A 55,760-nucleotide genomic window follows, 5' to 3' on the forward strand; every position below is an offset into this window, starting at 1 on the left:
GTGTAGGAGCCAGCTTGCTGGCGAATGGCCCTTGAACCCTGCGCCGGTCATGCCGCCGCCTTCGCTGGCAAGCCAGCTCCTGCGAGAGTGATCGTGGTCATGCTCAGAACGCCAGGCTGACGCGGCTGTAGTAGTAGCCGCCGCCCAGGCCATAGGGCGAGAACATTCCGTATTCATAGGTTCCCGCCCAGGCCTTGAGGCCGATCTTGTCCGGGTACACGTCGAACAGGTTGTTGGCGCCCACGGCCACGGTGAGGTTCTGGGTCACGTCGTAGGCCACGTCCAGGTCGGTGATCCACTTGGCGCTGTAGGTGCGATCGTTGCTCGGGATGTTCGAGCCTTCGGTGTACTCGCCAAAGCGGGTCAACTGCAGGTTGGTGGTCCAGTCGCCGACCTTGTAGTTGCCGGAGAGGATCCACTTGTCCTTGGGCGTGGATTTAGTCAGGTCGATCTGCTGCTGGCGGTCGAACAGCACATACCCCGCCCCCAGGCGCGACAGGGCCGCCGGGGTGTCCGCCAGGTCGCGGATGGTGGTCTTGTTGTGGTTGTAGGCGACGCTCCATTTCGCCGTGCCGTACTCGCCGAAGGACTGGCGGTAGTCCGCCACCAGGTCCACGCCCTTGGTCCGGGTGTCGGCAGCGTTGGTGTAGTACTGCCCGGCGAGGTTCGGCGAGAGGCCGTTCTCCACCAGGATCTGCGACACCGCCGGGCCCTTGAGGATGCCGGTCTGGAGAATGCGCTTGTCGATGTCGATCAGGTAGAAGTCGGCCGTCAGGCGCAGCCGATCGGTGGGCTCGGCGGTGAACCCCAGGCTGTAGTTGCGCGAGGTTTCCGGCTCCAGGTCCTTGGCGCCCAGGGCCACCGCTTCCGGCGAGTTGGGGCGCATCTGCTTGGTACGCACCGAGGTGGTGGTGCCACCGGCGCCGAATTCGGTGACCGTGCTGGTGGTGGAAAAGACGCTCTGGGCCAGGGACGGTGCACGGAAACCGTTGCTCACCGCAGCCCGCACCGCGTACCCGGGGAGGAACTCGTAACGGGTGGTGAGCTTGCCGCTGGTGGTGTCGCCTACCCCTAGGTTGTACTTCTCGTAGCGCGCCGCCGCACCGACGTACCAGTTGGGGGTGATGTTCAGGCCCAGGTCGATATAGGCCGCCTCACTGTGGCGCTTGAGGCTGTAGGCATCTTCCGGGGTCGTGCCGTTGACCGAGAACAACCCCGGGTCCGGCACCACACCGGCGAAAGGCCCGGTGTTAGGGACATAGCTGCCCTGGTTGTAGGAGTTGGGCTCGCCCTCCTCCAGCGCATATTTCTCCCAGCGGTATTCCACGCCGAAGGAGGTTTCCAGCGGGCTGCTCCAGCCGATGTCCAGGGCCCGGGAGAAGTCCAGGTTGTTGGTCCACTGGTCGAACACCAGGTTGCCCAGGTGGAAGTCGTGCTGGCTGTAGGGGCCATTGGAAATGTTCAGGTTGTTGGCCGTGTCGAGCACGCCGCGATCCTTGCCGTAGGTGCTCGACAGGTCCCAGTCCCAGCCACCGAGCAGGCCCTTGGCACCACCGGCGACCTGGAAATCGGTCTCGTGGATTTCCCGCCGCGCCTGGCCGCCGTTGGGGTAAGGCGCATTGGGAATGCCCGCCAGGCTGGTGATGTCGGTGGGCTTGCGGTGCCCCAGGTCCTTGTTGCTATTGCGGTAGCTCAGGGTCGAGAACGAGTACAGCTTGAGGTCGTCCTCCAGAGGCAGCTCGGCGTTGTAGGCCAGGCTGGTGGTGCGGTCGCGGCCCAGGCCGTACTCGGTGCCCCAGCCCTGGCGATTGCTTTCCCGGGGGTCCGGCGAGCCGTCGGCCTGCTTGAAGTACAGCTGGCCGCTGGCGGCACTGGAGCGCTCGTAGGGTTCCTGCAGCTTGGCGTCCCAGGACAGGTTGATGAAGCCGCCGTTCTCTCCCAGTTTGTTGCCCCAGTTGAAGGCTTCGTGGCCGGTGGTGCCGTCGCCGTCGTAGTACTGGCCCAGGGTGGTGTCGGAGGTCAGGCCTTCGGCATTGCGCTTGAGGATGATGTTGATCACCCCGGCGATGGCGTCGGAGCCGTACTGCGCCGCCGCGCCGTCGCGCAGCACTTCGATGCGCTCGATGGCGGCGGTGGGAATCAGGTCCAGGTCCACCGGCACCGAGGCGTTGCCGACCCGTGCGCCGTTGTTGATCAGCGCCGAGTTGTGCCGGCGCTTGCCATTGATCAGCACCAGCACCTGGTCGCCGCCCAGGCCGCGCATGCTCACCCCGCGCACCAGGAACGCCGTGCCGCCGCCGTTGATGGTCGGTACGTTGAACGACGGCAGCAGGCGCCCGAGCATTTCTTTCAAGCCGTTCTGGCCGATGCTGCGCAACTGCTCGCTGTCGATCACATCGATCGGCGCCGGGCTGTCGGTCACCGTGCGTTGCTGGCTGCCGCGCACCCCGGTGACCACCACCGTGCCCAGGGTTTCGTCGGCCGCCAGCAGTTCGGCGGGCAGCGCCAGGCCCAGCAGGCCAAGGCTCAGGGGGGCCGCGCCGAAGAGGATTTTATGCAAGGAAATACTCATGACTTCAGATCCTTTGACAGGCGGCTCAGCGCGCTCGGGCGGCAACGGTTTCGACTTCGATCAAGGCGCCGGGCAGCACCAGCCCCGCCACTTGCACCGTGGTCCGGGCGGGCTTAAGCGGCTGCTTCTGGGTGCCGAAGAACTCGCGGAAGGCCACTTGCAGGCCGTCGAAATCCAGCTTGCCGCCCAGGGCCGGGTCCCCTACCAGGTAGATGCGCAGTTGCACCACGTCCCCCAGGGTCAGGCCCTGGCTGGCGAGGATCGTCTCCACCTTGCGCAGCACCACCCGGGCCTGGGCCTCGGTGTTGCCCTCGGCGTGGATCTGCTCCTTGGACGCCTTGGGATCCACCGGGTCCGGCAGCAGCCCGGAGAGGTAGGTCACCTCGCTGTTGGCGGGCAGGGTCACCGATTGCAGGATCGGCGAATTGGGGTAGCTGGACGGCACGCGCTGGATTCCCGCGGCCCAACTGCTGCTGGCGGCGAACAACAGCCCCAGCCCTACGACGGTGTTTTTCAAAGACATGCAAAGACGCTCCCAAGGTTGTGTGTGCCAGCCTCGGAGGTCCGCTACCCGGCATGGGTTACCGCTGTTGTGTGAGTGCTCGGCTTTTTCAGGCCGTTTGCTGTAGCGACGAGCCTTGCGCCCGTTGGAAAAGTTGCCGCACCACCCGCCGCGCCGCGCCGGCGGCGGCTTCCTGCCAGATGCCCACGCCGCTGTGGGCCAGGCCGTCGCTGGTGAGGTAGACCCGGCCCTGGGGCTGGTTGAGCAGGCCGTAGTCCGGCTCGGCCACTTCATGGCTGATCCAGGGGCCGAAGTTGTAGGGGATCTTGCTCCAGGCAATCACCAGCGGATTGCGCAGTTCCTGGCTGTGCCCGGGGTGCAGGAGCTCCACCGCCTGACGGGAAATCTCGATCTGCTGGGCCAGGGTTTTCTCCCCGAACCGTCGGGCGGTTTCGCCGTTGTTGTAGGCCGCCACCAGCACCCCTTCGGCCTGGTTGAAACCGCCGCTGGGGTACCACAGCCCGGAGGCTTCCTGGTTGATGAACGACAGCCCGCCGTAGATCTGGTACTGGCTTTCCCAGAAGCGCCGCGACTGCCAGGCCACCTTGTTGGCGTAGCCGAACTGCACCGCGCCGATGGCCTGGCGCACCGGGGCGCTGAAGTTGTTCTGCACCTTGGCCAGCAGCGGCAGGGGCAGGCTGCTGATCACGTAGTCGGCCTTGAGGTTGTGGGTGCGGCCGGTGCGCCGGTCCAGGTAGACCACTTCGGCGCTGTCGGCCTGGTTGCTGATGGAACGCACCTCGCTGTGCAGCCGCAACTGGCCTTTCAGGCGCCGGGCAAAGGCCTGGGGAATGCGGTCCATGCCCCCCACCGGCTGGAACATGGTGGGCGAGAACTCCGGGTATTCGTCGATCATCAACGCCGTGGTCAGCGCCGGGTTGAGCAGGGTCTGCAACGGCAGCGGATCATTCTTCTGCGCCAACTGGTCGCCGGCGCCGGGCCAGACCTTGTAGCCGGAGCGGGCCGAACCCAGGTACTCCAGCTTGTCGGAAAGATCACCCCAGGTTTTCAGGAAACTCAGCAGGTTGCTGCGATCGGCTGGTGTCAGCTCCTGATCCAGGGCATGGCGATTGACGGCCTTGGCCAGCAGCTCGGAAAAATGCCCGCGGCTGTCATTGACCGCCTGGCGGATCTGCAACGCCGGCTGGTCAAGGTCCGGACGCACCAGGGCGTTGCGGCTGGTATTGACCAGCACCTCCAGCTCCACCCCCAGCTCGCGGCAGTAGCCGAGCATCAACTGATGGTGGCTGGGCAGGCGGCCGGCCCCGGCATTGAGGTAGAACCCCTCCCCGAATTGCGCGACCTGGGTGCTGCCGTCGCTGTACTCCACCCGATCGCCACCACGCACCGTCCAGTTGCGCCCGCCGACCCGGTCCCGGGCTTCCAGCAAGGTCACCTTGAACCCGGCCTTGCTCAACTCGTAGGCGCTGACCAGGCCACCGATCCCGGCGCCGATCACCACCACGCTGGCGCCCTTGCCCAGCGCCGCCGTGGGCAGCGCCGCGTAGTTTTCCTCGAACGCTTCGGCCGTTGCGCTGGCGCCGAACAGGCCCATGACCGCACTCGCCGCCTGGACCCCGCCGACAGCGGCAATACGGGCGATCAATTGTCTTCTGGTCAGTGGCATGCAAGCGCTCCCTGCTGCGGATGGATAGTGCGTTCGGTTATAGATCGGCGACTTATGCAGTCACTTGGGTCTATGTGAAGCCATCCTAGGGGCGCTTATTTAATAAGAGAAATACATTTTAAGCATATGCAAATATTACTTTGTTTCATATTCAAGCCAAAAGATTCTGCGCTCCGCGCATAGCCCTGCGCCTGGCCGTGCCTGGCCATACTCGCCCCGCCAGGAACCGGCTTGCCAGCGAAGAAGCCCCACGGCTCGCGCCGGCATCAGCGCCCCTTCGCCGGCAAGCCGGCTCCTACGGCCTGGGCGGCGTCGAGAACGCGCAACAAGTTGCCGCCCCAGATCTTCGCCAGGTCCGCTTCGCTGTAGCCCGCCGCCAACAGGCGCTGGGTAATCCGTGGCAGTTGCGCGACATCTTCGAGCCCCTGTACCCCGCCACCGCCGTCCCAGTCGGCGCCGATGCCCACATGATCCGGGCCGACCACTTCCAGGATGTGCAGCAGGTGGCGCAGGTAATCGTCCAGGCTGGCCCTGGGCTGCGGGTAGCGGGCTTCGACCTGGCGAATGCGTTCGGCCAGGTCCGCCACCTGTTCCGGGCTCATGCTCGCCGCCAGGCGGAACTCGCGGTACAACGGCCCCAGGGCCTTGTCCCGCTCGGGATTGGGCGCAAGGTTGATCAGGTCGCTGGGAAAGCTGTTGACCTGCACCACACCGCCCCTGGCCGCCAGTTGCCGCAGGCGCCGGTCATCCAGGTTGCGTGGATGGGCGGTGATTGCACGGCTGCTGGAATGGGAGGCAATGATCGGCGCCCTCGACAGCGCCAGGACCTGGTCGAACACCTGGTCCGAGGCATGGGAGACATCCAGCAATATCCCCAGGCGATTGGCCTCGGCCACCAGCTCCCGGCCCGCCGGGCTCAGGCCGCGCCACTGCGGCAGGGCGGTGGCCGAGTCGGCGAAATCGTTGTTGGCCGAGTGCACCAGGCCGAGCATGCGCAGGCCCTGGCGGTAATAGGTGTGCAAGCGTGCCGGATCGGCGGCCAGGGGCTGGGCGTTTTCCATGCTGATGAAAACCACACGCTGGCCACGGGCGACGATGGCCGGTACATCGCCAGCCGTCAGGGCCAGGGCGAAACCATCGGGGTGGGCGCCCAGCAGGTCGCGGATCCGCGCCAGCACCGCCAGCCCATGTTCGCTGGCCAGGGTCCGGCCTTCGGCGGTGAGCGGCCCCTGGGGGGTGAAAATGGCCCAGAAACCGCCGTCCAGGCCGCCCTCTTTCATCCGTGGCAGATCGACCTGGGACAGGTCGTCCTGGTAGCGATGGCGCTGGGTGATGTCCCAACCGGGGCGGGCCAGTTGCATGGGGGTATCGAGGTGGCTGTCGAGCACGATCAGGCGCTGGTGCAGGGCTTGGGCGGGGTTGTCGGCCAAGGCCCAGGGGCTGGCCAGCGCCAGGCACAGCAAGGTTCGGGTAAACATGCGGCCTCCTGGCCAATGAAAGAATTTCCCCCCGGATCGCAAGAGCTGGCTTGCCAGCGAAAGCGTCATCCTGGCCAGTGCAAGGCTTGAGGGCCTCTTCGCCGGCAAGCCGGCTCCTACATGGGGCGTCAGGTGTTCCGTAGGAGCTGGCTGGCCAGCGAAAGCGTCATCCTGGCCAGCGCAAGGCTTGAGGGCCTCTTCGCCGGCAAGCCGGCTCCTACATGGGGTGTCGGGTGTTCCGTAGGAGCTGGCTGGCCAGCGAAGGCGTCATCGCCCTTTCGCCGGCAAGCCGGCGGCTACAGGCTCAGGTCCAGTGGAAGCTGCGGTCCCACAGGCCGGATACATCCAGTTGCTGGGGCAGTACGCCGGCCTCGAAGAACAGGTCGGCCACGTCCTGCTGGGATTTCACCGCTGCGTCGTCCACCGGTTGCAGCAGGCGCGGGCCGCTCTGGGCCCGGTACTGGGCAAGGAACACTTCCCGGGGCATGCCGAGAATCTGCGCGCTCCTGGTCGCCCATTCCTCGGGGTGGCTGGCAATCCACTGCCAGGAGCGGTACTCGCGCAGGATGTAGTCGGTGATCGCCGCGTGCTTGGCCGGGTCGGCGATGCTCTGCTGGTTGGCGGCGATCACGTAGTTGCCGGACAGGTAGCCCTGGCCGGTCTTCAATACCCGGGCCCCGGCCCGCAGTTCCGCCAGCTGGATGAAGTAGCCGAAGCTGACCCAGGCATCCAGGGCACCGTTCTGGAACGCGGCGAAACCGTCCTGCGCAGTCAACGCCATGGGCACGATATCGGCAAAGCCCAGGCCCTGCTCCTTCAGCGCCTTGAGCAGAAAGTAATGGGAACTGGTGGAGCGGATATAACCGATGCGCTTGCCCTTGAGCTCGGCCACCGACTGCACTGCAGAGCCCTTGGGCACGATGAAGGCCTGGTTGTTGACGTCGCCGGTGAGCACCGCGATCAGCTTCACCGGGGCGTGGTTCTTGATCCCGAAGATCGGCGGGATCTCGCTCATCGGCGAGATGTCCAGGGTGCCGCTGACCAGGGCCTCGAAGCTCAGGTTGCCGCCGGTGAACTCAGCGTACTTGACCTTGTAGGGCGGCGGCTCGATGCCCGCCTCGGCAAAGAAGCTCGGCGCCGCCCCCTTGTAGGTGGCGACGTTCAGGGTGACCCCGGACAGGTCCACGGAGGCTCCCAGGCCCAGGCGCGGCAAGGCGGCGGCCAGACCGGCCAGGGCCGAGAGTTGGAGAAAATGACGACGCTGCATGGGCAATGGTCCTTAATCGAGAAAGTCCGGTTCTTCGCGCACGATCCGCTCGCGGTAAGGCTGGAAACTGAACCAGCCGCCAAACTCGGTGCCGACCTGGCGTGCGGTGTGGCGCGCCACCTCATGGGGAATGGGCCGCGGGGTGCCGGCAGCTTCCGCCAGCAGTTGAGTCTGGGCGGCGTTGTCCATGGCGATGAAGCGCCACACCGCCGCCTCGACGGTTTCACCCACGGTGAGCAGGCCGTGGTTCTGCAGGATCAGCGCCTTGCGCCCCGCCAGTGCGGCGGCGATCCGCGCGCCCTCGCTGGCCTCCAGCACCACCCCGGAAAAGTTGTCGAACAGCCCGTGCCTTTCATAGAAAGCGCAGGCGTCCTGGGTCAGCGGATCGAGCAAGCGCCCCAGGCTCGACCAGGCCTTGCCGTACAGTGAATGGGCATGGGCCGCGGCGACCACCTCGGGATGGGCTTCATGCAGCGCCGCATGGATGGCGAACGCCGCCAGGTTCAACGCGCCCTCGCCTTCGATCACTGCCCCTTCGGGGTTGACCAGCAACAGGTCGCGGACCCGTACATGGCCGAAATACACCCCCACCGGGTTGACCCAGAAATGGTCCGGGCGCCCCGGGTCACGCACCGTGATATGCCCGGCGCCGCCCATGTCGAACCCCAGCCGGGCGAACACCCGGAACGCCGCGGCCAGGCTCTGCTTGCGCTGCAGGCGCTCCAGCTCGACGGTGGCCTGCTGGGGCGGATGCTCCCAGCGAAAAACCGTATGGCCATCGCGGGGCAAGTCATACACCGCGGGGCGAAAATGTGCGGTCATATCCGCTCTCCTTGAAATTGTCGAAAAGGCCCGCTGGGCCTTGCTTGGCGACCGCCCGCCGAACCTTCAGCGGCCTTGAGAACCCCGGCGTCCCTTCGGGCCGTGCGCTGCCTGCGGCAGCGGCTACACGAAGCGCTGCCGGCCAGGGCTGGAACCGCGCGTTAGTAGCCACGCTGGATCTCCACCGGGTTTTCCAGGGGTAAACCATCGCCCCAGCGCTGGAGATTGCGCCCCAGCAGGCGCGCGATATTCAGGTAGACCCGGGGCGAATTGGCCGAGGTGTGGGGCGACAGGCGAATACCCGGGTGGCGATAGAAAGGATGCCCCGCGGGCAACGGCTCGGGGTCGGCCACGTCCAGGCTGGCCAGGGCGATACGCCCGGTGTCCAGGGCCTGCAACAGCGCCGGCTGATCGATCAGCGCACCGCGAGCGATATTGATCAGGTGCAACCCTGGCTTGGCCGCTGCCAGTACATCGGCATCAATGATGCCCCGGGTCTGCTCGGTCAACGGCACCGCCAGCAGCAGGTGATCGGCGCGGGCAAACAGCTCCTGCAGGTCGGCCACCGCCTCCACCCCGGGCACCTCGAACGGCTGCGCCGAACGCCGCAGGGCCAGTACCTGCATGCCCAGGGCCTGGGCCTTGGGCGCCAGCTCCCGGGCGATGCTGCCAAAGCCGAACAGCCCCAGGGTGCTGCCGGCCACCGAGGCCAGCGGCCGTTGCTGCCAGTGTTCGGCACGCTCGATCCACACCTGGGGCAGTTGCTTGGCGGCGGCGAAGATCGCCGCCAGGGCAAACTCGGCAATGCTTTCGGCGGTGCTGCCTCGGGCACTGGCCACCGGCAGGTCCTGGAACAGCCAGCGAGGAAAATAATCCAGGCCCGAAGTCACCAGTTGCACGAAGCGCAGGCCAAACGGCCAGCCCGCCGGCGGCACTGGCGCGTTGCGAAAATCGGCGTGGGGCGCGGCCAGCAGCACTTCGATATCGGCGGGCAAGCCACACGGCAGGCCCCGAGGCAGGCTCAATACTTCCACCCCCGGCAGCCACTGGCGCAACTGCTGGTTGAAGTGCTCGTCGAGCTGGCTGGCGATGCGCGTCACGCCTGGGCTCCGCGGCTGGGCAAGGCAAAGGCGGCGCGCCCCACGGCACCGAGAATCGCGTCGTTCTGCGGGGTATGAATGCGGCTGCACAGCACATCGCGGTAATGCCGCTCGATGGGGTTGCCCCGGGCCAGCCCGGGGTTGCCGATGGCTTCGATGCCCAGCTCCACGGCGCTGATGGCGTTGCTGGTCACCAGGTATTTGATCTGGGTCGCCTCCCCCGGGGCGATCCGCCCTTCGGCGGCGGCATCGAGCAGCACCCGGTTGTTGAGCAGCAAGGCGTCGATGCGCCCGATCAGTTCCTGAAAGCGCGGCAGGCTCGACAGCGGTGCGCCAAGGTTGGCCGGGGCACGCTGGGCCAGCCAGCCCAACAGCCAGTCGCGGGCGGCCCGGGCCACGCCGTCGTAGATGGCCGAGAGCAGCACCGCCAGCCAGAGCACGCCCTTGCTGTCCAGCTCGGAAGGCCGGGGCACGTGAGCCGGCTGGATATCCACCGCCTGTTCCTCGGGCACGAACACCTCATCGAAGATCACGTCGTGGCTGCCGGTGGCGCGCATGCCCAGGTGATCCCAGGTTTCCTCGACGCTGATCCCGGGGCTGTCACGGTGGACCAGCCAGGTACCCACTTGCGGCTCGGCCTCGTCGCTGCGGGCCCAGACCGCAAGCCAGGTCAGCCCGGGAATGCCGGTGGAGTAGATCTTGCGCCCGCTGAGCAGCCAGCCGCCCTCGACCCGTCGTGCCAGGGTCGCCGGCAAACCTCCCCGGGCCGGGGTACCCAGGTCCGGCTCGACCCGCAGGGCGTTGATCAGGGCACCCTCTTGCACCGCCTCCCGGGCCACGCGCTGGCGCAGGTGCAGCGGCCAGGCCGTGTTCTGTTGCAGGCGCGTGTGCTGCAGGTACTGCATCACCAGCACCAGCGCGGTGGAAGGCTCGCCCCGGGCCACGGCGCCTATCACTCGTCGCGCCTGGGCCAGGCTCGCCTCGCTGCCGCCCAGGGCCCGGGGCACGGTCAGGGCCAGCAGGCCATGCTGGTGCAGGCGTTGCAGGTTGGCGTGGGGAAATTCGCTGTGACGGTCGTAGTGCGCTGCGGTGGCGGCGAATTCTTCACTCAGTTGCTGCAGCAGGTCGGCGAACTCGCTGGAGTCTGGATCAGGGACGGGACGGGACACGGACGGAGACGGTTGCACGCTGGAAAGGCTCATCGGCTGGCAGTCCTGCTCAAGGGAAGGGAGATGTCGACGGCCGGCTCGGCCTCGGTTTCCACACCCAGCAGTTGCAGCAACCGCGCGCGCAGTGCCTGGAACCCAGGGGTGGAGGCCTGACGCGGACGCGGCAGGCGGATTGGCAATTGCTCGGCGATTTGCCCGTTGGCCAGCACCAGCACCCGATCGGCCAGCAGCAGCGCCTCGTCGACATCGTGGGTCACCAGCAGCACCGCCGGGGTGTACACCCGCCACAGGCGGATGATCAGTTGGTGCATGCGGATCCGGGTCAGGGCGTCCAGAGCGGCGAAGGGCTCATCCAGCAGCAACAGGTGCGGCTCGCGTACCAGGGCCCGGGCCAACGCCACTCGCTGGGCCTCGCCGCCGGACAAGGTGCCTGGCCAGGCATTGAGCCGGTGGGCCAGCCCGACCTCCTCCAGCGCTGCCTCGGCCCGCTCCCGGGCCCCGGCACCGCGCACGCCCAGGGCAACGTTGCGCCACACGCGCTTCCAGGGCATCAACCGTGGCTCCTGGAACACCGCGGCCATGGCCGAAGGCACCTGCAACTGGCCCTGGTCGATGGGTTCCAGCCCGGCCAGGGTTCGCAGCAAGGTGGTCTTGCCCGAACCGCTGCTGCCCAGGAGGGCCACGAACTCCCCGGGAGCGATGTCCAGATCCAGGCCATCGAGCACCGCCTGCCCGGCAAAGCGCCGGGTGATCCGGCGGCATTCGACGGCAGCGCGCAGGCGGCCCTGCTGGGGCAATGACAAAGTCATGGGTCAGTTCCTGATAAAGGTCGGGCGCCAGGCCAGGGCGCAACGTTCGAGGCCGCGCACCAGCCCGTCGATGCCCAGGCCGAGCACGCTGTAGACCAGGAGGCAGATGACGATCACGTCGGTGCGCATGAAGTCCCGCGCGTCGTTGACCAGGTAGCCGATACCGGCGCTGGCGTTGATCTGCTCCACCACCACCAGCCCCAGCCAACTGATGCCGAAGGCATAGCGCAGGCCGACGAAGAACGCCGGCAGGGCCCCGGGCAGGATCACGTGGACGATCAGTTCCCAGCGTTTGAGGCCCAGCAGGGTCGCGGCCTCCACCAGCTTGGGATCGAGGCTGCGAATGCCGGAAAACAGCGTGAGGTAGATAGGAAAGGTAGTGCCCAGGGCGATCAGCGCGATCTTCGGCGTCTCGCCCACGCCAAACCAGAGAATGAACAGCGGCACTATGGCCAGGAACGGCAGGGTGCGCAGCATCTGCATGGGGGAATCGATGGCGAGCTCGCCGCGCCGGGACAACCCGGCCACCAGGGCCAGGAGCGTGCCCAGGCTGACGCCGATGGTCAGGCCACTGAGGGCGCGCTTGAGGGACACCCACAGGTGCCCGGCCAGTTCGCCGCTGCCGAGCATCTGCCACAGGGTGCCGCCGATGGTACTGGGAGCGGCGATGATCCGCGCCGGCAACAGCCCGCTGCGCGAGGCCAGTTCCCACACCAGCAGAAGCAGCAACGGGCTGACCAGGCGCAGCAGCAGGTTGCCCAGGAGCTGGTATCCGGGGCGCTCGGCCCAGCGACGGGACGAGGTGAGGGGGGCTGGCGCAGGCATCGCAACATCCTTATTTCAGCGCGTTCGAGCCCCATGCTAACTACATAAAAAACGTCCGTGAAATTCGTTTTGGTTCTAACTTAATATACAAAAATTGCATTCAATGATTGCCAAGACATGCAAATCAATAATCAAAAACAATCCGAAGGAGCCGGCTTTCCGGCGAACAGCCCCCTGAGGTTTGCGCCGGCCTCGAGGGCGCCTTCGCTGGCAAGCCAGCTCCTACGGCGCAGCCTTGCCGACGCGGGCGGCGACCATCTCGCCGAACATGCTCACCGGCTCTTGCAGGTTGCCGAGGAACCGCGGGTGGACCAGCCACAGGTCGATCACCGGCTTGAAGTCGCTGACCGGGACGATCTCCAGCTTGTCCCGATGGCTGCTGTTTTCCAGCAGCGGCAGCGGCACCAGGCCATAGCCCAGGCCATTGGCGATCAACCCCAGTTGCAGCTCGGTGCCGAAGGTTTCCAGGTTGATCTGCAACGACAGCCCCTGTGCGCTCAGCGCCCGTTGCAGGCCGGCACGAAAGCCGCAGCCGTCCGGGTTCAGCACCCAGCCGCGCTGGTAACAGTCGGCCAGTTTGCACGAGCGCTTGCGCACCTCGCCCTTGGCCGCCACCACCACCAGGTTCATGCTGCCCAGGGAACGGCCCACCACCCCTTCGGGGAAGACCTTGCCAGCGGGAAACAGCGCCGCCACCACATCCAGCTCACCGTTCTCGACCTTGCTCAACAGGTGGCTGCCCCAGCCCGTGGCCACCGAGGTCTGCAACTGCGGATACAGCGCCTTCAACTGGCTCAGGGCATCGAGCAGCACCACATCGCCGATGGTCTGCGGCACGCCGATGCGCAGGGCACCACTGGGGGCGCCGTCATTGGCCACCAGTTCATTCAGCGCGTCGATGCTGCGCAGCACTTCCAGGCACTGGCCATAGACCCGCAAGCCCATGCTGGTGGGCTTGAGCGGCTTGGTGTTGCGGTCCAGCAATTCCACCCCCAGGGCTTCCTCGAAATTCTGCACCCGGCGGGTAATGGCTGGCTGGGTCAACTGCAGGGCATCGGCCGCCTGGCTGATGGTCTGGCAGCGGATTACCGCCACGAACGCATTCAGATCATCTATCTTCATTCTTTTTTCGCATAATAAATGACTGGAAAAATGTTCGATAAGAATAATACCTTTTAGCTCGCCCGTGTAGTTCGCGTCATTTGCCTTGTGTCCACGGAGGGAGCCCATGCCCCACAACGCCACGACAGTCGCCATCGAATCAGCCAACTTCGCCCGCCTGCGGGACTTTATCGCCGCTCTGGCCGAGCTGCTGGACAGCCATCCCGATGAAGCCCGGGTGCTGGACCAGGGCGCCGCGCTGCTGCACCAGCTGGTGAGCCAGGACGACTGGCTACCCGCGGCCTTCGCCCAGCCGGATCCGCAGCGCTACCAGCAGTTCCTGCTGCATGCCGACTCGCGCCAGCGCTTCTCCATCGTCAGTTTCGTCTGGGGCCCTGGGCAGCGCACACCGATCCACGACCACCGGGTCTGGGGCCTGATCGGCATGCTGCGCGGCGCCGAGGACAGCCAGGGGTTCGAACGCCTGGCCGACGGCCGCCTGCAGCCTGCCGGCGCGCCGCTGCGCCTGGTGCCGGGCCAGGTGGAAGCGGTGTCGCCACGCATTGGCGACATCCATCAGGTGAGCAATGCCCATGCCGATCGGGTATCCGTCAGCATCCATGTGTATGGCGCCAATATCGGTGCCGTGCAGCGCGCCGTGTACGACCTGGACGGCCAGGAAAAACCCTTTGTCTCCGGCTACTCCAACCATTTGCTGCCTAACCTCTGGGACTTGTCGAAGGAGCCCCTGCAATGACCGATTTCCCGACCCGCAGCCCGGCACAGATCCGCCAGGCCCTGCTCGACCGCCAGGAGCTGGCACTGATCGATGTGCGTGAAGAAGCGCCCTTCGCCGAGGCCCACCCGCTGTTCGCGGCCAACATCGCGCTGTCGAAACTGGAGCTGGAGGTGTATGCGCGCATCCCCCGCCGCGACACCCCGATCACCCTCTACGACCAGGGCGAAGGGCTGGCCCAGCGCGCCGCCACGCGCCTGCGGCAACTGGGCTACAGCGATGTCGCCCTGCTGGCAGGCGGCCTGGAGGGTTGGCGCAGCGCCGGCGGCGAGCTGTTCAAGGACGTCAACGTGCCGAGCAAGGCCTTTGGCGAACTGGTGGAAGCCGAGCGCCACACTCCGTCCCTGGCCGCCGAGGAGCTTCAGGCACTGCTCGACCAGCAGGCCGACCTGGTGGTGCTCGATGCCCGGCGCTTCGACGAATACCAGACCATGAGCATCCCCGGCAGCACCAGCGTGCCCGGGGCCGAACTAGTGCTGCGGGTGCGTGAGCTGGCCCCCGATCCCCGCACCCGGGTGGTGGTCAATTGCGCCGGGCGCACCCGCAGCATCATCGGCACCCAGTCCCTGGTGAATGCCGGCATCCCCAACCCGGTGGCGGCACTGCGCAATGGCACCATCGGCTGGACCCTGGCCGGGCAGAAGCTCGAACACGGTCAGAGCCGGCGCTTCAAGGCCATCAACGAGGCCCAGCGGGCCCCAGCCCAGGACGCCGCTCGGGCCGTGGCCGACCGCGCCGACGTGGCACGCATCGACCTGGCCCAGTGGCGGCGCTGGCAGGCCGACCCCAAGCGCACCAGCTACCTGTTCGATGTGCGCACCCCGGAGGAATTCGCCGCCGGCCACCTGCCCGGCGCCCGCTCCACCCCCGGTGGGCAACTGGTGCAGGAAACCGACCACTTCGCCAGCGTGCGCGGTGCGCGCCTGGTCCTGGTGGACGACGACGGCGTGCGCGCCAACATGAGCGCTTCCTGGCTGGCCCAGATGGGCTGGCAGGTGGCGGTGCTGGACGGCCTGCGCGACAGCGACTTCAGCGTGCGCGGCCCCTGGCAGGCGCCACTGCCGGACACCTCGCCGGCCGAAGAAATCAGCCCCCGCACCCTCGCCACCTGGCTCCAGGAGCCCGGCACCCTGGTACTGGACTTCACCGCCAGCGCCAACTACGTGCAGCGCCACATCCCCGGCGCCTGGTGGGCATTGCCCAGCCAGTTGCAGGAAGCCCTGGCCCAGTTGCCACAGGCGGAGCGCTATGTCCTGACCTGCGGCAGCAGCCTGCTGGCGCGCTTCGTGGTGCCGCAGCTGCAGGCCCTGACCCAGCGTCCGGTGTTCCTCCTCAGCGGTGGCACCGCGGCCTGGATCGAAGCCGGCCTGCCCGTGGAAGAAAGCCGCCAGCAACTGGCTTCACCCCGGATCGACCGCTACCGGCGCCCCTATGAAGGCACCGACAACCCGAAAGAAGCCATGCAGGGCTACCTGGACTGGGAATTCGGCCTGGTGGCGCAGTTGGGCCGGGATGGCACCCACGGCTTCTTCGTCATCTGAACCGCTTCGCTGGCAAGCCAGCTCCTACAGACCCCGCCTCTGCACTGTAGGAGCCGGCTTGCCGGCGAAGAGGCCGCAGGCCTGGCATCGCTCGCAAGGGCACCCTCGCGGGCAAGCCCGCTCCTGCGAGGAGGGGTATTTCGGGCGCGTAGGCGGTGCTGGTCGATCATCAATCGGCCTGGATGGCAAATAGCAATAATTCTCGATATCATTCGCGACCTTGTGCTCACCGCGTCGTCAAGAAGGATATCCATGTCTCGCTCCAAGCCCGACTCTGCGTCGGCGGACTCTGTTCGCGGGTTCTATGCGGACATCCTGCATTTCCTGCGTAAACGCACGGACAACGCCAGCGACGCGGCGGACATGACCCAGGACGTGTTCACCCAATGGCTCGACTACCGTGACCGGGCCCAGGTCGAACAGCCCCGGGCCTTCCTGTTCCAGATGGCACGCAACCTGCTGCGTGATCATTGGCGGCGCCAGCAGGTACGCTCCCGTGCTCATCAGGACGGGCAGCACGAGCAAAGCCTGGACAACGAGCCCCTGGCCGACGAGCAGCACGAGCCCCTGCCCGCGGCCCAGCGCCTGCAACGCCTGGAACAGTTGAAAGAAGTCCTCGCCCAACTCTCGCCGCGCCGCCGCGAAGCCCTTATGCTGCACCGCTTCGAAGGGCTGAGCCAGACGCAGATCGCCGAGCGCATGGGCATTTCCGTGAGCATGGTGGAAAAACACATCGCCTTTGCCCTGCTGCACTGCAAGCAGCACCTACAACGAGAAAACGGCAAGGAGCAGCCTGAATGACCCGCTTTTCCGGCACCCACAACGACCTCGACAGCGAGCAGATCGACGCCGAGGCCGCCAGCTGGTTCGCCCGCAACCGCAACGACCCGGACCGCGCCACGCGCAAGGCCTTCGATGCCTGGGTCAGCGAGCCGGCCCACGCCCGGGCCTATGCCGAGTTCGAAGAACTGTGGGTCGATCTTGCGCAATTGCAGCAACTGAGCCGGCCCATTCCCCTGCCCCGGCGCAAGCCCGCCCCCTGGCGCCCGGCCCTGGCGGCGGCCGCGGCGGTGCTCTGTGCGGTGCTGGCAGTCAACCTGGGCACGCCCCAGGGGCCCTACATCCAGCAGGTGGCGGCCCAGGAAAAGGGCGCCCGCGCCTTCAAGCTGCCCGATGGCAGCACCCTGTACGTCAACGCCAACACCCAGGTGAAAGTGGATTTCAGCGCCCAGCAGCGTGATATCTACCTGCAACAGGGCCAGTTGTACCTGGAAGTGGCCGCCGACAAGGAGCGCCCGCTGTGGGTGCACAGCGGCGCGGCCAAAGTGCGGGTGGTGGGCACCGCCTTCGACGTGCGTCGTGGCCAGCGCCAGCTGGTGGTCAGCGTCGCCCACGGCCAGGTGGCCTTCAGCCCGGACGGTAAGCCCGGGGAGTTGACCCTGCTCGGCGCCCGCCAGCAAGCCACCTATGACCTGCACAAAGGCACCCTGCGCCAGCAGACCCTGGACAGCGATGAGGTCGCGGACTGGCGCAGCGGGCACCTGGCCTTTCGCAACCGCGACCTGGCCAGCCTGGTGGATGAGTTGAACCTGTATCGGCGCCAGCCGGTGCAACTGGCCGAGGGTTCGCTGGGGGCCTACAAGGTCTCGGGCAACCTCGATGTCAACGACCCCGACGCCCTGATCAAGGCACTGCCCGTGCTGATTCCGGTAAAAGCCGTCCCCCTGGCCGACGGCCAGCTGAGGCTCGAGGCTCGTTGATCCACTCATATGAGAATATTTTGCATTCGCATATGAGGTTTTTTTTCACTGCCGCGTCTTCCTCCCGTCTGCGATCTGTACGCAGCGCTTTTTTGGCCTTTAAGCCGCTCTGGGGGAAGTCATGTTTCGCGCGCTCTTGCCTGTTCCGTTAGTCCGTACCCGCCCTACCCTGCTCGCCGCCTGCCTGGCATTCAGCCTGCAGGCCTACGCCGGGCCGCTGCATTTCCAGTTGCCGGCGCAGCCTCTGGCCGCGTCCCTGAGCCAGATCGCCCAGCAGGCGAAGATCCAGCTGCTGTTCGATGAGCAACTGCTGCGCAACGCCAAGGCGCCGGCCCTGCAGGGTGACTACAGCCCGGAAGAGGCGATTCGCACCTTGCTGCAGGACGGTCGGTTCAACCTGGTGAAGGTCGACAACACCTACATCGTGCGCCCTGCCGACACCAACCTGAGCAGTGGTTCGGCCCTGCAACTGGGGGCCATGAGCGTGATCGGCAACGGCACCGAGGTGGATTCCTCGAGTGTCGGCCGCTCGACCCTGAACCAGGCGGAAATCGATCGCCACCAGGCCACCAACGTGGTCAGCCTGATCGACACCCTGCCCGGCGTGAGCCTGGGCGGCTCGCTCAAACCCGGCGGCCAGACCATCAACATCTGGGGCCTGGGGGATGCCGAAGACGTGCCGATGAGCGTTGATGGCGCCACCAAGAGCGGCTTCGAACGCTACCAGCAGGGTTCGGTGTTCATCGAGCCGGAGCTGATCAAGCGCATCGAAGTGGAAAAAGGCCCGCACTCCCCCGAGACCGGCAACGGTGGTTTCGGCGGCACCGTGCACATGGAGACCAAGGACGCCCCGGACCTGCTGCAGGAAGGTCGCAACGCCGGCGCCATGGTCAAGTACGGCTACAGCAGCAACAGCCATGAACAGGCCTACACCGGCGCGGTGTACGGCCGTACCGATGATCACCGCTTCGATGCCCTGGCCTACTGGACCAAGCGCGACGGCGACGACATGAAGATCGCCAGCGCCCAGCCCGACCCGCGCAACGCCTACCCGATCAACCCCAAGCGCCTGCCCAATACCGCCCAGGACATGGAAGGCGAGCTGTTCAAGCTGAACATGCAACTGACCGACGAACATCGCCTGGGCTTCAGCTACATGCGCTCCAACAGCGACATCTGGGCGCCCTTCTCGGCCAAGAGCTACCCGACGCCACCGAGCCAGAGCGACATCAACAAGTACGGTTATGACGGCGCCACCCGCCGCTTCCTGGCCCAGCGCAATACCATCGACACCACCTGGATCGCCAAGTACCAGTACACCCCCGTGGACAATCCATGGATCGACTTCGAGGCCAAGTACTCCGATTCCACCACCGACCAGACCGACGAACGCGGGCCGAACGCCTTCTTCCAGCCGGCCTCCGGTGGCCGCAAGATCACCGTGGGCTATGACGACAAGATCCTGGCCCTGAAAAACACCAGCCGCTTCAGCACCGGCCCGCTGGAACACGCGCTGACCAATGGCATCCAGATCCGCAAGCACACTCGCGAAGTGGACATGTGGATGCCGGGCAAGACCTATGAAGTGCCCAAGTACAACTACGGCCACTACCAGCCTGGCTTCATGCCCCACGGCAAGGTCGACAACAATGCCTTCTACATCCAGGACGCCATCACCCTGGGGAATTTCACCCTGACCCCGTCCCTGCGCTACGACCATGTGCGCAACCGCGGCGAGAAGAACGACGCACCGTTCTACAACAGCCCCGACCCGGTGGCGGGCCACGATTACGGCGACAAGACCTACACCGGCTGGTCGCCTCGGCTGTCGGCGTTCTGGACAGTGACCCCGCAATTCGCCCTGTTCGCCGACTACAGCAAGACCTGGCGCGCGCCGGTGATCGACGAGCAGTACGAGGTCCAGTCGGCCGCCTCCACCCGTTCCGCCACCAGCCGCGACCTCGACCCGGAACGCATCACCGCGTTGCGCGCCGGTAACATCACCAGCTTCTCCGACGTGTTCACCCAGGCCGACCGCGTCCAGGTGCGTACCACGCTGTTCCACAACACCATCAAAGACGAAATCATGAAGAACCTCGGGATCGGCTGCCCCGAGCAACTCACCAGCGGCAAGAGCATCAGCCAGGTGTGCAACCAGCCGACCATCGGGGTCTATCGCAACATCGGCGACCTGACCATCAAGGGCTTCGAGGTGGAAAGCTTCTACGACTCGACCTACCTGTTCGGCTCCCTGTCCTACTCATGGATCACCGGCAAGCATGAAGGCGCCTACACCAACCCCTGGGGGCCGAACGTCTGGGCCCGGGACATCCCGCCACGCAAGTGGGTGGCCAGCCTGGGGGTGAAGATTCCTCAATGGGATGCGCAAGTGGGCTGGCAGGGCCAGTGGGTGCGCCAGACCGACCGGGTGCCCAGCGACATCTATGCCGGCGGTCCGGGCAGCGCCCTGGGCGACTCCTATTGGGACCAGTACAAGAACGACCGCTACAACGTGCACGGCCTGTTCGCCAACTGGAAACCCCAGCAGCCTTACCTCAAGGGCACCGAAGTCAACTTCACCCTGGACAACATGTTCAACCGTGACTATCGCCCACCACTGAGCGGCGATAACGCATCCAGCCTGGGGCGCAACGCCAAGATCAGCGTGACCCGCTTCTTCTGACGGCAACTGGCTGCGGTGCATCGGACGCACCGCAACAGGCCAGCCGTTGGCCATCACGGATGTATTGCAAACCGTTAGCCAAGCCCTGCCGCCCGCACCTGCCGGGCTAAGATCGACTCCCCTCTGAACACCGCTGAAATGCCTTTGGGCGCTTTCAGTCAACTTCCCATTGATTCCGTACGACACTTGTCGTACAAACGAGAAGACGTCATGGACAGAGGCTTCAGGAAGGTCAGGCGGGACCTGATCAATGCATTACAAAGCGGCCACTATCTGCATGCCGCGCGTGGCTCGATCGAGGTCAAGAACCTGCTGGCCACCGGCGAGATCTCGACCAGTCAACTGATCCAGGTCGTAGGCGCCTGCAAGGGCCAGGACCACAGTTGCAGCGCCCACCACAGCGTCCCGGGCATCGCGGTCCACGTGCTGAAAAAGGCCGGCTGGTACATCAAGTTCTACTTTATCGAGCCAGATGCGTGGTTCATCAGCGTTCACCGATGAGGGCAACCCATGAAACTCTTTCTGCAAGGCGACCGGGGCAAGGCGCTCTGCGAGCATTGCCAACAGGTCGTCGGCATTACCTACCTGCGGCGCGACGTCCCTTTCAGCGACGGCCATGGCCTGGCCCGGGACATCCTGGTGGGGGTTTGCGACCTCTGCGCCACGGTGGTGGCCATCCCGCCCCAGTCCACTCCGGCGATCAAAGAAGCACGCAAGCAGTCATTGACCTCCATCGAGGCGCGGCTGCCGGCGGTCTACCTCGATGTACTGGATGCGGCGATGCACTGCGTGGTCCCGGATGCCGGAGTGCAGATGCGCAAACTGTTCCTCGGCTACTACTTCAGCGCCCCCGCGGCGTCTTCCCTGGAGCAAGTGCACAGCGGCTTCGTCGCGTACCTGGCCGAGCAGGCCGAGGCCCGCCAGTTGCCTGCCGTGCAGGTCATGAAACGCCTGTCGCTGAAGGTCAACCACTATGTGGCCGAGGATCTTGCGCGCCTGCTGCAAGCCACCCGGATGACCCAGACCGAGCTGCTGAAATCGCTGATCGCGCAGATGCGCCTGGATGTGCTCGAAGGCGGCAACCCCGCGGTGATCGCCGACCTGCGCCAGCTGGCGCGCCTGGGGCTTTGACCTTCAGCCTTTGCCCCGGCCCGCGACCCGCCCCGCCCGCAGGAAATCCCCCCAGCGCCGCACCAGGTAGTTGTGCTCGTCCATCACCGAGTTCCACACGGCGATATGCCCCATGCGCTGCTGGTAGGAACCGCCATCGCGGGTCTCGCCGATATCGATCAGCGGTTCGCCGTCGCTGCCCGGCAACTCTTCCCGGGCCGGTTTGCCGGCGTACCAGTAATCCCACTCGGCGCTGCTCAGGTGATCGCGGGTACGCGCCGGGTTGCCGATGTAGTAGCCCTGACGTGCCATCACCGCACCGGGCCAGCCCGACAGCCACCAGTTGAGGTAGGCATAGGCTGCATCCAGCACCGCGCCCTTGGCGTGGCGCGACAACGACAGCCCGCCGAACCAGGCGCGGTAGCCTTCCTTCGGCACTGCCAGGCGGTATTTGACCCCCGCCCGGTGCAGGCGCATCAGCGTCGGCGACCACAGGCTCTGGATATCGATGCGCGGGCTGAGCATCAGTTGCGCGGCCTCTTCATCGTCCGACCAGAACGCCGCGAAGTGCCCTTCACGCTGCTTGCGCACCAGGATCCCTGCCAGCCGGTCGATCTCTTCGATGCTCAGGTTGCCGATGTCCTTGAAGGATTCCAGGCCACAGCCCTGCACCGCCAGGGCGGCGTCCAGGGCACCGATCGCCGCATCGCTCTGCAAGGCAATGCGCCCGCTCCAGGCCGGCTCCAGCAGCCAGCCCCAGCTTTCGTTGGCGCTGGAAAAACCCGCCGGCAGGCGCTCCGGGCGGTAGGCGAAACTGTCGGCGTTGTGGGTCAGCGGCAGCATGCTGATGCGCTCGCTGGCCGTGCTGCCCAGGCTACCGTCGTGCTGCACATAGAGCCGTTCGCTGGGCACGCTGCCACTGCCCAGGCGATCGTCCGGCGACAGGCGCCCGCGCTTGGGCAGGTCGTTGATCTCGTGCCACAGGGCAATGCGCCGGGTATCGATGGGCTGGATCGCCTGGGCCGGCCAGACAAAATCGACGTTGTGAAACCACTGGTCATAGAGGTCGTAGCTGTCCGGCTGCATCACCGCGATGCGCTGGGCCTGCTCCACATCGTGTACCTGATACACCAGGCGGATGCCCAGGTCCTGCTCGGCGCGCGCCCGCAGGGATTCGAGCAGGGTCACCGAGGTGCCCAGCACCCGCAGGGTGACTGGTTGCGTCGCCGCCATCAGGCACCCTCCCCGGCGGCCGGGGCGAAACTGCGGGCGAACACCTCGAAGGAGCGACGCAGTTGTTCGGGCTCCAGCCCGCGCAGGATAAACACCAGCCGCGAGCGATGGTCGGCACTGGGCCAACGGGGCAGATGCACGGGTGCGTGCAGGCAATGCTGCACGCCATGGATGACGATGGGGGCCTGGTTGGCGTTGATGTTGAGCAATCCTTTCACCCGCAGAATTCGTTCGCCGTGGCATCTTAGCAGCATCGACAACCAGACCCCGAAGCCCACCCAATCCAGGGCTTGCTCGAACTCCAGGCTGCACACTTGCGCCGCGCCATGCTGTGGCGCAGCCGCTTTGAGTGGCCCCTGCAACTGCCAGCGCGCCACTTCCCACTCTGCCGTCGCGCCGCGCAGCCCCTCCCCCAGCAACAGCTGATCGCCACTCTGGATCGCCTGGGTCAGCAACAGGGGCGCCCCGGGATTGAGCTGCTGCAAATGCTCGCGCAACGCTGCCTGGGTTGCGTCGTCGACACAATCGGCCTTGCTCAGCAGCAAGCGATCCGCGGCCGCCACCTGGGCCAGCCACTCCGGGTGCAGGCGCTCCTGCAACGCCGCGTGGCTGGCATCCACCAGGGTCACCAGCAGGCCGATGTGCACCCGCCCGCGCAATTGCGGATCGTTGTTCACCGTGGCCAGGATCGGCGCCGGGTCGGCCAGCCCGGTGGTTTCCAGCAGCACCCGGCGAAAGGCCGGAACCTCGCCCCGGCTACGCCGCGCCAGGAGCGCCAGCAGCGCCTCTTTCAGTTCGCCGCGAACCGAACAGCAGACACAGCCGCTGGGCAGCAGCACCGTGTCCGGCGCCACCTCCTGCACCAGCAAATGATCGATGCCGATATCGCCGAACTCGTTGATCAGCAGCGCCGTGTCCCCCAGTCTCTGGTCCTGCAACAGGCGGTTGAGCAAGGTGGTCTTGCCACTGCCGAGAAACCCGGTGATGACGTTCAGGGGCAGGCTCATGGCTGTTGCTCCAGGTGCTTGAGAATCACAGGGTCGAGAGGATCGAGGGGCCGGCCGAGCATGGATTCGGCCAGGCTCCACAGCTGCTCCAGGCCGCTGGCCAGTTCCTGGCGGCCGGTCGCCCCCAGCAGCAGATAGGCCGAGCCCTGGAAGTCTTCGACCTTGAGCCGCAACGGCACCAGTACCCGGTTGATCGCGGCGATTCTGCGCAAGCGTTCGCGACGCCGGGGCAGTTCATCCCCCAGCGGGTCGCTCCAGTGCACGTCTTCGCCCAGCAGCCCGCATAACCCGCACATGCTCAGCCCTCCTTCATGGCATGACATCCCCGGAGTTCGGGCCCAGGGTCTGGCCGACGAACAGATTGCCCCCCGGCTCGCTGGCCAGCAGCACCGCGGTGGGCGCCACTTCATCGGCCAGGCCGAAGCGCCCCAGGGGCAGCTCGGCGGCCTTGGCGGTTTTCCAGGCGCTGCTGATGCCAGACACCAGCGGCGTCTCGATCGGCCCCGGGGCGATGGCGTTGACCAGCACATTGTCCATGGCCACTTCCAGGGCCAGGGACTTGGTGAAGCCGATGACGCCGGCCTTGGCCGCGGCGTAGTGGGTCAGCTCGGCGCCGCCCTTGATTCCCAGCTGCGAGGCGACGTTGATGATCCGCCCCCAACGCTGCGCCAGCATATGGGGCAAGGCCCGCTGGCTGGCGACGAAGACGCTGGTGAGATCGACCCGCAGCATGTCGTTCCACATCTCGATGGACAGATCGACGCAGCGCGCCTGGGTCAGCATGCCGGCGTTGTTCACCAGGATATCGATACCGCCGAAATGCTCGACACAGGCATCGACTCCGGCCTGGGCCCCTTCGACGCTGCCGACATCGGCCACGCATTCGACGACTTCAGCGCCCAACTCGCGGCAGGCTTGGGCGCTCTCGGCCAGGCGCGCGGGGTCGCGGTCAGCCAGCAGCAGGCGTGCTCCCGCCACCGCGTAGGCCCGGGCGATAGCGGCGCCGATACCGCTGCCGGCGCCGGTGATCACGGCGCGGCGGTTGTACAGGTGTTGCATGGGACTTTCTCCTTCAAGGGTGTGCGGTTCGCTGGCCAGCCAGCTCCTACGGAGGCGGTGAGCCGCCTGCACGAGCCGGCTGGCTGGCGAAGGGGTTCAATCCGGCCAGCGCACCGTCAGGCCGCCATCGATGACGATGCTCTGCCCGGTGAGGTAGCTGGACTCCTCGCTGGTGAGAAAGCGCACCAGGGACGCCACTTCATCGGCCCGCCCGACCCGGCCCAGGGGGATGGCGCGGGCCGCCTTGGCCAGGCCTTCCGGGCCCAGGGAGTTCTGGCTGTCCAGCGACTGCGGGGTCTCGATCAACCCCGGGATCACCGCGTTGCAGCGAATGCCCCTGGCCGCCAGTTCCACCGCCAGCGAGCGGCACAACCCCGGCACCCCGGCCTTGGCCGCTGCATAGTGAGCGTGCTCCTGCCAGCCGTAGACGCCACCGGCAATCGACGAAATCGCCACCAGGGCACCGCCCTCACCCATGTGTTTGACCGCCGCGCGGAAGGTGCGCATGACCCCGGTCAGGTCCACATCGAGCATGGCGTTCCAGGCCGCGTCGGTCATGTCCAGCAAGGGTGCGCGGCGCAGCAGGCCGGCATTGGCCACGGCGTAATCGAGGCGGCCAAAGTGCGCCACGGCCTGCTCGGCCAGGGCGTCCACCGAGGCGCTGTCGGTCACGTCCAGGGGCAGCATCAGGCAGTGCCCGCCCGCCTCGGCCACGCGGTCGCGGGTGGCTTGCGGGTCATGGGGGTCGGCGGGGAAATACCCGCCCACCACCGCCACACCGGCCCGTGCATAGGCCACGGCCAGGGCCTGGCCGATGCCGCTGGCGGCACCGGTGATCACGGCGACTTTTTGAGTCATGGATAACTTTCCTTATTGAACGGATTCAGGACGCACATGGCGCGCGGCGAACATCAGCGCACCGGAGAGGAAACAAGGCAGCGCGCCGAAATACAGCGCCGAGGTCTGCCAGTCGCCACCGGCGGACAGCACCTGGGTGGCGCCGAAACCCGCCACCACCGCGCCGATCGGCCCCATGGCGTGGATGATCGCGCCGCCGGTGGCGCGGATGCTGGTAGGGAAGCTTTCGCTGATGAAGAACAGCGCCGCCGAGTACGGGCCGATCAGGAAGAACAGGCCCAGGCTGTAGAGACCCACCACCATCGGCATGTTGCTCGGGCCGTAGAGCATGCCGGCGAACGACAGGCCGCCGAGCATCCAGCCCAGGCCGATGACATTGCGCCGGCCGATCTTGTCGCCCATCCAGCCGTGGCTCAGGTAGCCGCAGTAGCCCACCAGGTTGGAGAGCACCAGGATGATCAGCGAGTTCTCGAAGGAGATGTGGTGCACGCTGACGATCACCGACGTGCCGAGCACGCTGAACACCTGGATCGCCGCCCAGTTGAGCAGGATCGCCGCGCCGATCACCAGGGTCGCGCGCCGCGCCGGGCCACGAAAGGCCGCAGCCAGGCCGGCCTTGCTGTGCTCGTCATAGTCCACGCCATAGGTCAGCGCCACCGCCTGGGCCTCGCTCACCGAACCACTTTTGCGCAGCTGGCTGATGCGCTGGTGGATCTGGAACTGCGGGCTCTCCTTGAGCTTGCGCGCCATCACCGCAATGACGATGGCCGGGATCGCGGCGAAGATGAAGCAGCCTTGCCAGCCGATGATCGGCAGCAGCACCGCGGTCAACCCGGCGGCGATCAGCGCCCCCACCGGCCAGCCACCCTGCACCAGGCTGTAGATGAAGCCCCGGCGCTTGGCCAGTTGCGGGTCGTCGGATGCCGCGTACAACTCGCTGAGGTAGGTGGCGTTCACCGTTTCCTCGGCATAGCCCAGGCCGCCCAGGGAGCGGATCAGGATCAGCGGCGACTTGCCCCAGGCGCCGCCGATGGCGGTCAGCGCCGAGCAGATGGCCGAGCCGCTGACGGTGAAAATGATGCCCATGCGCCGGCCCAGCTTGTCCACCAGCGGCCCGATGGCCAGGGCCACCACCGCGGTGCCCACCGCCACCCAGGTGGCGATCTCGGCCTGCTCGACCTCGCCCCAGCCGAAGTGCCGGCCGATCTCCGGCAGCAGGGTGCCAAACAGAATGAAGTCGTACACCGCAAACACCCAGGCGAAGAAGGCGATCCAGGTGGCGAAGCGCACTTGGGCCGGGGTCAACTGCTGGGGTTTCCAGCCAGTCAGGTCGAGCTTGTTATAGATAGACATCAGTCACGCCTCGATGAAGTGGCCGGGGTCAGCGGTTGCGCGGGTGGCGGCGGATAAAGTCGTCGGCGATCTCGTCGAAGGTGACGAAGCGCACGCCGGCATGGCTCTGGATGTGTTCGATCAGGCGTTCGAGCATCAACAGCACTTGCGGGCGGCCGGAGACGTCGGGGTGGATGGTCATGGTGAACACCGCGTGCTCATGCTCGCGGTAGACCCAGTCGAACTGGTCGCGCCACATTTCCTCCAGATGCCGCGGGTTGACGAAACCGTGGCTGTTGGGCGCCTTCTTGATGAACATCATCGGCGGCAGGTCGTCCAGGTACCAGTTGGCCGGGATCTCCACCAGGTCGGTTTCCTGGCCCCGCACCAAAGGTTTCATCCAGGTGTCGGGGTGCTGGCTGTAGTCGATCTTGGTCCAGCTGTCGCCGACCCGCACGTAGTAGGGATGGAAGTCGTTGTGCATCAGGCTGTGGTCGTACTTGATGCCCTTTTTCAGCAGCAGCTCATTGGTCACCTTGCTGAATTCCCACCAGGGCGCAACGTAGCCGGTGGGGCGCTTGCCGGTGACCCGGGTGATCAGCTCGATGGATTTGTCGAGGACGATCTCTTCCTGTTCCGGGGTCATGGCGATGGGGTTTTCGTGGCTGTAGCCGTGCACGCCGATCTCGTGGCCGGCCTCGGCAACCGCCTTCATCTGCTCGGGAAAGGTCTCCATGGAGTGGCCGGGAATGAACCAGGTGGTGCGCAGGCCATAACGCTCGAACAGCTTGAGCAGGCGCGGCGCGCCGACCTCGCCGGCGAACAGACCGCGGGAGATGTCGTCCGGCGAATCCTCGCCGCCGTAGGAACCGAGCCAGCCGGCCACCGCGTCCACATCGACACCAAATGCACAGAGAATTTCTTTAGCCATGAGCGGCCTCCAGTGATTGCTTGTGGTTGAAAAAAATCGTCGGAGCTAGCGCGGCAACGCCACCTCCAGCGCCAGGGCCGCATCCAGCAGTTGCCGGTCATGGCCCTGGGGCAGGCTCAGCAACAGCCCGGTGGGCAAGCCCTGGGCATCGCGGCCGCTAGGCAGGGCCACGCCGGGCATGTCGAGGAAACTGCCGGGCATGGTCAGGCGCAGGGTCGCCAGGTTGGTCCGGGCAAAGAGCTCGTCGTCCTGCTCCAGGGGCGCCAGGGGCGGCGCCACATGGGCCACGGTGGGGGTAATCAGCACCGCGCCGTCCAGTTCGTCCTGCACCTGTTGCTGCAACTGGCGCCGCGCCTGGTACAGCCGCAGCAACTGGCTGGCGGGCATCTGCCGGGCGCTTTCCAGGCGCCGTCGCACCCGCGGATCGAGCTGTTCGGCGTACTCGCTGTCGAGCAACGGCTGGTGCAGGGCGAAGGCTTCGGCGGCGCCGAGCCAGCCTTGTTCCTGGATCAGTTGCAGGGTGGCTTGCAGGCTGTGCAGCGGCCGTTGCTCCACCAGCGCCCCGGCCTGTTGCAGGCTTTCGATGACCACCAGCAGATTGGCCCGCACGGCGGCCTGGGTACGGCTGTCGTCAAGCACTTGCGAATCGACCCAGAAGCGTTGCCCCGCCAGGCTGCGGGGCGGCGGCAATTGCCGGGGATCGCCACCGCGCAACAGCCCGTCGATCAGCCAGGCATCGCGCACGCTGCGGGTCAGCGGCCCGAGGCTGTCGAGGCTTTCGGCCAGGGGAAACACCCCCTCGCGGTCATAGCGCAGGGAGGTGGCGCGGTAGCCCACCAGGCCATTGAAGGCTGCGGGAACGCGGATCGAACCGGCAGTGTCGGTGCCCATGGCGATCGGCACGATACCGGCCGCCACCGCCACCGCGGAACCTGCCGAGGAACCACCGGGAATCCGTGGCTGGGCATCACTGTGGGGGTTGATCGGAGTGCCGAAGTGCGGGTTCAGGCCGAGCCCGGAATAGGCGAACTCACTGAGGTTGGTCTTGCCCAGGCTGACCAGCCCGGCCCGGCACAGCTGCCGCACGCTGGGCGCATCCACCTTGGCCGGCGGCGCCTCGCGACGCACCTGGGCGGCGGCGGTGGTGATACTGCCGGCCAGGTCGAACAGGTCCTTCCAGGCCAGGGGCACGCCATCCAGCAGGCTCAGCGGCTGGCCGGCCCGCCAGCGGGCAGCCGCCGCCTCAGCCTCGCGCCGGGCCCGGGCCGGGCACAGGGAAATGAACACATGAGGCGTTGCCTCGGCCAACGCCAGGGCCTGCTCCAGAACCTGGACCGGATCGGTGCGGCCCGAGGCAAAGGCTTGCGCCATGGCCGTGGCGTCGTTCAGCGAATCAGGGTGCATGGCTCACTCCGCAAAAACCTAAAAATGTACTAAATATTAAAATGTACATTTTATACAGAGCAGATTCCGTGCCAGCTCAAAACGCAGGGAGCACCGCGTACTTTCGGAAAATCCCCCAGATTCGCCTGTAATAGCGAGCCAGAGTGGGTTACTGGCAGAGATCGCTCGACGACCGACGGAGAAAATCCTCGCCCAGAGGTCCGCCATTGAAATAATGTATCTTTTATTAAAAAGTACATTTTGGTGCAGAAAGGTAACAACCCACCCAGGGCGGCCCCAGGACGGGGCAACCAAACGTGGCACTCAGTGACACTTGGCAACTGTGAGAGAATCCCCGGCCACCGCGGCCCGGCAACGGGCTCGTCACCCACCGGCAACAGCCCCTAGAGGAACCGATGAAAGCAGTGTCAGCAGAGGACCCGCGCACCGCATCGCGCTACGCCATGATCCGTCAGGTCTTGCGCGACGCCATCCTCCAGGGCACCGCCCTGCAGGGCCTGGTGCTGCTGGAGGCGCCCCTGGCGGAACTGTTCGGCACCAGCCGAGTGCCGGTGCGCAAGGCCCTCGATCTGTTGCACGGCGAAGGGCTGATCAGCCGTTTTGACGGCCGCGGCTACCTGATCAACCCCCAGGGCCTGGAGATCGAACCGCTGCGCCTGCCCCTGAGCCATGCCCACCTGGGGCTGGCCAGCGACGAAGAACTGGTGGACACCCGGCCCCTGGGGGAACGGATCTACGAAGAACTGGGCAGTGCCCTCTCCACCTGCATCGCCTTCGGTCATTTTCGCCTCGACGAACAGGCCGCCGCCGAGCACTACGGCGTCAGCCGCGCGGTGGTCCGCGAAGCACTGATGCGCCTGCGCGATCGCGGCCTGGTGGAAAAGGAACCCTACTCCCAATGGCTGGCCGGGCCGCTGACCGCCCGGGAAGTCACCGAAGACTACGAACTGCGCGCCTGCCTGGAACCCGAAGCCCTGCGCCAGAGCGCGCCGGGCCTGGGCCGCGAACGCCTGGAACAGATGCTGGAACGGGTGACCCAGGCGCAACAGGCCGAGCACTGTGGCCTGGAGGCCCTGGAACGCCTGGAAGAAGACCTGCACCAGCAATGCTTGGGCGGCTTGCAGAACCGCAAGATGGCGGCGCTGATCCGTCAGGCCCAGAGCCCGATGATCATCAACCGGATCTTCTACCGCCTGCTGGGCATCGGCGCCGACCCGGCGATGCTCGCCGAGCACCGACTGATCCTCGAACTGCTGCTGCACGGTGCCTACGACGCTGCGGCCCTGAACCTCAGAGAACACCTGCAACGCGCCCGCCAGCGCATGTTGCAACGCCTCAAAGTGCTGTCGGTGCTCCCGGAACCGGAACTACCCGGCTTCCTCAGCAAAATCAGCTGAGCCCCGTAGCCGCTGCCGAGCCCGCGAGGCTGCGCAAAGGTCCGCAGGACCTTGCCTGGCGATCGCCTGCCAAACCTCCGGTGGCCTTCAGAATCCCGCGTCCCTGCGGGCCGTTCGCAGCCTGCGGCAGCGGCTACAGTGCGTTGCGCTTTACCAGGCTGAGGTCGGGGACGGTGCTGCGGCGCTGGCTCAGGTAGCGGGTGCAACTGACCCGCAGGAAGGAGGCGAAATTCACCACTTCGCCGCGGTAGTCCATGACCTCCTCATACAGCTTGGCAATCAGCTGGTTGGTGGTCATGCCGTCCACTTCGGCGATCTCGCTGAGAATGTCCCAGAACTGGTTTTCCAGGCGCAAGGTCGTGACCACGCCACAGATGCGCAACGAGCGGGAACGGGATTCGTAGAGAATCGGGTCGGCTTTGACGTACAGCTCGCACATGGCGTGGCCCTCGCTTACAGGGTGATTTTGGTGCCCAGCAGGCCCAGGAAACCGGCCAGCCAACTGGGATGCGCCGGCCAGGCCGGGGCGGTGGCCAGATTGCCTTGAACATGGCCTTGGGTCACGGGGATATCGATATAGGTGCCCCCTGCCAGCCGAACTTCCGGGGCGCAGGCCGGGTAGGCGCTGCATTCGCGACCTTCGAGGATGCCGGCCGCCGCCAGCAGTTGCGCGCCGTGGCACACCGCGGCAATCGGCTTGCCGGCCTGGTCGAATTCCCTGACCAGTTGCAGGACCTTTTCGTTCAGGCGCAGGTATTCCGGGGCACGGCCACCGGGGATCAGCAGGGCGTCGTAATCGCTGGACTTCACTTGGGCGAAATCGAAGTTCAGGGCAAACAGATGGCCCGGCTTTTCGCTGTAGGTCTGGTCGCCCTCGAAGTCGTGGATCGCCGTGCGCACGGTCTGCCCGGCGCTCTTGTCGGGACACACCGCATGCACGTTGTGACCGACCATCAGCAGGGCCTGGAACGGCACCATCACTTCGTAGTCTTCGACGTAATCGCCAACCAGCATGAGAATCTTTTTCGCGGCCATGGAGTGGACTCCTTTCAGTGAAAGACGGGGGCGCAAGGAGTATTCAAGGTAGCCCCAATCCACCGGCCCGGGTAATAACCCGGTACTACAGCGACAACTGTACGGACAACTCTGCACCCAGCTGTAGCACCAGGATCGCGCGGCTTTATGGCTAGATGCAGGCACCTGTGTCCCTGTACGAATTCTGGTAGCCATCATGTCCTCGCGCGAAAACACCGGCATGGCCCTCGGCCTGCTGGGTGTCATCATTTTCAGCCTGACCCTGCCCTTCACCCGGATAGTGGTAGAGCAGATGCACCCCTTGCTCAACGGCCTGGGCCGCGCGCTGTTCGCGGCGATCCCGGCGGCCTTGCTGCTGCTCTGGCGCCGGGAAAGATGGCCGACCTGGAAACAGGTCAAGGGCCTGAGCGTGGTGATTCTCGGGGTGATCCTCGGCTTTCCAGTGCTTTCGGCCTGGGCCATGCAGACCCTGCCCGCGTCCCACGGCGCGCTGGTCAATGGCCTGCAACCGTTGTGCGTGGCGCTGTATGCGGCGTGGCTGTCCCACGAACGGCCGTCGAAGGCCTTCTGGGCTTGCGCCGCCCTGGGCAGTGCGCTGGTGCTGGGTTATGCGCTGCTCAGTGGCGCGGGCAGCATCCAGGCCGGTGATGTGCTGATGCTCGGGGCGATCGCCGTGGGCGGCCTGGGTTATGCCGAAGGGGGCCGGCTGGCGCGGGAGATGGGTGGCTGGCAGGTGATCTGCTGGGCTCTGGTGCTGTCCACGCCGCTGCTGATCGGACCGGTGTGGTACCTGGCGGCGCAGCACCAGGGGGCGATTTCCATGAGGACCTGGTGGGCCTTCGGCTACGTTGCGCTGTTCTCGCAGTTCCTGGGTTTTTTCGCCTGGTATGCCGGGCTGGCCATGGGCGGAATTGCTCGGGTGAGCCAGATCCAGCTACTGCAGATCTTCTTCACCATCGCCTTTTCCGCCCTGTTCTTCGGTGAGCAGGTGCAGCCCATTACCTGGGTGTTCGCGGTGGGCGTGATCCTTACCGTGGTCCTGGGGCGCAAGACCGCGGTGCGCCCGGCCACACCGCTGCCCACGCCGCCGGCCAGCCCTCAGCCGAGGTAACCGTCGGCCTTGAGCAGGGTTTCCAGGCAATGTTCGCTGATCTGGTAGAAGGCCTTGAGCTCTTCGATCCTGGCCAGCAGCTGGCTGGGATCCTGCGGTTCGGCGCGCTTGACCGCCAGAATCATCTTGTTCTTGTTGGTGTGCTCCAGGGAGATGAATTCAAAGACCTTGGTTTCATAACCGCAGGCTTCGAGGAACAGCGCCCGCAGGCTGTCGGTGACCATTTCCGCTTGCTGCCCCAGGTGCAGGCCGTATTGCAGCATCGGCTTGAGCAGCAGCGGGCTCTGGATCTGCTGGCGGATCTGCTTGTGGCAGCACGGCGAGCACATGATGATCGCCGCGCCGGAGCGGATACCGGTGTGGATCGCGTAGTCGGTGGCGATGTCACAGGCGTGCAGGGCGATCATCACTTCCAGCTGGCTGGGGGCCACGCTGCGCACGTCACCGCACTTGAACACCAGGCCCGGGTGCTCCAGGCGCTGCGCGGCGGCGTTGCACAGGGTCACCATGTCTTCACGCAACTCGACGCCGGTGACTTCGCCCTCGGCCTTGAGGGTATTGCGCAGGTAGTCGTGGATGGCGAAGGTCAGGTAGCCCTTGCCGGAGCCGAAGTCCGCCACCCGCACCGGCTGGTCGAGCTTGATCGGCGAGCTGCCCAAGGCGTGGCTGAAGACCTCGATGAACTTGTTGATCTGCTTCCACTTGCGTGACATCGCCGGAATCAGCTCATGCTGCTTGTTGGTCACCCCCAGGTCGGCGAGAAACGGCCGGCTGAGGTCGAGGAAGCGGTTCTTCTCCCGGTTGTGCTCGGCGGACGGCGCATCGCGCTGGGTTTGCGGCTTGCCCTTGAACAGCGAACTCTTGCCCTTCTTGCTGTATTCGAGCTGTACCTCGTCGGTGAGGGTCAGCAGGTGGGCGTTCTTGAACGCAGCCGGCAGCAGCTCGGCGATGGCGGCGATGCCTTCGTCCAGGGAGAAGTTCTTGGTGATGTCCCGGGTCTTGTAGCGATAGACGAAGGACAGGCACGGCTGCTCCTTGACCGTCAGTTGCTTGATGATCAGGCGTTGCAGGTCCGCCTCCGGGCCCACGTGCTTGGCCAGTACCAGCTTGATAAAGGCGTTCTGCGTGAGGCTGGTGTCGAGCAGTTGCAGGAACTGGGCGTGATGATCCGGCGCGGGGCGGGCGGAAGGTGCGGTAACAGACATGGGGGCAGGAGCCTCGGGCGATGCGCGGTGTCGATCAGGGAATGGCGGGTATTTTAGGGAGCAAGCCCCGCCGGGGCACGAAGTTATTCACCCGAGGGTAAAATTTTGTCGCCCCCCGGAAAAATCCCCCCCAATCCCGCCCCGTAGGAGCTGGCTTGCCAGCGAAGGCGTCCCCAAGGGCGGTGCAAGGCTCACGGGCCTCTTCGCCGGCAAGCCGGCTCCTACACAGGTAGCACGCCATAGTCCCCAGCTGGGTGGGTCAGTTGAGCACCACCAGGCGGTTGGGCAATTCGTTGCGTACCTGGGTCAGGGGCACATGGGTCTTGAGCAACTCGCCGCTGGCTTCAATGCAATCAAGGAAGCCCTGCAGGGTCTGGCCTTGCCGGACCTGCTGGGTAAAGGCCTGGACAATCGCGTTCCAGTGCTTGTTGTCCAGGCGCCTGGAGATGCCCTCGTCCACCAGGATCTCCACATAGCGCTCGGCTTCGCTGACAAAGATCAGCACCCCGGTGCCGCCCACGGTGTGGTGCAGGTTCTGTTCGAGGAACTGGCGCCGGGCCAGGTTGGAAGCGCGCCAGTGACGCACCGATCGCGGAATCAGCCGGGTGGTGACCCGCGGCAGGCGGAACACCAGGCACAAGACGATAAAGGTCGCCCACTGCGCCAGCAGCAACAGGTGCATGTTCAGCCAGCCGGTGGCGTAGTGCACCAGCCCCGGCACCACCAGCGCCAGCAGGCTGGCCCAGAGCAGCGGGATATAGGCGTAGTCGTCGGCCCGGGCCGCCAGCACCGTCACCAGTTCGGCGTCGGTCTGCTGTTCCACCCGGGCGATGGCTTCGGCCACCTGCCGTTGTTCGAATTCACTGAGTAATGCCATGTCGTTGGATTTCCGCTTTTTATTGTCAGTTACCAGCCGCCGGAGGAACCGCCGCCGCCAAAGCTGCCGCCGCCACCACTGAAGCCGCCCCCGCCGCCGGAGCCGCCACCAAAACCGCCGAAGCCACCGCCTCCGCCACCGCCGCGCCCACTGGTGGTGGTGATCAAGCCGAGCGCCTGCGCCACCATGATCACCAGGATGAACAGCAGCACCAGGAAGATGAACAGCAACGGGTGACGCTGGACAAAGTCGTCCTGGCTGCTGCTATCACCGCTGTCATACACCGTGGTCGGCTCGTCCAGCGGCGTGCCGCCCAGCACCAGGAGCATGGCCGACACCCCGTCGCTGATGCCCTTGCTGAACTGCCCGGTCTTGAACGCCGGGGTGATCACCTGGTTGATGATCACCGAGGCCTGGGCGTCGGTCAGGCGCTCCTCCAGGCCGTAGCCCACTTCGATGCGCAGCTTGCGCTCGTCCCGGGCGACGATCAGCAGCGCGCCGTTGTTCTTGTCCTTCTGGCCGATGCCCCAGTGGCGCCCCAACTGGTAGCCGAACTCCTCGATGCTGACGCCTTGCAGGTTCGGCAGGGTCACCACCACCAACTGTTCGCCGGTGGCCTGTTCGTGGGCTTGCAGTTGCCGAGTCAGCAGGGCGCTGATGGTCGGCTCGATCATCTGCGCGTCGTCCACCACCCGCCCGCTCAGGGCCGGAAACCTCAGCTCGGCCTGGGCCGAGACCGCAAAGACCCAGAGCAACAGCACCAGGCCAATTTTATAGAGTCGCATCAGCACCTCATCCTTAATGTTTGTCCGCGTGTGCTACCAACTGCCGGACGCCCCGCCACCGCCAAAACTGCCGCCGCCCCCGCTGAAACTGTCCGAGCTTGAACTGGAGCTGGAGCTGCTGGAGTCGAACCAGTCGAACGCACTGCTGCTCGAACCGGTGTCGCGCTCGGCCCTGGTTTCGCGCCTGGCCGAATCGCCGCTGGCAACAACCGGCGAGTCATCGCCGCTGCGCCATTGGGTCAGGAACCCGAACAACGGTACACCGACGAACACCAGGTAGAACAACCTCTCGAACCACCACATCCACTCGATGTCCTGGTACCAGCTTTTCTCCACCGAGCGGTACACCAGCATCGGCCGGTCGGTGGACGACAATACGTTCACGATGGACGTGGCCCCGGCAATGATCCCCGAGGAATACAGGTCGTCCTTGAAGTACGGAATGATCGAACCATCGATGATGAAGTGGGCCACCATGTCGTTGAGCCGCCCCTCCAGGCCGTAACCGACCTCGATCCGCACCTTGCGATCGTCTTTGGCCACCAGCAGCAGGACGCCGTTGTTCTTGTCCTTCCGGCCGATCCCCCAGTGTCGGCCCAACTGCAGGCCGAACTCCTCGATGCTATGGCCACCCAGGCTCGGCACCGTGGCCACCACGACCTGGTCGGTGGTGGTCTGCTCGAGCCGCTCCAGCATCTGCGCCAGGTAGACCTGCGCCGATGGCGTGAGCAACTGCGCGGTGTCCACCACCCGCCCGGTCAGCTTGGGAAACAGGCGTTCAATCGGTGCCGCTGTCGCAGTGGTCGGTGCGGGCTCGACCTGGACAGCGGGTTGCGACGAACGCAACGGCACCCCATCCGTGGGTGTGGGCCCGGGTGGTTGCGCCAGTACGGCGCCACCCACCAGCCAAAGCCACAGCAGCGCGCCTTGCAGCACGCGCCGCCCGTGGCTCATCAGAATTTGACTTGCGGCGCTTTGTCGGCGTCGGGGGTGGTGGCCTCGAAGGATTCACGCACCGGCATGTCGCTGTACATCAGGCTGTGCCACAGGCGGCCGGGGAAGGTACGAATCTCGGTGTTGTACTTCTGCACCGCCAGGATGAAGTCGCGACGGGCCACGGCGATGCGGTTCTCGGTGCCTTCAAGCTGGGATTGCAGGGCCAGGAAGTTCTGGTTGGCCTTGAGGTCCGGGTAGCGCTCGGAGACCACCATCAGGCGGCTCAGGGCACCGCTCAACTGGTCCTGGGCCTGCTGGAACTGCTTGAGTTTTTCCGGGTTGTCCAGGGTGCTGGCGTCCACCTGGATCGAGGTGGCCTTGGCCCGCGCCTCGATCACCGCAGTGAGGGTCTGCTCTTCGTGCTTGGCGTAGCCCTTGACGGTTTCCACCAGGTTGGGGATCAGGTCGGCGCGGCGCTGGTACTGGTTCTGCACCTGGCCCCAGTCGGCCTTGACCTGCTCGTCCAGGGTCGGAATGTTGTTGATGCCGCAGCCGCTGAGCAGGCTGGTAAGCAGCAACAAGGCAGCGATGGGCCAGCTCGAACGCAGGCTTTGAGTGATGTTCATGGGTGAGGCTCCTTGCACAACCTGATTGAAATGAAGCTTTTGCCCGCTTTCACACATCCTGTGGGCAAAATCTGCCTGCGCCACTGGAATGCATCGGGCTGATGGGCTAAAAGATGCCCAGCGCGAAAAAGAGTTCAGAAATAAGGCGGTGTGAAAACGTCGCGAGTGAAGGCAAGACAAGGCAAAAACAGGCGAGGAAGCGGAGTGTAGGAGCCTACATGAGCATTCCGAGCCTGTTTTTAACGCCGTATTGCCGAACGCAGCAGTTTTCACATGGCCTGAAGTGTGCGGGAATTATCTGAACAACAATAGTCGCTCCCTAAATTTTGGCTGTTCGACGCGTCACTCATGCGTCGGTCTTGAGCCCTTGAGAACAATATTCATGAAGAAGCTGTGTTTGCTGGGCCTGCTGGTCAGCCTGGCCAGTCACCCTGTATTGGCCGAAACTGCCCCGGTCCCCCTGGAAAACAAAGAAGCCTTTATCAGCGACCTGCTCAAGCGCATGACCCTGGAAGAGAAGATCGGCCAGCTGCGGCTGATCAGCATCGGCCCGGAAATGCCCCGCGAGCTGATCCGCAAGGAAATTGCCGCGGGCAATATCGGCGGCACCTTCAACTCCATCACCCGCCCGGAAAACCGGCCGATGCAGGACGCGGCCATGCGCAGCCGGCTGAAGATCCCGATGTTCTTCGCCTACGACGTGATCCACGGCCACCGGACCATCTTCCCCATCAGCCTGGCCCTGGCCTCCAGCTGGGACATGGATGCCATCGGCCGCTCCGGGCGCATTGCCGCCAAGGAAGCCAGCGCCGACAGCCTGGACATCACTTTTGCACCGATGGTCGATATCTCCCGCGATCCGCGCTGGGGCCGTACCTCCGAAGGCTTTGGCGAAGACACCTACCTGGTCTCGCGCATCGCCAAGGTCATGGTCAAGGCCTACCAGGGCCAGAGCCCGGCCCTGCCGGACAGCATCATGGCCAGCGTCAAGCACTTCGCCCTGTATGGCGCGGTGGAAGGCGGTCGCGACTACAACATCGTCGACATGAGCCCGGTGAAGATGTACCAGGACTACCTGCCGCCCTACCGCGCGGCGATCGACGCCGGCGCCGGCGGGGTGATGGTGGCCCTGAACTCGATCAACGGCGTGCCCGCCACCTCCAACACCTGGCTGATGAACGACCTGCTGCGCAAGGAGTGGGGCTTCAAGGGCCTGGCGGTGAGCGACCACGGGGCGATCATCGAACTGATCCGCCATGGCGTCGCCAAGGACGGACGTGAAGCGGCCAAACTGGCGATCAAGGCCGGCATCGACATGAGCATGAACGATTCGCTGTACGGCAAGGAACTGCCGGGGCTGCTCAAGTCCGGCGAGATCGAACAGAAGGACATCGACAACGCCGTGCGTGAAGTGCTGGCCGCCAAGTACGACATGGGCCTGTTCAAGGACCCGTACGTGCGCATCGGCAAGGCCGAGGACGACCCCGCCGACACCAACGCCGAAAGCCGCCTGCACCGCAGCGACGCCCGGGATATCGCGCGACGCAGCCTGGTGCTGCTGAAGAACCAGAACGACACCCTGCCACTGCAGAAAACCGCGAAGATCGCCCTGGTGGGCCCGCTGGCCAAGGCGCCGATCGACATGATGGGCAGTTGGGCCGCCGCCGGGGTGCCGGCGCAATCGGTGACCCTCTACGACGGCATGCGCAATGTACTGGGAGACAAGGCCCAACTGGTGTACGCCCGGGGCTCCAACATCACCGCCGACAAGAAGGTGGTGGACTACCTGAACTTCCTCAACTTCGATGCCCCGGAAGTGGTGGACGACCCGCGCACGGCGCAGCAGATGATCGACGAAGCGGTGAAGGCCGCCCGGCAATCGGATGTGATCGTGGCCGCGGTGGGTGAATCCCGGGGCATGTCCCACGAATCCTCGAGCCGCACCGACCTGCACATTCCTGCCAGCCAGCGCGACCTGATCAAGGCCCTCAAGGCCACCGGCAAGCCACTGGTGCTGGTGCTGATGAATGGCCGGCCGCTGTCGCTGCTGGAAGAAAACCAGCAGGCCGATGCGATCCTGGAAACCTGGTTCAGCGGCACCGAAGGTGGCAACGCCATCGCCGACGTGCTGTTCGGCGACTACAACCCGTCGGGCAAGCTGCCGATCACCTTCCCCCGCTCCGTGGGGCAGATCCCCACCTACTACAACCACCTGACCATCGGCCGGCCGTTCACCCCGGGCAAGCCGGGCAACTACACCTCGCAGTACTTCGACGACACCACCGGCCCGCTGTTCCCGTTCGGCTATGGCCTGAGCTACACCAGCTTCAGCCTGTCGGACATGGCCCTGTCCTCCACCACCCTGAACAAGAGCGGCAAGCTCGACGCCAGCGTGACGGTGAAGAACACCGGCAAGCGTGACGGCGAAACCGTGGTGCAGCTGTACATCCAGGACGTGGCCGGCTCGATGATCCGCCCGATCAAGGAATTGAAGAACTTCCAGAAAGTCATGCTCAAGGCCGGTGAAGAGAAAGCCATTCACTTCACCATCACCGAGGACGACCTGAAGTTCTACAACGCGCAGCTCAAGTACGCCGCAGAGCCGGGCGACTTCAATGTGCAGATCGGCCTGGATTCCCAGGACGTCAAGCAACAGAGCTTCGAACTGCTCTGAGCCTGCCAGCGGCCGGCGCATGACCTGCGCCGGCCGACTCCTTCTGTAATCCCCACAATCGCTGCAATATCTGTCGCCGCTGCCGAGCCTGCGAGGCTGCGCAAAGGTCCGCAGGACCGTGCTTGTCGATCTCCCGCCAAACCTCCATCGGACTCACGACCGCCGCGACCGCTTCGCGCTCGTTCGCAGCCTGCGGCAGCGGCGACAGCCAGCCGTGTCAGCCGCGTGAGTCAGCCGCGCCGATCCAGCAGGTTGACCACCAGACGGTCGACCCAACCCCAGATCCGCTGCTTGATCCGCCGCCACAGCGGTCGCTTGCGCCACACCGCCAGGCTGACTTCCTCGCTCTGGGCAAAGTCGGCGTCAAAACTCGCCACCACTGCCTGGGTCAACGCAGGGTCCAGGGCTTCCAGATTGGCTTCCAGGTTGAAGCGCAGGTTCCAGTGGTCGAAGTTGCACGAGCCCACGCTCACCCAGTCGTCCACCAGTGCCATCTTCAGGTGCAGGAAACGCGGCTGGTACTCGAAAATCCGCACCCCGGCCTTGAGCAGGCGCGGGTAGTAGCGGTGCCCGGCATAGCGCACCGCCGGGTGGTCGGTGCGCGGCCCGGTCAGCAGCAGGCGTACGTCGAGGCCTCGGGCCGCCGCCTTGCGCAACGAACGGCGCACCGACCAGGTGGGCAGAAAATACGGGGTCGCCAGCCAGATGCGCCGCTGCCCGCTGCTCAGGGCCCGGATCAGCGAATGCAGGATGTCGCGGTGTTGGCGGGCGTCGGCGTAGGCCACCCGGCCCATGCCCTCGCCGGTATCGGGCAGGCGCGGCAGGCGTGGCAGGCCGAAATCGGCACCGGGCTTCCAGGCCCCGCGATACAGGTTGGCGCTCCATTGCCGGTCGAACAGTTGCTGCCAGTCGCTGACCATGGGGCCGGCAATCTCCACCATCACCTCATGCCAGTCGCAGCTGTTGTCCTCGGGCTTCCAGAACTCATCGGTGACTCCGGTGCCGCCCACCACCGCCAGGGCCTGGTCCACCAGCAGCAGCTTGCGATGATCGCGGTACAGGTTGAGAAAGCCCTGGCGCCATTTCAGCCGGTTGTAGAAGCGCAGCTCGACACCGGCCTCGGTCAGGCTGCGGCGCAGGGCCTGGGTAAAGGCCAGGCTGCCGTAGTCGTCGAACAGGCAGCGCACCCGCACCCCGCGCTGCGCTGCCTGCACCAGGGCCTGGACCATGGCCTCGGCGCAGGTCCCGGCTTCCACCAGGTACAGCTCCAGTTCCACCTGGTGCTGGGCGCGGGCAATGGCCACCAGCATCCGCGGGAAGAACTGCGGGCCGTCGATCAGCAACTCGAAGCGGTTGCCTTCGCGCCAGGGGAACACCGCTGCGCGCATGTCAGCGCGCCGTGAAGATCAGCACCGCACCCACCGGCACCGAGAAACTGATGGCCGACAACCCGGCCATCTTGCGCAGGCTGTCGAGGCCGGGGGCCAGGTTGAAGTCCTCGGCGTTGAGCACCAGAGGCTCCAGGGTCACCACCTGGAAGCGCCGGTCATCCAGGCGGGTGGCCAGCAGTTCGGCGTTGTAGGTGTGTTCCTGGCCGTGCAGGGCGACGGTGACCGGCAGCAGCAATTCGATCTGTGCGCCGGGGGCCAGGTCGTTGATCGGTCGCAGGTTGATCTGTGCACTGATCCGCGCCTCGGGAAACTGGGCGATCTGGAACAGTTCCTGGCGCATGCGCTCATCGCGCAAGGGAATCCCGCTGCTCACCGACTCCAGTTCGATCTGCAACTGCGCCTGGCCCTTGCCATCGACCTTGCCATGCAGCACCAGAAAGCGCTGGACCTCGGAAACACTGGCGTTCTTGGTGGTGACGAAGGACACGCGGGAAGATTCGTTGTCCAGGTACCAGTTGGCCTGGGCCGGCAGGGCCAGTACCCCGAGCAGGCTGAAAAGAAGGCGGATCGGCGTACGCATGCAAGCTCCCATGTACAGAAGGCGCCACCTTAACCGCCCGCCAGAAGGCTGGCAAACGTCACGGCAGGCGGCGCAGTAGAGCTAGAAGCGGTAGGTATAGTTCAGGTAGAAGCGTTCGGCGCTATGGCTGATGATGCCTGCCGGTCCTCTGGAGAGGCTCTGGCGCTGGATGCCGTCGGGCTCCCCGTGGGTACGAAAGCGCCCGTGCAGCCAGGCGACATCGAGCCCATCGAACCAGCCGTCGAAGGCATAGCGCAGCACGCTCTGAAATTCCCGGCGGGAAAAACCTGCGTAGCCTTTGGCGTGATTGGAGGCAGCGTAGTGCATATCCAACTTCAGCCGCGGCAAGCCGAAGTCGGCGAAATCCATGCCTCCCAGCAGCTTGAACATCTCCTCGTCCTGCAGGCCGAAGTAGTAGAACAGCTTGCCGCTGCTGTTCCAGGTGCCGTTGTCCTGGGCGAAGAAGGTGCGGTCATAGTCGTCACCCCAGACCTTGTTCCAGGTCAGCCCGGCGTAGTAGCGGCTGAACCGGTACTTGAACAGCAGATCCAGATGCCGAGCATCGTGAGAGCGCTCCGCCTCATACAGCCCGCGCACGCCGGAATACTCGAAGCGCTTGCCGGCATCCTGTTGGCGCCCCCAGATGGCATACACATCGATGCCGCGCTCGGGGGCCAGTTCGAAACTGTGGGTCAGTTTCACCGAGGACGCGCGCAGGTAGTCCCGGGCCACGCCGTGTTCAAGCTGCAGGTTGCTGCCACCAGGCAACACATGACCCAGGGCATAGAGCCGCAGGTCATCGATCCTCTGTCCTCGATAGTTGCGCAGGTCCTGGTTCCAGCCCGAGTCGTTGCGCGGGCTGAAACCGTCGATGCGGCTGAAGTTCAGGCTCAGCGCGCCACGCTCGTAGCTCAGGTCCTGGCCCAGGGTGGCCGCCGGCAGGATGCGCGAATAGCGATCGTCGCGGTAAAGCTGGTATTGCCGGCTTTTTTTCCCCACTCCGGCGCTGAAGGTTCCGGCTTCATCCACCCAGCGCCCACGCAGGTACAGTTCGAGGGGCTTGGCGATGCCATGGGGCTGCTGCACGCTGCGGTCGGCTCGCAGGTTGCTGATGTTGTTGGCGTCTCGCCCTACGTGCAAGGCATCGGCCAGGCCATAGCTGTAGTCGAGACCCAGCACCTCGCGGTACCAGCCGGAACTGAAGCTGAACTGGGTGGCCTGTACCCATTCATCCCGGGTCGGACCGAACCCTCCCCCGTCGTTTTCCTTCCAGTAGGACTGGCTGTAACGCAAGGACCTGCGGCTGTCCTCGAAAAAGCCCTCGGCCAAGGCCCCACCGGCCACCAGACAACACAACAGCCCGCTCAGATAACGTTGCTCAGCCCGCATGAGATCACCTGTTCTTATTATTGGAATTGGCGTCATGGCCGCCGAAGGCGGACCAGGCTTCATTCTCGGAGCAGCGGGGCAAAGGGCAATGGGCACTGGTTCCGCAGAATGGAACCCGGTGTCTGAGGAGAGCGTTGTCCGCGCAGCACGATCAGGGCAGCCGGAATACCCGAGCGGGAGGTTTCAGGCGATGTCTTTCTGCACCTGCTCGACGGTTTCCGCCAGTAGCCACAGGTGGCGGTTGCGCACCTGTTCGACACAGGCCAGGTCCCGCGGCCAGTGCAGGGCGATACTGCCGATCACCCGGCCTTCGGTCTGCAGCGGCAAGGCCACGGCGCGGATCAGGAACGGCAGGCGCACCGGGTATTCCCAGTGCCCTTCGGTGCGCTGGCCGAACCCCAGGTGCTGGGATTCCAGGCACTGTTGCCGGGCTTCGGCCGGCACCTGTTCCTGCTCGGCCAGACGCTCGACTTCTGCACTGGCCAGGGCCCCCAGGCAGGCCTTGCCCATGGCCGAATGAAACAGGCTGGCATGCTGGCCGACAATCCGGCTGTTGCTCGGATAGCGCTTGCGCAATACCTCGGGCACCGCACTTTCCAGGACCTCCAGGCTCTCGCCGTCGAAGCTCGACAGGTCGGTGACCAATCCGGTACGTGCACTCAATTCCAGCAACCAGGGCGCCGCCTGCTCCACCATCTGGCGCTTGAAGCGCTGCCGGCTGTCACCGAACAGGCTCCGGGCGCTCAGGCGGTAGCGCCGGTCACTCAGGCCTCGATAGATCCAGCCCTGTTCCTGCAGGGTCAGCAGCATGCGCGATACCGTGGCCTTGGCCAGGCCCGTCAGGTAGTGCAGCTCCTCCAGGCCCAGGGCCTGGTGCTGGCCGATCAGCTCGACAATGGCCAGGGCCCGCTCCACTGAGCGCACGCTGCCGGTTTCTACCTTGCTGGCCATAGTCCGAGCTCCCTGACTGAGGAAAAGGTTTTACCCAGCAAGATGCGGGCCTGCGGACCTTGGCGACCACACCCCTTTGATTACCGCAGGTTGCCCGGCGGCCGCTGCCGCACCCACTGCGTCAGCTGCTCATGGGCGTAAGCCAATTGCAGCACGGCGTGGTCGGCCTGGGCCGGACCGATGATCTGCAGCCCCATGGGCAAACCGGCCAGGTTGAAACCCACCGGAATGCTGATACTGGGCAAGCCGGCCAGGGTCGGGCCGATCACCACTTCCATCCAGCGGTGGTAAGTGTCCATTTCCTGCCCATCGATCTGCCGCGGCCAGGCTTGCCGTGCATCGAAAGGGAACACTTGGGCGGTGGGCAGCAGCAGGAAATCGTAACGCTCGAACAGGCGCTGCAACGCGCGATACCAGTCGCTGCGGCTCTGGGAAGCGCGATACACATCCGCCGCGCTCAGCTTCGCCGCGCCCTCCACTTCCCAGCACGCTTCCGGCTTGAGCCAACGGCGCTTGTCCGGGTCGTCGTACAGCGCCCCCAGGGAGCCCTGGACCAGCCAGTGACGGTGTACCAGCCAGCAATCCCAAAGCTGGGCCAGGGAAAAGTCCGGCTGGCAGCTTTCCACCTCGCAGCCCAGGCTGGCGAAATCCCCGAGGGCCTTTTCGCACAGGCCCAGTACGCCCTGCTCCATGGCCAGGTAGCCGTTGTAGTCCCCCAGCCAGCCCAGGCGCAGGCCCTTCACATTTCGTTGCAGCGCCGCCTCCGGTTGCGCCGATGGGTCCTTCAGCGACAGAGGCGCCCGGGCGTCAAACCCGGCCTGGGTACCCAACAGCCGCGCCACGTCGGCCACCGTGCGCCCCATGGGACCTTCGGTGGCCAACTGCTGCACGAACAGTTCCGGAGTCGGGCCGAACGGCACCCGGCCCTGGGAGGGGCGCATGCCGAACACGTTGTTGAAGGCTGCGGGGTTGCGCAACGAGCCCATCATGTCGCTGCCGTCGGCCACCGGCAGCATGCGCAGGGCCAGAGCCACCGCGGCGCCGCCGCTGCTGCCGCCGGCACACAGGGTGCTGTCGTAGGCGTTGCCCGTGGTGCCGAACAGCTGGTTGTAGGTATGGGAGCCCAGGCCGAACTCGGGCACGTTGCTCTTGCCGACGATGATCGCGCCACTGGCCCGGACCCGCGCCACGCTGATGGCATCCCCCTGGGGCACATGCTCGGCAAACAGCGGCGAACCCATGCTGGTGGTCATTCCGGCGGTGGCCGCCAGGTCCTTGATCGCCTGGGGCATGCCGTGCATCCAGCCCATGGACTGGCCCTGGGCCAACTGCCGGTCTCGCTCGTCGGCCTGCTCCAGCAGGGCCTCGGGGTCCCCCAGCGAGACCAGGGCATTGACCAGTGGATTGCAGCGCTCGATCTGCGCCAGGTAGGCCTGCATCACTTCGCGGCAGGACAGCTCGCGGGCATGGATGGCCCGGGACAGCGCCAGGGCATCCAGGTCGACAATCGACGCATTGATCGATGGTTCTGCGGGGTTGATCAAGACTCACCTCCCAGGCTCACGGCATCGGGTTTTTCGTCTCTGACCGCGTCATACATGCAGTAGGTACCCAGCAGGCTGAGGACCGAGGTCAGCAGGACATAGAAGGCTGGCGCCACCGGCGTGGCCATGACCTTGCTCAGCCAGGTCACGATCAACGGCGCAAAGCCACCGAACAGCATGACCGTGACGTTATACGCCACCGACACTCCGGTGGAGCGCACCTCGATGGGAAACTGCTCGGCCAGGGCCGTGGGGCCGGGGCCGAAGAAACCGCCGATGGCCCCGCAAAGCAGCATCTGCATCACCAGCAGGCGCTCGATGGATGGCGCCGCAGCGACCCACACATACAAGGGATAGACCATGACAAAAAACGCCAGGGTGAACGCCATCAGCACTGGACGTCGCCCAATGCGATCCGACAAGGCCCCGGCAAAGGGAATCACCAGGGTCATCAGGGCCACGGCGAACATCTGCACCAACAGCACCTGATCCAGGGGCAGGCCGAGGTTGGTGTGGGCAAAGGTCGGCATGTTCACCAGCACCACATAAAAGGACACGGTGCCCCCGCAGCACATGCACATGGACACCAGGATCGCTCGGCGATAGGCCGATACCACCTGCCACAACCCGGGCCCTTTGCCACGCACCTGCTTGCGTGCCTCGACAAAGGCTTGCGGCTCTTCCATGTACTTGCGGATCCACAGCCCCACCGGACCGATCAGCAGGCCGATCACGAATGGCAGGCGCCAGCCCCAGAGTTCCAGGATCTGGGGCGAGAAGAAATGGGTCACCGCCGCCACCATCGCCGCCCCGCTGAATACCGCCAGGCACTGCCCCACCAACTGCCAGGAGCCGTAAAGGCCCTTGCGGTGGGGCGGCGCACTCTCCACCAGGTAGGCCGTGGCGCTGGCGTACTCGCCACCGGTGGCAAAGCCCTGGAGCATGCGTGCCACCACGATCAGCAGCGGCGCTCCGATACCGATGGCCGCATAGTTGGGGGCGAACACGATCATCGCGATGGCCAGGGTCATCAGTTGGATGATCACCAGCATCGCCGCCTTGCGGCCCCTGCGATCGGAATAGATCCCCAGCAGCACACCGCCCACCGGGCGCATGAAGAAGCCCACGCCGAAGGTGGCCAGGGCCATCAGCAGCGAGGTGTATTCATCTTCCGCGGGAAAGAACTGGCGAGCGATGAAGCTGGCGAGAAAGCCGTAGACGATGAAGTCGTACCATTCCAGGGCGTTGCCGACCACGGCGGCAACCACCTGCCGGGTCCTGGAAACAGAGGGAGTCGAGACGCTCATGGGATGTTCCTTGGAGACTTTTGAGCCTTCTGGCGGGCTCGCTAAAGTGCCGGGCGCCTACAACACGCCCGGGGCAGTCAGGGACACAGGAACAGGAAGGGTCAGGACGGTTTGAGCCAGCTTTCCGCCAGGGCGCCCCAATAGGCCGCGCCGGTGAGGAGGATGTCGTCGTTGAAGTCGTAACCCGGGTTATGCACCATCGGCTGGGCCACGCCGTTGCCGATGAACAGGTAGCTGCCCGGGCAGCGCTGCAGCATCCAGCCGAAGTCTTCGCTGCCCATCAGCTTCGGCGTATTGCCGTTGACCGCCTCGGCCCCCACCAGCTCGACACCGATCTTGCGGGCGAACTCGGTTTCCTCCGGGCTGTTGACCAGCACCGGATAGGCCGGGCGATGCTCGATACTGACCGAGCAACCGAAACTCTCGGCCTGGGTGCGGATAATGGCCTTGACCCGCTCCAGCATCTGCTCGCGCACCGGTGCGTTGAGGGCCCGCAGGCTCAGGCGCAGCAGGGCCTGCTGGGGAATGACGTTGGCCGCCTCGCCTGCTTGCAGGGCCCCTACGGTGACCACCGCGGCTTCCTGGGCATCGATGTTGCGCGCTACCACTGTCTGCAAGGCCATGACCATGCTCGCCGCTGCCATCAGCGGGTCTACCGTCAGGTGCGGCATGGAGCCATGGCCGCCGACGCCTTCGACTATCACGTTGAGCAGGTCCTGGGAGGCCATCATCGGCCCCTCGCGAAAGCCCAGGTGCCCGGCCGGCAGCCCCGGCATGTTGTGCAGGCCAAACAGGGCATCACAGGGGAAACGCTCCAGCAGGCCGTCGGCAAGCATGGCCTCGGCGCCACCCTGGCCCTCCTCCGCCGGCTGGAAGATCAGGTTCAGGGTACCGTCGAACTGCCGGGTCGCCGCCAGGTAACGGGCCGCCCCGAGAAGTAGGGTGGTGTGGCCGTCATGCCCGCAGGCGTGCATGCAACCGCTGTAGCGGCTGCTGTAGGGCACCCCGGTGTTCTCGATGATCGGCAGGGCGTCCATGTCGGCCCGCAGGCCCAGGGTGCGGGGGCTGCTGCCGTTGCGCAGCACCCCTACGACGCCGGTCCGGCCCACGCCGGTGTGCACTTCATAACCCCACTCTTCAAGGCTGCGGGCCACCAGCGCCGCGGTGCGGTTTTCCTCGAAACCCAGCTCGGGGTGGGCGTGAATGTCCTGGCGGATGGCCCGCAGGTCGCTGGCGACATCGTTGAGCCAGGCAAGAATGTGCTGGTGTCGGGTCATGGCGTATCTCCTCTGGGCCGGGTGGGTTCCCGTTCTTTTTTTCGGAGCGCTGCACGAGGGCCAGGGCGTGCTCGAAGCTCTGCGTCAGATAACCGCGAGCCGGGGCACAGGACAATCAAATGTGGTTCCACTGGATGGAACACAAAGCTGCCGCCATCGTTTCGACCCCGGTCAGGGGTCCAGGCGGCAACCTTCACGGGCACTGCGCCAGACCGCGCTATGGGTGCGCCCCAGCGCGCTGGCGGTGACACGACGGGGCTGCGGCTCATCGAGAAAAGCGCTGGTGGGCAGGTACTGGCGCACGTAGGCGCGGCAGTAGTCGGCAGGTTGTTGCATGACGTAACGGCAGGAGCAGTACTCCTTGGCGGTGTAGGCCCCGAGGATGTCCGGGAAGGCCTGCAACGCCACCCGCTGCTGCCAGCCCCAGCCCAGCAGCAGGAGCAGCCCGAGCGCCAGCAGGCTGAGCAGCGGACGCCGACGGATCAAGGGCCAGGGCTTCATGGCTGCTCCGGCGTGGCGAAGGCGGCCAGCACCCGCTTGAGCAGTTCATTGTGCTGGTAGCTGCCGTCACGGTCGTCGCCATAGCGCACGATCACCAGGCGCTGCGCCGGCAGCACATACAGCGCCTGGCCCCAGTGTCCCAGCGCGCCGTAGGTATCGGCGGGGGCATCCGGCCAGGGCCGTGGCGCCCCGTCCACCTCGCGGTTGAGCCACCAGTGCCCGCCCGCCACGGCCACGTCCTGGTTGGCCCGATAGCCACGAAAGGGCGTGCGGCAGAATTCGACCCAGGCCTTGGGCAGCAATTGCCGGTCGCGCCAACGGCCATCGCGCTGCATCAGCAGGCCAATGCGAGCCAGATCGCGGGCCGTCAGGTAGAGGTACGAGGAAGCGACGAAAGTGCCAGCAGCATCCCGCTCCCACACCGCCTGGGTGATACCCAGGGGTTCGAACAGGGCACGCCAGGGATAGTCCGCATACTGCCCCTCCCCCACCATGCCCCGCAGGCTGGCCGCCAGCAGGTTGCTGTCGCCGCTGGAATAGCGAAACACCTGGCCCGGCGGGCCGGAGGCGGTCTGTTGCGCGGTGAAGGCGGCCATGTCCCGGTGCCCGCGGGTGTAGAGCATGGCCACCACCGAAGAGTTGAGAGGGGCGTATTCATAGTCTTCCTGCCAATCCAGGCCCGAGGCCCAGTGCAGCAGGTCCGCCAGGGTGATGTCGGGATGGGCCTCGAGCGGCGGGTAGAACTTCGCCGCCGGGTCCTGCAACTGGAACCGCCCCTCGCCAAAGGCCACCCCCAGCAGCACCGCCAGCAGGCTCTTGCTGGCGGACCAGGCGAGATGGGGCGTCTGTGGCCCGGTTGCCCCGGCGTAGCGCTCGTAGAGCAGTCGACCGTCGCGGATCACCAGCAAGGCGTCGGTGCGAATGCCCTGGCGGGATTCATCGTCCCGGGGCACAAAGGCGTATTCCTCCAGGGCCTGCAGCGCCGGGCCGCTGGCTGGCGTGCCCTGGCTCCATTGCAGCGCCGGCCACTCCTCGGCCCGGGCCGGCAGGCTGAGTAATAGAAGCAGGGCCAGCAGCAACCAAGCTTTGGGCATGAAGGACACTCGAGAGCCGTCTGGGGCCGAGCCTATTGCGGGCACATGACCGTTTCGCGACAACCTTCGCCGGCAAGCCGGCTCCTACAGGGTTGGGCGAATATTCGATAGGGCGCGAGAACCGCTTCTTGTAGGAGCTGGCTTGCCAGCGAATGCGGTTTCGGAGACTGCGCATTCCTCGCGGCAAGCCGGCTCCTACAGGGAGGCCAGGGCCTTGGCCAGGCGCTGTGCGCGAGCGCTGGCGGCGAGGTCCAGCAGGGCCTGGTCGCGGGTCCATTGCTCGCGCCAGAGCTGTGGCCCCTGGGCGAAGGCAATGCCGATCTCGGGTTTCAGCGCCTCGAACTGCACGAACAGGCCCGCCAGCAGAATGTGCCCGCTGCTCAGCGCCGGGTTCTGCCGGCTGGCTTCGGCGCAGCCGGCCAGCAAGCCCAGCAATTGCAATTGCAAGGGCTGCGGCCAGCCGCTGTCCTGCCCCACGCCATACAGCCAGGCCAGCATGGCGCTCAGGACATAGATGTCTTCCAGGGTGCGGAACGGCTTGACGTAGGCATCCCAGCCGTCGCCGGCGAGCAACTCGCAGGCGGCGTTGTCCAGCTCCAGGCAGCCGTGGCTGATCTCCGGCATCAAGGCAATGGCGGGCAGGGTCTGGACCTTGACCCCGGGCTCGCCGGGATAGACCACCGTCAGGCGCAGGGCTGCGCGCTCCCCCGGGGCTTCGCAGCGAGCCGCCACCAGCAGCCAGTCGGCGGCATCGCCGGCAGTGACGAAATCCTTGCGCCCGTGCAGGCGCAGATCCTCCAGGCGGGTCTGCATGTCCGCCGGGCGCAGGCTGCGGCGTTCGGTCGCGCACAAAGCCCCCAGACTGGACGGCGCGCTGGGCCACAACATGCGCAATGCCGCCTGGTAGCCCACCAGGAACGCCAGCCCCGGGGTGGCCATCAAGCGCCCGCCGCGCACCGCCAGTTCGAAGGGCGTGACGTTGCCCAGGTGCGCCAGCAAAGCCCCGTAGCCCTCGGCCAGGTCGGGGTTGGCGGGCAATCGTTCACGGCTCTCGAGCAGGGCTTGCCAGGGCATTCGAAGGTCCTCAGGGGCTGTCATATAAGCATCACCAAAGCTTCATGGCGATGACACCGGGGCTACATAGCCTGACTTTGCACAACAAAGTCGATTGGCTGCAACCCAAGGCGGGTCAGTAGCCCGCACGGAGATTCACGATGACTCAGATCGCCCGCATCAGCGACACCGGCACTGAACGCCGCCTGCAAGCCGAACGCCTGATCGGCGCGAAGGCTCTGCAAGAAGCCCAGGCCCTGCGTTTCAACGTCTTCAGTGGCGAGTTCAACGCCAAGCTCAAGGGCGCGGAACTGGGTCTGGACATGGATGACTATGACGTTCATTGCAGCCACATCGGTGTGCGCGACCTGAACACCGGGCGCCTGGTGGCCACCACCCGCCTGCTGGACCACCAGGCCGCCAGCAGCCTGGGGCGTTTCTACAGCGAAGAAGAATTCAGCCTGCACGGCCTGGTGCAGCTCAAAGGGCCGATCCTGGAGATCGGCCGCACCTGCGTCGACCCGGCCTACCGCAACGGCGGCACCATCGCCGTGCTCTGGGGCGAACTGGCGGAAGTGCTCAATCAGGGTGGCTACAGCTACCTGATGGGTTGCGCCAGCATCCCCATGCAGGACGGCGGCGTGCAGGCCCAGGCGATCATGCAGCGCCTGCGCGAGCGCTACCTGTGCACCGAGCACCTGCGGGCCGAGCCGAAGAACCCGCTGCCGAGCCTGGACATTCCGTCCAATGTGATCGCCGAGATGCCGCCCCTGCTCAAGGCCTACATGCGCCTGGGCGCGAAGATCTGCGGCGAGCCGTGCTGGGACGAGGATTTCCAGGTCGCCGATGTGTTCATCCTGCTCAAGCGCGACGAGCTGTGCCCGCGCTACGCCCGGCACTTCAAGGCGGCGGTCTGATGCGCCGGCTGCGGGTCTACGGGCGCATCGCCCGAGTGCTGCTGGTGGTGGCGCTGGGCCTGAGCATGGCCAGTATCTTCGGTTTGCTGGAACGCTTGGGGGTCGCCAACTCCATGGTCCGGCGCCAGCGCTGGTCGCGCTTCTTCATGGCACGCTTGAGCAATGCCCTGCCCTTTCAGGTCTCGGTGCATGGCGAGCTGCCCCGCCAACCGATGCTCTGGATCAGCAACCATGTGTCCTGGACCGATATCCCGCTGCTGGGCATGCTGACGCCGCTGTCCTTCCTGTCCAAGGCCGAAGTGCGCACCTGGCCGGTGGCCGGTTGGCTGGCCGCCAAGGCCGGCAGCCTGTTCATCCGCCGCGGCGCCGGTGACAGCCAGTTGATCCGCAAGCAGATGACCCGGCATTTGCAGGAGCAGCACCCACTGCTGCTGTTCCCCGAAGGCACCACCACCGATGGCCGTGGCCTGCGCACCTTCCACGGGCGCTTGCTGGCCAGCGCCATCGATGCCGACGTCTGCCTGCAACCGGTGGCGATCCGTTACCTGCGCGACGGCCAGATCGATACCCTGGCGCCCTTCATCGGCGACGACGATCTGCTCTCGCACCTGATGCGCCTGTTCGCCAATGACCGGGGCCAGGTGGAGATCCACCTGCTCAAGCCGATTGCCTGCCAGGGCCAGGAACGTGCGGCGCTGGCCTTCCAGGCCCAGCAAGCAGTGCAGAAGGCGCTGTTCGGTGATGTCATGCTGCCCGCCGAACCACGCCGCAACGGCGAACTGGTCGCGGCCTGAAACTCTCTGCAGGAGCCGGCTTGCCGGCGAAAAGGCCCTTGAAACCTGCGTCGGTCATGAGAGCACCTTCGCTGGCAAGCCAGCTCCTAAAACAGCCATCGTGAGTCAGGGCAATTGGATGTGCTGCGCGGCGAATGCCTGCAATTGCGGGTAGAAAGCACGGAAGTCTTCGCTCAACGGTTCATACAGCCGTTCCAGCTCGACCATCGCCGCGGTCAGCTCCTCTGGCCGTGACAGGCGCCGGGCAATCCCCCGCAACACCGGCTCCAGCACCGCGAACTCGCGATAGGAACCCAGCCAGTCATCCGCCGCCATGTAAGGCGCAATCTGCGCCAGCCGCGCCGGCAACTGCGGCTCGGCCGCCAGCACCCGGTACACCTCGGCGGTGAACAGCGGCAGGGGCCGGTCGGCGTAATGCTGCCAATCCCGGGCCAGGCAATGGTCGAAGAACACGTCGATGACGATGCCGGCGTAACGCCTTCGCGTCAGGGAGAAACGCGACAGCGCCGCCACCACCAGCGGGTGACTGTCGGTGTAGGTATCGATGCGCCGATGCAGCTGGATCGCCGCCTCGACCTCGGGCGAAAACTGCCCTTGCAGGCGTCCCTTGACGAAATCGCCATACAGGCTGCCGAGTAATTGACCCGGGCGCTGGCCGCCAAGGTGCAGATGTGCGAGATAATTCATGGACGCAGCTTAGCACTGCGACCAACATATCGTTATAACCCGATATACCGATAAGTAATGATTTAAGACCAAAATCATATTGGTATATCGCGAAATAACGATTTAAATTTCGCTTCATCGCGATACAACGTTTCACAAAAAACGAGCACCGCCATGTCCCTCGACCTCGACGAAATAATAAAAGCCCTGGCACATCCGGTTCGCAGGGAAATCCTGCACTGGCTGAAAGATCCGACTGTCGAATTTCCCGATCAGGCTCACAGCAATGAGCACGGCGTCTGCGCCGGGCAGATCGACCAACGCTGCGGCCTGTCGCAGTCGACCGTGTCCGCCCACCTCGCCACCTTGCAACGCGCAGGCCTGATCAGCAGCCGGAAAGTCGGCCAATGGCATTTTTTCAAACGCAACGAGGAAACCATCCAGCAGTTCCTCACGCAAATGAGCCAACAGCTCTGACCTGACAAGGACCCGACAATGCCCCTTTCGCTTCTCATCCTGGCCTTGAGTGCCTTCGCCATCGGTACCACCGAGTTCGTCATCATGGGCCTGCTGCCCGATGTGGCGGCGGACCTCGGCGTGTCGATTCCCGGCGCCGGCTGGCTGGTCACCGGCTACGCCCTTGGGGTGGCCATCGGCGCGCCCTTCATGGCCCTGGCCACTGCCCGCCTGCCCCGCAAGGCAGCCCTGGTGGCGCTGATGGGAATCTTCATTGTCGGCAACCTGCTGTGTGCACTGGCCAGTGATTACAACGTGCTGATGTTTGCCCGGGTGATCACCGCGCTGTGCCATGGTGCCTTCTTTGGCATCGGTTCAGTGGTGGCCGCCGGCCTGGTGCCCGCCAACAAGCGCGCTTCGGCCGTGGCCCTGATGTTCACCGGCCTGACCCTGGCCAACGTCCTTGGCGTGCCCCTGGGCACCGCCCTGGGCCAGGCCGCCGGCTGGCGCTCGACCTTCTGGGCGGTGACGGTCATCGGCGTGGTGGCGCTGATCGGCCTGCTGCGCTTCCTGCCGGCCAAGCGCGACGAGGAAAAACTCGACATGCGTGCAGAGCTGGCGGCCCTCAAGGGCGCGGGTATCTGGCTGTCCCTGAGCATGACCGCGCTGTTCGCCGCATCGATGTTCACCCTCTTCACCTACGTTGCACCGCTGCTCGGTGATGTCACCGGTGTCTCGCCCAAGGGCGTGACCTGGACCCTGCTGCTGATCGGCCTGGGCCTGACCCTGGGCAACATCATCGGCGGCAAACTGGCGGACAAGCGCCTGGGCGCCACCCTGATCGGCGTGTTCGCGGCCATGGCCGTGGTCTCCACCGTACTGACCTGGACCAGCGTGGCGCTGATCCCCACCGAGATCACCCTGTTCCTCTGGGCCACCGCTTCGTTTGCCGCAGTGCCGGCGTTGCAGGTCAACGTAGTGACCTTCGGCAAGGCCGCACCGAACCTGGTTTCGACCCTGAACATCGGCGCCTTCAACATCGGCAATGCCCTGGGTGCCTGGGTCGGCGGCAGCGTCATCGCCCACGGCTTCGGCCTGACCAGCGTGCCGTTGGCAGCTGCGGCCCTGGCAATCCTGGCCCTGCTGGTGACGCTGATTACCTTTCGCCAGGGCGGCAATGCCGAACTGGCTCCTGCAACCCACTGATCCTCTCCCTATCCCTTAAAGAAGGCTGCACTCCATGACGACTCTCTTTGATCCGATCAAACTCGGCGATCTCGAACTGTCCAACCGCATCATCATGGCGCCGCTGACCCGCTGCCGCGCCGATGCCGGCCGCGTACCCAACGCGCTGATGGCCGAGTACTACGTACAACGGGCTTCCGCCGGCCTGATCCTCAGCGAGGCCACCTCGGTGACCCCCATGGGCGTGGGCTACCCGGACACCCCCGGCATCTGGTCCAACGACCAGGTGCGTGGCTGGGCCAATGTGACCAAGGCAGTACACGGCGCCGGCGGCAAGATCTTCCTGCAGCTGTGGCACGTCGGACGCATCTCCCACCCGTCCTATCTGAACGGCGAAACCCCGGTGGCACCCAGCGCCCTCCAGCCCAAGGGGCATGTCAGCCTGGTGCGCCCACTGGCCGACTTCCCAACTCCGCGGGCCCTGGAAACCGCTGAGATCGCCGACATCGTCGACGCCTACCGGGTCGGCGCGGAAAACGCCAAGGCCGCCGGTTTCGACGGCGTGGAAATCCACGGCGCCAACGGCTACCTGCTGGACCAGTTCCTGCAAAGCAGCACCAACCAGCGTACCGACCAGTACGGCGGCTCCCTGGAAAACCGTGCCCGCCTGCTGCTGGAAGTCACCGACGCGGCCATCGAGATCTGGGGTGCCGGCCGGGTAGGCGTGCACCTGGCACCACGTGCCGACTCCCATGACATGGGTGATGCCAACCTGGCGGAGACCTTCACCTACGTCGCTCGGGAGCTGGGCAAACGCGGTATCGCCTTTATCTGCTCCCGGGAGAAAGAAGGCGCCGACAGCCTGGGCCCGCAACTCAAAGAAGCCTTCGGCGGCCCCTACATCGCCAACGAACGCTTCACCAAGGACAGCGCCAACGCCTGGCTGGCCGCTGGCAAGGCTGA

52 protein-coding genes (1 of these 52 running past the window's edge) are annotated in these 55,760 nt (G+C 65.5%); 15 read left to right on the forward strand and 37 right to left on the reverse strand.

The features are described from left to right. Positions 1-103: 103 nt before the first annotated feature. From AC1RCO_RS09565 to AC1RCO_RS09615, 11 genes are all read right to left on the reverse strand, one after another. Complete coding sequence (locus tag AC1RCO_RS09565; RefSeq protein ID WP_011059728.1) at positions 104-2,572, reverse strand: TonB-dependent receptor plug domain-containing protein; 2,469 nt, start codon at positions 2,570-2,572, stop codon at positions 104-106. 25 nt (positions 2,573-2,597) lie between these two features. Further along, the gene (locus AC1RCO_RS09570; RefSeq protein WP_015634471.1) at positions 2,598-3,095 is read right to left on the reverse strand and encodes a RidA family protein; all 498 of its coding nucleotides are present in this window, start codon (positions 3,093-3,095) and stop codon (positions 2,598-2,600) included. 88 nt (positions 3,096-3,183) lie between these two features. Next, entirely contained in the window at positions 3,184-4,761 is a 1,578-nt protein-coding gene (locus AC1RCO_RS09575; RefSeq protein WP_015634470.1) for a flavin monoamine oxidase family protein, read from the reverse strand. A 266-nt stretch (positions 4,762-5,027) separates the two neighbouring features. After that, positions 5,028-6,239: a dipeptidase gene (locus AC1RCO_RS09580; RefSeq protein ID WP_492617657.1), complete on the reverse strand. Its 1,212-nt coding sequence runs from the start codon at positions 6,237-6,239 to the stop codon at positions 5,028-5,030. Between the two features lie 304 nt (positions 6,240-6,543). Then, positions 6,544-7,506, reverse strand: coding sequence for an ABC transporter substrate-binding protein (locus AC1RCO_RS09585; RefSeq protein ID WP_011059724.1), 963 nt, complete (start codon positions 7,504-7,506; stop codon positions 6,544-6,546). Between the two features lie 12 nt (positions 7,507-7,518). Beyond that, positions 7,519-8,328, reverse strand: coding sequence for a class II aldolase/adducin family protein (locus AC1RCO_RS09590; RefSeq protein ID WP_015634468.1), 810 nt, complete (start codon positions 8,326-8,328; stop codon positions 7,519-7,521). Positions 8,329-8,489: 161 nt separating this feature from the next. Beyond that, positions 8,490-9,428 (reverse strand): D-isomer specific 2-hydroxyacid dehydrogenase family protein, encoded by a 939-nt coding sequence (locus AC1RCO_RS09595; RefSeq protein ID WP_492617658.1) that lies wholly within the window; start codon positions 9,426-9,428, stop codon positions 8,490-8,492. After that, positions 9,425-10,630: an acyl-CoA dehydrogenase family protein gene (locus AC1RCO_RS09600; RefSeq protein ID WP_053149489.1), complete on the reverse strand. Its 1,206-nt coding sequence runs from the start codon at positions 10,628-10,630 to the stop codon at positions 9,425-9,427. Before AC1RCO_RS09600 ends, AC1RCO_RS09595 begins: the two co-directional genes overlap by 4 nt. Further along, complete coding sequence (locus AC1RCO_RS09605; RefSeq protein WP_492617659.1) at positions 10,627-11,406, reverse strand: ABC transporter ATP-binding protein; 780 nt, start codon at positions 11,404-11,406, stop codon at positions 10,627-10,629. Before AC1RCO_RS09605 ends, AC1RCO_RS09600 begins: the two co-directional genes overlap by 4 nt. A gap of 3 nt (positions 11,407-11,409) precedes the next feature. Further along, entirely contained in the window at positions 11,410-12,231 is an 822-nt protein-coding gene (locus tag AC1RCO_RS09610; RefSeq protein ID WP_011059719.1) for an ABC transporter permease, read from the reverse strand. Between the two features lie 222 nt (positions 12,232-12,453). Next, on the reverse strand, positions 12,454-13,353 hold the full coding sequence (locus AC1RCO_RS09615; protein ID WP_011059718.1) for a LysR family transcriptional regulator: 900 nt from the start codon (positions 13,351-13,353) through the stop codon (positions 12,454-12,456). A gap of 106 nt (positions 13,354-13,459) precedes the next feature. On the opposite strand from AC1RCO_RS09615, the gene AC1RCO_RS09620 reads away from it, so the two are divergent. The 7 genes from AC1RCO_RS09620 to AC1RCO_RS09650 all read left to right on the forward strand — a co-directional run bounded on the left by AC1RCO_RS09620 (position 13,460) and on the right by AC1RCO_RS09650 (position 21,243). Next, positions 13,460-14,089, forward strand: coding sequence for a cysteine dioxygenase family protein (locus tag AC1RCO_RS09620; protein ID WP_011059717.1), 630 nt, complete (start codon positions 13,460-13,462; stop codon positions 14,087-14,089). Next, complete coding sequence (locus tag AC1RCO_RS09625; protein WP_015634463.1) at positions 14,086-15,669, forward strand: rhodanese-related sulfurtransferase; 1,584 nt, start codon at positions 14,086-14,088, stop codon at positions 15,667-15,669. The genes AC1RCO_RS09620 and AC1RCO_RS09625 overlap by 4 nt, the downstream gene beginning before the upstream one ends. A 252-nt stretch (positions 15,670-15,921) precedes the next feature. Continuing rightward, positions 15,922-16,470: an RNA polymerase sigma factor gene (locus AC1RCO_RS09630; RefSeq protein WP_103407372.1), complete on the forward strand. Its 549-nt coding sequence runs from the start codon at positions 15,922-15,924 to the stop codon at positions 16,468-16,470. After that, positions 16,467-17,429 (forward strand): FecR family protein, encoded by a 963-nt coding sequence (locus AC1RCO_RS09635; RefSeq protein WP_011059714.1) that lies wholly within the window; start codon positions 16,467-16,469, stop codon positions 17,427-17,429. The genes AC1RCO_RS09630 and AC1RCO_RS09635 overlap by 4 nt, the downstream gene beginning before the upstream one ends. A 121-nt stretch (positions 17,430-17,550) precedes the next feature. Then, the gene (locus AC1RCO_RS09640; RefSeq protein ID WP_492617660.1) at positions 17,551-20,112 is read left to right on the forward strand and encodes a TonB-dependent receptor; all 2,562 of its coding nucleotides are present in this window, start codon (positions 17,551-17,553) and stop codon (positions 20,110-20,112) included. A 210-nt stretch (positions 20,113-20,322) separates the two neighbouring features. Then, positions 20,323-20,613 (forward strand): hypothetical protein, encoded by a 291-nt coding sequence (locus tag AC1RCO_RS09645; protein ID WP_239692734.1) that lies wholly within the window; start codon positions 20,323-20,325, stop codon positions 20,611-20,613. Positions 20,614-20,622: 9 nt separating this feature from the next. Next, a complete protein-coding gene (locus AC1RCO_RS09650) occupies positions 20,623-21,243 on the forward strand; it encodes a hypothetical protein (protein WP_492617661.1) in 621 nt (206 codons plus the stop codon). A gap of 3 nt (positions 21,244-21,246) precedes the next feature. Here the strand turns inward: AC1RCO_RS09650 and AC1RCO_RS09655 are convergent, their stop codons facing one another. The 8 genes from AC1RCO_RS09655 to AC1RCO_RS09690 all read right to left on the reverse strand — a co-directional run bounded on the left by AC1RCO_RS09655 (position 21,247) and on the right by AC1RCO_RS09690 (position 29,046). After that, positions 21,247-22,455: an ABC transporter substrate-binding protein gene (locus tag AC1RCO_RS09655; RefSeq protein ID WP_065364432.1), complete on the reverse strand. Its 1,209-nt coding sequence runs from the start codon at positions 22,453-22,455 to the stop codon at positions 21,247-21,249. Beyond that, complete coding sequence (locus AC1RCO_RS09660) at positions 22,455-23,462, reverse strand: CobW family GTP-binding protein (protein ID WP_207239859.1); 1,008 nt, start codon at positions 23,460-23,462, stop codon at positions 22,455-22,457. Before AC1RCO_RS09660 ends, AC1RCO_RS09655 begins: the two co-directional genes overlap by 1 nt. Continuing rightward, a complete protein-coding gene (locus AC1RCO_RS09665) occupies positions 23,459-23,758 on the reverse strand; it encodes a hypothetical protein (protein ID WP_011059708.1) in 300 nt (99 codons plus the stop codon). Before AC1RCO_RS09665 ends, AC1RCO_RS09660 begins: the two co-directional genes overlap by 4 nt. 13 nt (positions 23,759-23,771) lie before the next feature. After that, positions 23,772-24,521: an SDR family NAD(P)-dependent oxidoreductase gene (locus AC1RCO_RS09670; RefSeq protein WP_207239858.1), complete on the reverse strand. Its 750-nt coding sequence runs from the start codon at positions 24,519-24,521 to the stop codon at positions 23,772-23,774. A 96-nt stretch (positions 24,522-24,617) separates the two neighbouring features. Next, a complete protein-coding gene (locus AC1RCO_RS09675) occupies positions 24,618-25,379 on the reverse strand; it encodes an SDR family NAD(P)-dependent oxidoreductase (protein WP_011059706.1) in 762 nt (253 codons plus the stop codon). A gap of 12 nt (positions 25,380-25,391) precedes the next feature. Continuing rightward, the gene (locus tag AC1RCO_RS09680) at positions 25,392-26,732 is read right to left on the reverse strand and encodes an MFS transporter (protein ID WP_011059705.1); all 1,341 of its coding nucleotides are present in this window, start codon (positions 26,730-26,732) and stop codon (positions 25,392-25,394) included. A gap of 28 nt (positions 26,733-26,760) precedes the next feature. Beyond that, complete coding sequence (locus tag AC1RCO_RS09685; protein WP_011059704.1) at positions 26,761-27,642, reverse strand: polysaccharide deacetylase family protein; 882 nt, start codon at positions 27,640-27,642, stop codon at positions 26,761-26,763. Positions 27,643-27,687: 45 nt separating this feature from the next. Continuing rightward, on the reverse strand, positions 27,688-29,046 hold the full coding sequence (locus AC1RCO_RS09690; protein ID WP_492617662.1) for an amidase: 1,359 nt from the start codon (positions 29,044-29,046) through the stop codon (positions 27,688-27,690). Between the two features lie 395 nt (positions 29,047-29,441). On the opposite strand from AC1RCO_RS09690, the gene AC1RCO_RS09695 reads away from it, so the two are divergent. Next, positions 29,442-30,443, forward strand: coding sequence for a GntR family transcriptional regulator (locus tag AC1RCO_RS09695; RefSeq protein WP_011059702.1), 1,002 nt, complete (start codon positions 29,442-29,444; stop codon positions 30,441-30,443). 133 nt (positions 30,444-30,576) lie between these two features. On the opposite strand, the gene AC1RCO_RS09700 is transcribed toward AC1RCO_RS09695, so the two are convergent. Both AC1RCO_RS09700 and AC1RCO_RS09705 read right to left on the reverse strand, forming a co-directional pair. Beyond that, positions 30,577-30,882, reverse strand: coding sequence for a ribbon-helix-helix domain-containing protein (locus tag AC1RCO_RS09700; RefSeq protein WP_011059701.1), 306 nt, complete (start codon positions 30,880-30,882; stop codon positions 30,577-30,579). 14 nt (positions 30,883-30,896) lie between these two features. Beyond that, the gene (locus AC1RCO_RS09705; protein ID WP_011059700.1) at positions 30,897-31,478 is read right to left on the reverse strand and encodes a DJ-1/PfpI family protein; all 582 of its coding nucleotides are present in this window, start codon (positions 31,476-31,478) and stop codon (positions 30,897-30,899) included. Between the two features lie 196 nt (positions 31,479-31,674). On the opposite strand from AC1RCO_RS09705, the gene AC1RCO_RS09710 reads away from it, so the two are divergent. Then, the gene (locus AC1RCO_RS09710; protein ID WP_072443213.1) at positions 31,675-32,589 is read left to right on the forward strand and encodes a DMT family transporter; all 915 of its coding nucleotides are present in this window, start codon (positions 31,675-31,677) and stop codon (positions 32,587-32,589) included. On the opposite strand, the gene AC1RCO_RS09715 is transcribed toward AC1RCO_RS09710, so the two are convergent. The 5 genes from AC1RCO_RS09715 to AC1RCO_RS09735 form a co-directional block, all read right to left on the reverse strand. Further along, on the reverse strand, positions 32,577-33,794 hold the full coding sequence (locus AC1RCO_RS09715; RefSeq protein WP_015634453.1) for a class I SAM-dependent methyltransferase: 1,218 nt from the start codon (positions 33,792-33,794) through the stop codon (positions 32,577-32,579). The genes AC1RCO_RS09710 and AC1RCO_RS09715 overlap by 13 nt on opposite strands. 259 nt (positions 33,795-34,053) lie before the next feature. Further along, on the reverse strand, positions 34,054-34,671 hold the full coding sequence (locus AC1RCO_RS09720; protein ID WP_011059697.1) for a TPM domain-containing protein: 618 nt from the start codon (positions 34,669-34,671) through the stop codon (positions 34,054-34,056). A gap of 29 nt (positions 34,672-34,700) precedes the next feature. After that, a complete protein-coding gene (locus AC1RCO_RS09725) occupies positions 34,701-35,456 on the reverse strand; it encodes a TPM domain-containing protein (RefSeq protein ID WP_342402826.1) in 756 nt (251 codons plus the stop codon). A 33-nt stretch (positions 35,457-35,489) separates the two neighbouring features. Then, a complete protein-coding gene (locus AC1RCO_RS09730) occupies positions 35,490-36,410 on the reverse strand; it encodes a TPM domain-containing protein (RefSeq protein ID WP_210694063.1) in 921 nt (306 codons plus the stop codon). After that, on the reverse strand, positions 36,410-37,018 hold the full coding sequence (locus AC1RCO_RS09735; protein WP_342402825.1) for a LemA family protein: 609 nt from the start codon (positions 37,016-37,018) through the stop codon (positions 36,410-36,412). The genes AC1RCO_RS09730 and AC1RCO_RS09735 overlap by 1 nt, the downstream gene beginning before the upstream one ends. A 382-nt stretch (positions 37,019-37,400) precedes the next feature. On the opposite strand from AC1RCO_RS09735, the gene bglX reads away from it, so the two are divergent. After that, positions 37,401-39,692 carry a beta-glucosidase BglX gene (bglX, locus tag AC1RCO_RS09740; protein ID WP_053156707.1) on the forward strand — a complete coding sequence of 764 codons (2,292 nt, stop codon included), beginning with the start codon at positions 37,401-37,403 and terminating at the stop codon, positions 39,690-39,692. A gap of 230 nt (positions 39,693-39,922) precedes the next feature. On the opposite strand, the gene AC1RCO_RS09745 is transcribed toward bglX, so the two are convergent. From AC1RCO_RS09745 to AC1RCO_RS09790, 10 genes are all read right to left on the reverse strand, one after another. Next, positions 39,923-41,080, reverse strand: a complete 1,158-nt coding sequence (locus AC1RCO_RS09745; protein WP_015634449.1) for a phospholipase D-like domain-containing protein — start codon at positions 41,078-41,080, stop codon at positions 39,923-39,925. Position 41,081: 1 nt separating this feature from the next. Next, positions 41,082-41,663 carry a YceI family protein gene (locus AC1RCO_RS09750; RefSeq protein ID WP_015634448.1) on the reverse strand — a complete coding sequence of 194 codons (582 nt, stop codon included), beginning with the start codon at positions 41,661-41,663 and terminating at the stop codon, positions 41,082-41,084. Between the two features lie 81 nt (positions 41,664-41,744). Continuing rightward, complete coding sequence (locus AC1RCO_RS09755; protein WP_125063293.1) at positions 41,745-43,052, reverse strand: OprD family outer membrane porin; 1,308 nt, start codon at positions 43,050-43,052, stop codon at positions 41,745-41,747. 183 nt (positions 43,053-43,235) lie between these two features. After that, positions 43,236-44,003 (reverse strand): IclR family transcriptional regulator, encoded by a 768-nt coding sequence (locus AC1RCO_RS09760; protein WP_053149449.1) that lies wholly within the window; start codon positions 44,001-44,003, stop codon positions 43,236-43,238. An 80-nt stretch (positions 44,004-44,083) separates the two neighbouring features. Beyond that, positions 44,084-45,547, reverse strand: coding sequence for an amidase (locus AC1RCO_RS09765; RefSeq protein WP_220223818.1), 1,464 nt, complete (start codon positions 45,545-45,547; stop codon positions 44,084-44,086). Beyond that, complete coding sequence (locus tag AC1RCO_RS09770) at positions 45,544-46,854, reverse strand: MFS transporter (RefSeq protein ID WP_145712771.1); 1,311 nt, start codon at positions 46,852-46,854, stop codon at positions 45,544-45,546. Before AC1RCO_RS09770 ends, AC1RCO_RS09765 begins: the two co-directional genes overlap by 4 nt. 101 nt (positions 46,855-46,955) lie before the next feature. Next, positions 46,956-48,131, reverse strand: coding sequence for a M20 aminoacylase family protein (locus AC1RCO_RS09775; protein ID WP_065364441.1), 1,176 nt, complete (start codon positions 48,129-48,131; stop codon positions 46,956-46,958). A 171-nt stretch (positions 48,132-48,302) separates the two neighbouring features. Beyond that, complete coding sequence (locus AC1RCO_RS09780) at positions 48,303-48,632, reverse strand: hypothetical protein (RefSeq protein WP_011059685.1); 330 nt, start codon at positions 48,630-48,632, stop codon at positions 48,303-48,305. After that, positions 48,629-49,726 (reverse strand): serine hydrolase domain-containing protein, encoded by a 1,098-nt coding sequence (locus AC1RCO_RS09785; protein WP_065364442.1) that lies wholly within the window; start codon positions 49,724-49,726, stop codon positions 48,629-48,631. The genes AC1RCO_RS09780 and AC1RCO_RS09785 overlap by 4 nt, the downstream gene beginning before the upstream one ends. 195 nt (positions 49,727-49,921) lie before the next feature. Next, complete coding sequence (locus AC1RCO_RS09790; protein ID WP_011059683.1) at positions 49,922-50,800, reverse strand: acyl-CoA dehydrogenase middle domain-containing protein; 879 nt, start codon at positions 50,798-50,800, stop codon at positions 49,922-49,924. Positions 50,801-50,940: 140 nt separating this feature from the next. Between AC1RCO_RS09790 and olsB the strand changes: the two genes are divergently transcribed. Further along, a complete protein-coding gene (gene olsB, locus AC1RCO_RS09795; RefSeq protein WP_015634439.1) occupies positions 50,941-51,696 on the forward strand; it encodes an L-ornithine N(alpha)-acyltransferase in 756 nt (251 codons plus the stop codon). Continuing rightward, complete coding sequence (locus AC1RCO_RS09800) at positions 51,696-52,490, forward strand: lysophospholipid acyltransferase family protein (protein WP_011059681.1); 795 nt, start codon at positions 51,696-51,698, stop codon at positions 52,488-52,490. Before olsB ends, AC1RCO_RS09800 begins: the two co-directional genes overlap by 1 nt. Positions 52,491-52,595: 105 nt before the next feature. Here AC1RCO_RS09800 and AC1RCO_RS09805 read toward each other — a convergent pair whose 3' ends face one another. Further along, the gene (locus tag AC1RCO_RS09805; RefSeq protein ID WP_011059680.1) at positions 52,596-53,177 is read right to left on the reverse strand and encodes an acyl carrier protein phosphodiesterase; all 582 of its coding nucleotides are present in this window, start codon (positions 53,175-53,177) and stop codon (positions 52,596-52,598) included. 153 nt (positions 53,178-53,330) lie between these two features. On the opposite strand from AC1RCO_RS09805, the gene AC1RCO_RS09810 reads away from it, so the two are divergent. The 3 genes in view from AC1RCO_RS09810 to AC1RCO_RS09820 are tightly spaced (at most 34 nt apart) and all read left to right on the forward strand, a layout consistent with a single transcriptional unit that may run on beyond the window. Then, a complete protein-coding gene (locus AC1RCO_RS09810; protein WP_011059679.1) occupies positions 53,331-53,633 on the forward strand; it encodes an ArsR/SmtB family transcription factor in 303 nt (100 codons plus the stop codon). An 18-nt stretch (positions 53,634-53,651) separates the two neighbouring features. Then, positions 53,652-54,818, forward strand: coding sequence for an MFS transporter (locus AC1RCO_RS09815; RefSeq protein WP_011059678.1), 1,167 nt, complete (start codon positions 53,652-53,654; stop codon positions 54,816-54,818). 34 nt (positions 54,819-54,852) lie between these two features. Further along, positions 54,853-55,760, forward strand: the 5' portion of a protein-coding gene (locus AC1RCO_RS09820; protein ID WP_011059677.1) for an alkene reductase. Its footprint extends 142 nt past the window's final position; only the first 908 of its 1,050 coding nucleotides appear in the window; the start codon lies at positions 54,853-54,855; its stop codon lies beyond the right edge, outside the window.

It is taken from the genome of Pseudomonas sp. GW823-FHT03E05 (assembly GCF_058796855.1).

Coding starts and splice junctions, on each gene's coding strand:
- AC1RCO_RS09620 (WP_011059717.1), top strand. CDS start 13,460: ATGCCCCACAACGCCACGACAGTCGCCATCGAATCAGCCAACTTCGCC.
- bglX (WP_053156707.1), top strand. CDS start 37,401: ATGAAGAAGCTGTGTTTGCTGGGCCTGCTGGTCAGCCTGGCCAGTCAC.
- AC1RCO_RS09790 (WP_011059683.1), bottom strand. CDS start 50,800: ATGCCCTGGCAAGCCCTGCTCGAGAGCCGTGAACGATTGCCCGCCAAC.
- AC1RCO_RS09760 (WP_053149449.1), bottom strand. CDS start 44,003: ATGGCCAGCAAGGTAGAAACCGGCAGCGTGCGCTCAGTGGAGCGGGCC.
- AC1RCO_RS09690 (WP_492617662.1), bottom strand. CDS start 29,046: ATGCACCCTGATTCGCTGAACGACGCCACGGCCATGGCGCAAGCCTTT.
- AC1RCO_RS09630 (WP_103407372.1), top strand. CDS start 15,922: ATGTCTCGCTCCAAGCCCGACTCTGCGTCGGCGGACTCTGTTCGCGGG.
- AC1RCO_RS09705 (WP_011059700.1), bottom strand. CDS start 31,478: ATGGCCGCGAAAAAGATTCTCATGCTGGTTGGCGATTACGTCGAAGAC.
- AC1RCO_RS09755 (WP_125063293.1), bottom strand. CDS start 43,052: ATGCGGGCTGAGCAACGTTATCTGAGCGGGCTGTTGTGTTGTCTGGTG.
- AC1RCO_RS09640 (WP_492617660.1), top strand. CDS start 17,551: ATGTTTCGCGCGCTCTTGCCTGTTCCGTTAGTCCGTACCCGCCCTACC.
- AC1RCO_RS09750 (WP_015634448.1), bottom strand. CDS start 41,663: ATGCGTACGCCGATCCGCCTTCTTTTCAGCCTGCTCGGGGTACTGGCC.
- AC1RCO_RS09610 (WP_011059719.1), bottom strand. CDS start 12,231: ATGCCTGCGCCAGCCCCCCTCACCTCGTCCCGTCGCTGGGCCGAGCGC.
- AC1RCO_RS09570 (WP_015634471.1), bottom strand. CDS start 3,095: ATGTCTTTGAAAAACACCGTCGTAGGGCTGGGGCTGTTGTTCGCCGCC.
- AC1RCO_RS09665 (WP_011059708.1), bottom strand. CDS start 23,758: ATGTGCGGGTTATGCGGGCTGCTGGGCGAAGACGTGCACTGGAGCGAC.
- AC1RCO_RS09675 (WP_011059706.1), bottom strand. CDS start 25,379: ATGACTCAAAAAGTCGCCGTGATCACCGGTGCCGCCAGCGGCATCGGC.
- AC1RCO_RS09615 (WP_011059718.1), bottom strand. CDS start 13,353: ATGAAGATAGATGATCTGAATGCGTTCGTGGCGGTAATCCGCTGCCAG.
- AC1RCO_RS09580 (WP_492617657.1), bottom strand. CDS start 6,239: ATGTTTACCCGAACCTTGCTGTGCCTGGCGCTGGCCAGCCCCTGGGCC.
- AC1RCO_RS09725 (WP_342402826.1), bottom strand. CDS start 35,456: ATGCGACTCTATAAAATTGGCCTGGTGCTGTTGCTCTGGGTCTTTGCG.
- AC1RCO_RS09780 (WP_011059685.1), bottom strand. CDS start 48,632: ATGAAGCCCTGGCCCTTGATCCGTCGGCGTCCGCTGCTCAGCCTGCTG.
- AC1RCO_RS09585 (WP_011059724.1), bottom strand. CDS start 7,506: ATGCAGCGTCGTCATTTTCTCCAACTCTCGGCCCTGGCCGGTCTGGCC.
- AC1RCO_RS09655 (WP_065364432.1), bottom strand. CDS start 22,455: ATGGCGGCGACGCAACCAGTCACCCTGCGGGTGCTGGGCACCTCGGTG.
- AC1RCO_RS09770 (WP_145712771.1), bottom strand. CDS start 46,854: ATGAGCGTCTCGACTCCCTCTGTTTCCAGGACCCGGCAGGTGGTTGCC.
- AC1RCO_RS09720 (WP_011059697.1), bottom strand. CDS start 34,671: ATGGCATTACTCAGTGAATTCGAACAACGGCAGGTGGCCGAAGCCATC.
- AC1RCO_RS09715 (WP_015634453.1), bottom strand. CDS start 33,794: ATGTCTGTTACCGCACCTTCCGCCCGCCCCGCGCCGGATCATCACGCC.
- AC1RCO_RS09805 (WP_011059680.1), bottom strand. CDS start 53,177: ATGAATTATCTCGCACATCTGCACCTTGGCGGCCAGCGCCCGGGTCAA.
- AC1RCO_RS09670 (WP_207239858.1), bottom strand. CDS start 24,521: ATGCAACACCTGTACAACCGCCGCGCCGTGATCACCGGCGCCGGCAGC.
- AC1RCO_RS09745 (WP_015634449.1), bottom strand. CDS start 41,080: ATGCGCGCAGCGGTGTTCCCCTGGCGCGAAGGCAACCGCTTCGAGTTG.
- AC1RCO_RS09565 (WP_011059728.1), bottom strand. CDS start 2,572: ATGAGTATTTCCTTGCATAAAATCCTCTTCGGCGCGGCCCCCCTGAGC.
- AC1RCO_RS09605 (WP_492617659.1), bottom strand. CDS start 11,406: ATGACTTTGTCATTGCCCCAGCAGGGCCGCCTGCGCGCTGCCGTCGAA.
- AC1RCO_RS09775 (WP_065364441.1), bottom strand. CDS start 48,131: ATGACCCGACACCAGCACATTCTTGCCTGGCTCAACGATGTCGCCAGC.
- AC1RCO_RS09800 (WP_011059681.1), top strand. CDS start 51,696: ATGCGCCGGCTGCGGGTCTACGGGCGCATCGCCCGAGTGCTGCTGGTG.
- AC1RCO_RS09680 (WP_011059705.1), bottom strand. CDS start 26,732: ATGTCTATCTATAACAAGCTCGACCTGACTGGCTGGAAACCCCAGCAG.
- AC1RCO_RS09810 (WP_011059679.1), top strand. CDS start 53,331: ATGTCCCTCGACCTCGACGAAATAATAAAAGCCCTGGCACATCCGGTT.
- AC1RCO_RS09815 (WP_011059678.1), top strand. CDS start 53,652: ATGCCCCTTTCGCTTCTCATCCTGGCCTTGAGTGCCTTCGCCATCGGT.
- AC1RCO_RS09785 (WP_065364442.1), bottom strand. CDS start 49,726: ATGCCCAAAGCTTGGTTGCTGCTGGCCCTGCTTCTATTACTCAGCCTG.
- AC1RCO_RS09695 (WP_011059702.1), top strand. CDS start 29,442: ATGAAAGCAGTGTCAGCAGAGGACCCGCGCACCGCATCGCGCTACGCC.
- AC1RCO_RS09660 (WP_207239859.1), bottom strand. CDS start 23,462: ATGAGCCTGCCCCTGAACGTCATCACCGGGTTTCTCGGCAGTGGCAAG.
- AC1RCO_RS09600 (WP_053149489.1), bottom strand. CDS start 10,630: ATGAGCCTTTCCAGCGTGCAACCGTCTCCGTCCGTGTCCCGTCCCGTC.
- AC1RCO_RS09710 (WP_072443213.1), top strand. CDS start 31,675: ATGTCCTCGCGCGAAAACACCGGCATGGCCCTCGGCCTGCTGGGTGTC.
- AC1RCO_RS09700 (WP_011059701.1), bottom strand. CDS start 30,882: ATGTGCGAGCTGTACGTCAAAGCCGACCCGATTCTCTACGAATCCCGT.
- olsB (WP_015634439.1), top strand. CDS start 50,941: ATGACTCAGATCGCCCGCATCAGCGACACCGGCACTGAACGCCGCCTG.
- AC1RCO_RS09650 (WP_492617661.1), top strand. CDS start 20,623: ATGAAACTCTTTCTGCAAGGCGACCGGGGCAAGGCGCTCTGCGAGCAT.
- AC1RCO_RS09735 (WP_342402825.1), bottom strand. CDS start 37,018: ATGAACATCACTCAAAGCCTGCGTTCGAGCTGGCCCATCGCTGCCTTG.
- AC1RCO_RS09575 (WP_015634470.1), bottom strand. CDS start 4,761: ATGCCACTGACCAGAAGACAATTGATCGCCCGTATTGCCGCTGTCGGC.
- AC1RCO_RS09625 (WP_015634463.1), top strand. CDS start 14,086: ATGACCGATTTCCCGACCCGCAGCCCGGCACAGATCCGCCAGGCCCTG.
- AC1RCO_RS09590 (WP_015634468.1), bottom strand. CDS start 8,328: ATGACCGCACATTTTCGCCCCGCGGTGTATGACTTGCCCCGCGATGGC.
- AC1RCO_RS09635 (WP_011059714.1), top strand. CDS start 16,467: ATGACCCGCTTTTCCGGCACCCACAACGACCTCGACAGCGAGCAGATC.
- AC1RCO_RS09645 (WP_239692734.1), top strand. CDS start 20,323: ATGGACAGAGGCTTCAGGAAGGTCAGGCGGGACCTGATCAATGCATTA.
- AC1RCO_RS09685 (WP_011059704.1), bottom strand. CDS start 27,642: ATGGCTAAAGAAATTCTCTGTGCATTTGGTGTCGATGTGGACGCGGTG.
- AC1RCO_RS09730 (WP_210694063.1), bottom strand. CDS start 36,410: ATGAGCCACGGGCGGCGCGTGCTGCAAGGCGCGCTGCTGTGGCTTTGG.